General features: G+C 65.3%; 53 protein-coding genes (1 of these 53 cut by a window edge). 26 read left to right on the top strand and 27 right to left on the bottom strand.

Annotated elements, in window-relative coordinates; all coding sequences use genetic code 11:
* Positions 1-454: 454 nt before the first annotated feature.
* Positions 455-1,714 (bottom strand): SGNH/GDSL hydrolase family protein, encoded by a 1,260-nt coding sequence (locus HV773_RS04645; protein ID WP_129563027.1) that lies wholly within the window; start codon positions 1,712-1,714, stop codon positions 455-457.
* A gap of 277 nt (positions 1,715-1,991) precedes the next feature.
* On the opposite strand from HV773_RS04645, the gene paaA reads away from it, so the two are divergent.
* The 8 genes from paaA (at position 1,992) to HV773_RS04685 (ending at position 8,469) form a co-directional block, all read left to right on the top strand.
* The gene (paaA, locus tag HV773_RS04650) at positions 1,992-2,990 is read left to right on the top strand and encodes a 1,2-phenylacetyl-CoA epoxidase subunit PaaA (protein ID WP_129563028.1); all 999 of its coding nucleotides are present in this window, start codon (positions 1,992-1,994) and stop codon (positions 2,988-2,990) included.
* 42 nt (positions 2,991-3,032) lie between these two features.
* The gene (gene paaB / locus HV773_RS04655; protein ID WP_028221708.1) at positions 3,033-3,317 is read left to right on the top strand and encodes a 1,2-phenylacetyl-CoA epoxidase subunit PaaB; all 285 of its coding nucleotides are present in this window, start codon (positions 3,033-3,035) and stop codon (positions 3,315-3,317) included.
* Positions 3,318-3,327: 10 nt separating this feature from the next.
* Complete coding sequence (gene paaC, locus HV773_RS04660; protein ID WP_129563029.1) at positions 3,328-4,134, top strand: 1,2-phenylacetyl-CoA epoxidase subunit PaaC; 807 nt, start codon at positions 3,328-3,330, stop codon at positions 4,132-4,134.
* 41 nt (positions 4,135-4,175) lie between these two features.
* Complete coding sequence (gene paaD, locus HV773_RS04665; RefSeq protein ID WP_129563030.1) at positions 4,176-4,712, top strand: 1,2-phenylacetyl-CoA epoxidase subunit PaaD; 537 nt, start codon at positions 4,176-4,178, stop codon at positions 4,710-4,712.
* Between the two features lies 1 nt (position 4,713).
* Entirely contained in the window at positions 4,714-5,802 is a 1,089-nt protein-coding gene (gene paaE, locus HV773_RS04670) for a 1,2-phenylacetyl-CoA epoxidase subunit PaaE (RefSeq protein WP_129563031.1), read from the top strand.
* A 229-nt stretch (positions 5,803-6,031) separates the two neighbouring features.
* Entirely contained in the window at positions 6,032-6,943 is a 912-nt protein-coding gene (locus HV773_RS04675; RefSeq protein WP_129563032.1) for a DUF1835 domain-containing protein, read from the top strand.
* A gap of 6 nt (positions 6,944-6,949) precedes the next feature.
* A complete protein-coding gene (locus HV773_RS04680; RefSeq protein WP_129563033.1) occupies positions 6,950-7,552 on the top strand; it encodes a TetR/AcrR family transcriptional regulator in 603 nt (200 codons plus the stop codon).
* A 251-nt stretch (positions 7,553-7,803) separates the two neighbouring features.
* The gene (locus HV773_RS04685) at positions 7,804-8,469 is read left to right on the top strand and encodes a GNAT family N-acetyltransferase (protein WP_129563034.1); all 666 of its coding nucleotides are present in this window, start codon (positions 7,804-7,806) and stop codon (positions 8,467-8,469) included.
* An 88-nt stretch (positions 8,470-8,557) separates the two neighbouring features.
* On the opposite strand, the gene HV773_RS04690 is transcribed toward HV773_RS04685, so the two are convergent.
* A complete protein-coding gene (locus HV773_RS04690) occupies positions 8,558-9,052 on the bottom strand; it encodes an Lrp/AsnC family transcriptional regulator (protein ID WP_129563035.1) in 495 nt (164 codons plus the stop codon).
* A 144-nt stretch (positions 9,053-9,196) separates the two neighbouring features.
* On the opposite strand from HV773_RS04690, the gene hppD reads away from it, so the two are divergent.
* On the top strand, positions 9,197-10,294 hold the full coding sequence (gene hppD, locus HV773_RS04695) for a 4-hydroxyphenylpyruvate dioxygenase (RefSeq protein ID WP_129563036.1): 1,098 nt from the start codon (positions 9,197-9,199) through the stop codon (positions 10,292-10,294).
* A gap of 144 nt (positions 10,295-10,438) precedes the next feature.
* Here the strand turns inward: hppD and HV773_RS04700 are convergent, their stop codons facing one another.
* Entirely contained in the window at positions 10,439-10,633 is a 195-nt protein-coding gene (locus HV773_RS04700) for a hypothetical protein (protein ID WP_129563037.1), read from the bottom strand.
* A gap of 420 nt (positions 10,634-11,053) precedes the next feature.
* Here HV773_RS04700 and HV773_RS04705 point away from each other — a divergent pair, with 420 nt between their 5' ends.
* A complete protein-coding gene (locus HV773_RS04705; RefSeq protein WP_129563038.1) occupies positions 11,054-14,665 on the top strand; it encodes an indolepyruvate ferredoxin oxidoreductase family protein in 3,612 nt (1,203 codons plus the stop codon).
* Positions 14,666-14,761: 96 nt separating this feature from the next.
* Here HV773_RS04705 and HV773_RS04710 read toward each other — a convergent pair whose 3' ends face one another.
* Both HV773_RS04710 and HV773_RS04715 read right to left on the bottom strand, forming a co-directional pair.
* A complete protein-coding gene (locus HV773_RS04710; RefSeq protein ID WP_129563039.1) occupies positions 14,762-17,044 on the bottom strand; it encodes an NADP-dependent malic enzyme in 2,283 nt (760 codons plus the stop codon).
* A gap of 357 nt (positions 17,045-17,401) precedes the next feature.
* Positions 17,402-18,580, bottom strand: a complete 1,179-nt coding sequence (locus HV773_RS04715) for an MFS transporter (RefSeq protein WP_377729789.1) — start codon at positions 18,578-18,580, stop codon at positions 17,402-17,404.
* Between the two features lie 547 nt (positions 18,581-19,127).
* Here HV773_RS04715 and HV773_RS04720 point away from each other — a divergent pair.
* On the top strand, positions 19,128-19,814 hold the full coding sequence (locus tag HV773_RS04720) for an orotate phosphoribosyltransferase (protein ID WP_028203433.1): 687 nt from the start codon (positions 19,128-19,130) through the stop codon (positions 19,812-19,814).
* A gap of 126 nt (positions 19,815-19,940) precedes the next feature.
* Here HV773_RS04720 and HV773_RS04725 read toward each other — a convergent pair whose 3' ends face one another.
* Positions 19,941-20,639: a response regulator gene (locus tag HV773_RS04725; RefSeq protein ID WP_129563041.1), complete on the bottom strand. Its 699-nt coding sequence runs from the start codon at positions 20,637-20,639 to the stop codon at positions 19,941-19,943.
* Between the two features lie 266 nt (positions 20,640-20,905).
* Between HV773_RS04725 and HV773_RS04730 the strand changes: the two genes are divergently transcribed.
* A complete protein-coding gene (locus tag HV773_RS04730; RefSeq protein ID WP_129563042.1) occupies positions 20,906-21,526 on the top strand; it encodes a YbhB/YbcL family Raf kinase inhibitor-like protein in 621 nt (206 codons plus the stop codon).
* Positions 21,527-21,763: 237 nt separating this feature from the next.
* Positions 21,764-22,711 carry an N-acetyl-gamma-glutamyl-phosphate reductase gene (gene argC / locus HV773_RS04735; protein WP_129563043.1) on the top strand — a complete coding sequence of 316 codons (948 nt, stop codon included), beginning with the start codon at positions 21,764-21,766 and terminating at the stop codon, positions 22,709-22,711.
* 360 nt (positions 22,712-23,071) lie between these two features.
* On the opposite strand, the gene HV773_RS04740 is transcribed toward argC, so the two are convergent.
* Entirely contained in the window at positions 23,072-23,440 is a 369-nt protein-coding gene (locus tag HV773_RS04740; RefSeq protein ID WP_129563044.1) for a response regulator, read from the bottom strand.
* Positions 23,441-23,618: 178 nt separating this feature from the next.
* Complete coding sequence (locus HV773_RS04745; RefSeq protein WP_129563045.1) at positions 23,619-24,575, bottom strand: NAD(P)-dependent oxidoreductase; 957 nt, start codon at positions 24,573-24,575, stop codon at positions 23,619-23,621.
* Positions 24,576-24,608: 33 nt separating this feature from the next.
* Between HV773_RS04745 and HV773_RS04750 the strand changes: the two genes are divergently transcribed.
* Together HV773_RS04750 and HV773_RS04755 are read left to right on the top strand one after the other, a co-directional pair.
* Positions 24,609-25,391 (top strand): Mut7-C RNAse domain-containing protein, encoded by a 783-nt coding sequence (locus tag HV773_RS04750; RefSeq protein WP_129563046.1) that lies wholly within the window; start codon positions 24,609-24,611, stop codon positions 25,389-25,391.
* A gap of 75 nt (positions 25,392-25,466) precedes the next feature.
* Positions 25,467-25,748: a hypothetical protein gene (locus HV773_RS04755; protein ID WP_129563047.1), complete on the top strand. Its 282-nt coding sequence runs from the start codon at positions 25,467-25,469 to the stop codon at positions 25,746-25,748.
* A gap of 114 nt (positions 25,749-25,862) precedes the next feature.
* Here the strand turns inward: HV773_RS04755 and HV773_RS04760 are convergent, their stop codons facing one another.
* Positions 25,863-26,084, bottom strand: a complete 222-nt coding sequence (locus HV773_RS04760; RefSeq protein WP_129563048.1) for a hypothetical protein — start codon at positions 26,082-26,084, stop codon at positions 25,863-25,865.
* 230 nt (positions 26,085-26,314) lie between these two features.
* Between HV773_RS04760 and HV773_RS04765 the strand changes: the two genes are divergently transcribed.
* Positions 26,315-27,304, top strand: coding sequence for a DMT family transporter (locus HV773_RS04765; RefSeq protein WP_227875326.1), 990 nt, complete (start codon positions 26,315-26,317; stop codon positions 27,302-27,304).
* 402 nt (positions 27,305-27,706) lie between these two features.
* Here HV773_RS04765 and HV773_RS04770 read toward each other — a convergent pair whose 3' ends face one another.
* Both HV773_RS04770 and HV773_RS04775 read right to left on the bottom strand, forming a co-directional pair.
* Positions 27,707-28,183: a CinA family protein gene (locus HV773_RS04770; RefSeq protein ID WP_129563049.1), complete on the bottom strand. Its 477-nt coding sequence runs from the start codon at positions 28,181-28,183 to the stop codon at positions 27,707-27,709.
* A gap of 91 nt (positions 28,184-28,274) precedes the next feature.
* Positions 28,275-29,087: an SIR2 family NAD-dependent protein deacylase gene (locus tag HV773_RS04775; RefSeq protein WP_129563050.1), complete on the bottom strand. Its 813-nt coding sequence runs from the start codon at positions 29,085-29,087 to the stop codon at positions 28,275-28,277.
* A 186-nt stretch (positions 29,088-29,273) separates the two neighbouring features.
* Here HV773_RS04775 and HV773_RS04780 point away from each other — a divergent pair, with 186 nt between their 5' ends.
* A complete protein-coding gene (locus HV773_RS04780) occupies positions 29,274-29,561 on the top strand; it encodes a hypothetical protein (protein WP_129563051.1) in 288 nt (95 codons plus the stop codon).
* Positions 29,562-29,570: 9 nt separating this feature from the next.
* Here HV773_RS04780 and HV773_RS04785 read toward each other — a convergent pair whose 3' ends face one another.
* The 6 genes from HV773_RS04785 to HV773_RS04810 form a co-directional block, all read right to left on the bottom strand.
* Positions 29,571-30,323: a L,D-transpeptidase gene (locus HV773_RS04785; protein ID WP_129563052.1), complete on the bottom strand. Its 753-nt coding sequence runs from the start codon at positions 30,321-30,323 to the stop codon at positions 29,571-29,573.
* A 246-nt stretch (positions 30,324-30,569) separates the two neighbouring features.
* Complete coding sequence (glmS, locus tag HV773_RS04790; RefSeq protein ID WP_129563053.1) at positions 30,570-32,387, bottom strand: glutamine--fructose-6-phosphate transaminase (isomerizing); 1,818 nt, start codon at positions 32,385-32,387, stop codon at positions 30,570-30,572.
* A gap of 84 nt (positions 32,388-32,471) precedes the next feature.
* Positions 32,472-33,845 (bottom strand): bifunctional UDP-N-acetylglucosamine diphosphorylase/glucosamine-1-phosphate N-acetyltransferase GlmU, encoded by a 1,374-nt coding sequence (gene glmU, locus HV773_RS04795; RefSeq protein ID WP_129563054.1) that lies wholly within the window; start codon positions 33,843-33,845, stop codon positions 32,472-32,474.
* A gap of 215 nt (positions 33,846-34,060) precedes the next feature.
* A complete protein-coding gene (ttcA, locus tag HV773_RS04800) occupies positions 34,061-35,056 on the bottom strand; it encodes a tRNA 2-thiocytidine(32) synthetase TtcA (protein WP_129563055.1) in 996 nt (331 codons plus the stop codon).
* 3 nt (positions 35,057-35,059) lie between these two features.
* On the bottom strand, positions 35,060-35,455 hold the full coding sequence (locus tag HV773_RS04805) for a dihydroneopterin aldolase (protein WP_129563056.1): 396 nt from the start codon (positions 35,453-35,455) through the stop codon (positions 35,060-35,062).
* Positions 35,456-35,725: 270 nt separating this feature from the next.
* Complete coding sequence (locus tag HV773_RS04810; protein WP_227875424.1) at positions 35,726-36,559, bottom strand: SDR family oxidoreductase; 834 nt, start codon at positions 36,557-36,559, stop codon at positions 35,726-35,728.
* 115 nt (positions 36,560-36,674) lie between these two features.
* On the opposite strand from HV773_RS04810, the gene HV773_RS04815 reads away from it, so the two are divergent.
* Both HV773_RS04815 and HV773_RS04820 read left to right on the top strand, forming a co-directional pair.
* On the top strand, positions 36,675-37,889 hold the full coding sequence (locus HV773_RS04815; protein ID WP_162497817.1) for a class I SAM-dependent methyltransferase: 1,215 nt from the start codon (positions 36,675-36,677) through the stop codon (positions 37,887-37,889).
* Between the two features lie 6 nt (positions 37,890-37,895).
* Positions 37,896-38,090, top strand: coding sequence for a DUF2905 domain-containing protein (locus HV773_RS04820; RefSeq protein ID WP_035534054.1), 195 nt, complete (start codon positions 37,896-37,898; stop codon positions 38,088-38,090).
* 74 nt (positions 38,091-38,164) lie between these two features.
* Here HV773_RS04820 and HV773_RS04825 read toward each other — a convergent pair whose 3' ends face one another.
* The 4 genes from HV773_RS04825 to HV773_RS04840 form a co-directional block, all read right to left on the bottom strand.
* Positions 38,165-39,421 (bottom strand): multifunctional CCA addition/repair protein, encoded by a 1,257-nt coding sequence (locus HV773_RS04825; RefSeq protein WP_129563059.1) that lies wholly within the window; start codon positions 39,419-39,421, stop codon positions 38,165-38,167.
* Entirely contained in the window at positions 39,418-40,065 is a 648-nt protein-coding gene (locus HV773_RS04830) for a glutathione S-transferase family protein (protein WP_129563060.1), read from the bottom strand. The genes HV773_RS04825 and HV773_RS04830 overlap by 4 nt, the downstream gene beginning before the upstream one ends.
* Before the next feature lie 122 nt (positions 40,066-40,187).
* Complete coding sequence (locus tag HV773_RS04835) at positions 40,188-41,144, bottom strand: complex I NDUFA9 subunit family protein (RefSeq protein ID WP_129563061.1); 957 nt, start codon at positions 41,142-41,144, stop codon at positions 40,188-40,190.
* Between the two features lie 104 nt (positions 41,145-41,248).
* A complete protein-coding gene (locus HV773_RS04840; RefSeq protein WP_129563062.1) occupies positions 41,249-43,228 on the bottom strand; it encodes a lytic transglycosylase domain-containing protein in 1,980 nt (659 codons plus the stop codon).
* 8 nt (positions 43,229-43,236) lie between these two features.
* On the opposite strand from HV773_RS04840, the gene HV773_RS04845 reads away from it, so the two are divergent.
* The gene (locus HV773_RS04845) at positions 43,237-43,875 is read left to right on the top strand and encodes a 5-formyltetrahydrofolate cyclo-ligase (protein WP_129563063.1); all 639 of its coding nucleotides are present in this window, start codon (positions 43,237-43,239) and stop codon (positions 43,873-43,875) included.
* A 48-nt stretch (positions 43,876-43,923) separates the two neighbouring features.
* Here the strand turns inward: HV773_RS04845 and HV773_RS04850 are convergent, their stop codons facing one another.
* Positions 43,924-44,436 (bottom strand): winged helix DNA-binding protein, encoded by a 513-nt coding sequence (locus HV773_RS04850; RefSeq protein WP_129563064.1) that lies wholly within the window; start codon positions 44,434-44,436, stop codon positions 43,924-43,926.
* A gap of 177 nt (positions 44,437-44,613) precedes the next feature.
* Between HV773_RS04850 and pxpB the strand changes: the two genes are divergently transcribed.
* The 5 genes from pxpB (at position 44,614) to HV773_RS04875 (ending at position 49,096) form a co-directional block, all read left to right on the top strand.
* Positions 44,614-45,306, top strand: a complete 693-nt coding sequence (gene pxpB, locus HV773_RS04855; RefSeq protein WP_129563065.1) for a 5-oxoprolinase subunit PxpB — start codon at positions 44,614-44,616, stop codon at positions 45,304-45,306.
* On the top strand, positions 45,303-46,382 hold the full coding sequence (locus HV773_RS04860; RefSeq protein WP_129563066.1) for a 5-oxoprolinase subunit C family protein: 1,080 nt from the start codon (positions 45,303-45,305) through the stop codon (positions 46,380-46,382). The genes pxpB and HV773_RS04860 overlap by 4 nt, the downstream gene beginning before the upstream one ends.
* Positions 46,383-46,468: 86 nt before the next feature.
* The gene (gene pxpA, locus HV773_RS04865) at positions 46,469-47,224 is read left to right on the top strand and encodes a 5-oxoprolinase subunit PxpA (RefSeq protein ID WP_129563067.1); all 756 of its coding nucleotides are present in this window, start codon (positions 46,469-46,471) and stop codon (positions 47,222-47,224) included.
* 184 nt (positions 47,225-47,408) lie between these two features.
* Entirely contained in the window at positions 47,409-48,146 is a 738-nt protein-coding gene (locus tag HV773_RS04870; RefSeq protein ID WP_129563068.1) for a DUF969 domain-containing protein, read from the top strand.
* On the top strand, positions 48,143-49,096 hold the full coding sequence (locus HV773_RS04875; RefSeq protein WP_129563069.1) for a DUF979 domain-containing protein: 954 nt from the start codon (positions 48,143-48,145) through the stop codon (positions 49,094-49,096). The genes HV773_RS04870 and HV773_RS04875 overlap by 4 nt, the downstream gene beginning before the upstream one ends.
* A 43-nt stretch (positions 49,097-49,139) precedes the next feature.
* On the opposite strand, the gene HV773_RS04880 is transcribed toward HV773_RS04875, so the two are convergent.
* Entirely contained in the window at positions 49,140-49,943 is an 804-nt protein-coding gene (locus tag HV773_RS04880; protein WP_129563070.1) for a glycosyltransferase family 2 protein, read from the bottom strand.
* 257 nt (positions 49,944-50,200) lie between these two features.
* On the opposite strand from HV773_RS04880, the gene HV773_RS04885 reads away from it, so the two are divergent.
* Positions 50,201-52,270, top strand: a complete 2,070-nt coding sequence (locus HV773_RS04885) for a tetratricopeptide repeat protein (protein WP_129563071.1) — start codon at positions 50,201-50,203, stop codon at positions 52,268-52,270.
* On the opposite strand, the gene HV773_RS04890 is transcribed toward HV773_RS04885, so the two are convergent.
* From HV773_RS04890 to HV773_RS04905, 4 genes are all read right to left on the bottom strand, one after another.
* Positions 52,251-53,426 carry a TraB/GumN family protein gene (locus tag HV773_RS04890; RefSeq protein WP_129563072.1) on the bottom strand — a complete coding sequence of 392 codons (1,176 nt, stop codon included), beginning with the start codon at positions 53,424-53,426 and terminating at the stop codon, positions 52,251-52,253. The genes HV773_RS04885 and HV773_RS04890 overlap by 20 nt on opposite strands.
* A 79-nt stretch (positions 53,427-53,505) precedes the next feature.
* Positions 53,506-54,540, bottom strand: coding sequence for a peptide ABC transporter ATP-binding protein (locus HV773_RS04895; RefSeq protein WP_129563073.1), 1,035 nt, complete (start codon positions 54,538-54,540; stop codon positions 53,506-53,508).
* Complete coding sequence (locus HV773_RS04900) at positions 54,537-55,547, bottom strand: ABC transporter ATP-binding protein (protein WP_129563074.1); 1,011 nt, start codon at positions 55,545-55,547, stop codon at positions 54,537-54,539. Before HV773_RS04900 ends, HV773_RS04895 begins: the two co-directional genes overlap by 4 nt.
* A 2-nt stretch (positions 55,548-55,549) precedes the next feature.
* On the bottom strand, positions 55,550-56,104 hold the 3' portion of the coding sequence (locus tag HV773_RS04905; RefSeq protein WP_129563411.1) for an ABC transporter permease subunit. It continues 363 nt past the right edge of the window; the window shows 555 of its 918 coding nt (coding positions 364-918); its start codon lies beyond the right edge, outside the window — the gene reads right to left on this strand; the stop codon is at positions 55,550-55,552.

The following is a 56,104-nucleotide window of genomic DNA, read 5'->3' on the forward strand; positions in this document are numbered from 1 at the left end:
CGGTCTCTCTCGAGACCGGTCGCTCACTCAAAGTGCTGACAGGTTTTCTGAATAAATTCAAAAACCTGACTTACTTTTGTGTGAGACTCTTGATACTTTCGCTACTCCCGGTCACTCCCGAAGGAATCACCAGGTCACGAAACCCATCAAGCGCCCACACTTATCGGCTGTAAATTTTTAAAGATCGATCGCGAAGTTGCCGCGCAGTTTCGTTCAAACAACCACTCAACTACCGGCTTCTTTCTGCGTTGCTGCGTCAGCAGCAGAGAAACGAGATTATGCAGACTCTTTCGCGTTTCGTCAACATCTTTTTTAACGTCACCGTTTAAAAACTGTCGACTTCCACACCCCCGCCGTTTCTCGCGGCAGGCTTCGCTGCCGGACTTCAGCTAGCGAAGGGGGCGAATCTTAGCGCTAGCGAATCAGATGCGCAAGCCCCCTGCGAACAAATACCTTACTTCCCGATCAACGCCGCCAGCGGGACAGCGTTCGCCATCGCCGCGTAGCCCGCGTCGCTCGGGTGAATATGGTCGCCGCTGTCGTATTCACTGCGCAAGCGCAGCGGATCGGCGGGGTTGCGCAGCGCCGCATCGAAGTCCACCACGCCATCGAATGCATGGCTAGTGCGGATCCACTCGTTCACCTTCACACGGATCGCTTCGCGTTCCGGCGGCAGCGCCGCCGGCGTGAGCGTCGCGCCGAGAATGCGCACGCCGCGAGCATGCGCAGCCGCAATCACGCGCCGATACCCTGCAATCAGGTCGTCGGCATTCACGCGCGTATGCGGGAAATCGCAGTCGAGGCCCGAGCGCGCCGGCATCGCCTGGAAGTTGATGTCGTTGATGCCGATGAGCAGTACGGCCGCCCGCACGCCCGGACGCAGCGCGTCGCGTTCGAAGCGCCGCTCGAGCGCCTCACCGTAGCAAGGAGAATCGCTCAACAGGCGGTTGCCGCTGATCCCCATATCGATCACAGCCAGATTGGCGCTCTGCTCGCGCGCGAGACGGCGCGCCAGCGCATCGGGCCAGCGCCGGTTTTCATTGAGCGATGAACGCATGCCGTCGGTGATGGAGTCGCCGATCGCGGCAATCGTCGACGCCCCCGGCGCCTCGACCGCCAGCCCCGTCACCCACGCATATTGCGTGAAGCGCTGGGTGAACGCGCCGATCGACGGATCAGCCACGTGGTCGCCGGGGCGGGACACATAGTTCAGCTGGCTCGCCACCCGATGCCAGGCAACCATCTTCTGCTGAGCGCCCATGAAGGTGCTAACTGCATATGGCGCGCCGCGCTTCAGACCGATTCGAACCGGATCGCTGTCGAGCTCGGCGCCGGGCGGCAAGGACACCGACGTCCGCCCACCAAACGTCACTCGCACCGTCCCGGCCTCGCTGACCGCCGCACCGCCAGCCGACGGCGCAATCGCCATTGCCTCGATCACGAGCGGCGTGCGCCCATAGAGATTGCTGATATGCACACGCGCGACATCGCCGCCGAGCGTCGGATAGACGATCTGCCTGACCGTCCGGCCGGCGACGTCCGGCGCGCGATAGAGCGGCGGCAGCGCATCGCGTTGGGGAATGGACTGCAGCGGCGTCGCCCAGCTCGTCACCCATGGGGCGCCGGAAGGCTGTTCGGCAAATACAGGCGCGGAAAAAGCGAGTGCAACGAGCAGCGCGGAACCAGCCGCGGTGGTGGCGAGGGAAATCTTCATCCGGAAATGAGTGAGGGAGTAAGCGGGCAAAGCGCCCATTGTGCCGCATAGCCCGGCCCGCGACCTTCTATCGTCCTGACAAAAGTAATGCCCGTCGATAGTGCAAGCTACGCGCGAAATCCGCCACGCTCAGCCGTCCATCCACTAAAACTCAGTAGCGGCGCACCCGAAGTTCGCACCGCACTCGAGCTCCTTTTGACAAAGCGCAAAAAATTGATTTACCGACCGGTCGGTTGGTTTATACTGCGCCATACCCAACACCGACGAGAGCGTCTTCATGTACACGCAATCCCTCGACATTCCCGGCAATGTCGCTCCGCTCGATGCGGACGCGGCATCGCCAGAGCAGGCGCAGTTCGACGCCATCATGGCCGCCGACGGCAAGATCGAGCCGCAGGACTGGATGCCCGAAGCCTATCGCAAGACGCTCGTGCGCCAGATTTCGCAACACGCGCACTCGGAAATCGTCGGGATGCTGCCAGAAGGCAACTGGATCTCGCGCGCGCCAAGCCTCAAGCGCAAGGCCATCCTGCTTGCCAAGGTGCAAGACGAAGCGGGCCACGGCCTCTATCTGTATAGCGCGGCGGAAACGCTCGGCGTTTCGCGCGACCAGCTGGTCGACGCGCTGCACGCCGGCAAGGCCAAGTATTCGAGCATCTTCAATTATCCGACGCCCACATGGGCCGATGTCGGCGTGATCGGCTGGCTCGTCGACGGCGCTGCGATCATGAACCAGATCCCGCTGTGCCGCTGCACCTACGGCCCGTATGCACGCGCGATGATCCGCATCTGCAAGGAAGAGTCGTTCCACCAGCGTCAGGGCTTCGACGCCCTGCTCGCCATGATGCAAGGCACCGAAGCGCAGCGAGTGCTGGTCCAGCAGGCCGTGAACCGCTGGTGGTGGCCGGTGCTGATGATGTTCGGCCCGAGCGACGCCGATTCGGTCCACAGCAACCAGTCGGCCAAATGGGGGATCAAGCGCATCTCTAACGACGATCTGCGCCAGAAGTTCGTCGACGCCACGGTCGAGCAGGCCAAGGTGCTGGGCGTCACGTTGCCCGACCTCGATCTGAAATGGAACGAAGCACGCGGTCACTACGACTATGGCGTGATCGACTGGGAAGAATTCTGGCGCGTCGTGAACGGCGACGGCCCGTGCAATCGCGAACGTCTCGGCACGCGCGTGAAGGCGCACAACGAAGGTGCCTGGGTGCGCGAAGCCGCCCTCGCCCATGCCGAAAAGCAGCGTCAGCGCGCCGAAAAGCACGCCGCGTAACCAACCGCCTAACCAATATTGGAAGCAGGAAGGAGATCCACGATGAACAAGGAATGGCCGATCTGGGAAGTGTTCGTGCGCAGCAAGCAGGGCCTCGATCACAAACACTGCGGCAGCCTGCACGCCAGCGACGCCTCGATGGCGCTGCGCATGGCGCGCGACGTCTATACGCGCCGTCAGGAAGGCGTGAGCATTTGGGTGGTGCCGTCGTCGGCGATCACGGCTTCGGATCCCAGCGAGAAGGCCGAACTCTTCGAGCCGGCCGGCGACAAGATCTATCGCCACCCGACGTTCTACACGCTGCCCGATGAAGTCAACCACATGTAAGAGCGCCCACATGACGACGCCCACGCAAGAACATCTGGCATATGTGCTGCGCCTTGCCGATACGGCGCTGATCCTCGGTCAGCGCAACACGGAATGGTGCGGCCACGGCCCGATCCTCGAAGAGGACATCGCGCTCGCCAACATGAGCCTCGACCTGATCGGCCAGGCGCGCCTGCTCTACACGCACGCCGCCACGCTCGAAAAGGCGCTCAACGGCCGCGAACGCACCGAGGACGATTACGCCTACTTCCGCGCCGAGCGCGAATTCGCGAACTACACGCTCGCGGAACTGCCCCACTTCGGCCCGCTCGCCGGCACCACGCATTCGGCCAACGATTACGCCGTGACGATTGTGCGCAACTTTCTCTACGCCGCGCTGATGGGGCATCTATGGACCGCGCTGCTGCGTTCCGCCGACCCGCAACTGGCTGCGATCGCGGAACGTTCGATCAAGGAAACGCGCTACCACGTCCATCATGCGCGCGAGTGGCTGATCCGCTTCGGCGACGGCACGGAAGAATCGCATCGCCGCGCCCAGGCCGCGCTCGACTGGCTGATGCCGTATACACGCGAGTTCTTCAGCACCGACGCCGTGGAAACGGCTGTCGCCGAAGCCGGCATCGCGCCGCTCACGGCGCAGTTCGAAGCCGCGTGGCGCGCCGACGTGGAAGCCGCGTTCGAAGAAGCGACGCTCACCGCGCCCGCGCCTGTAAAGCACGTCACGACCGGCAAGTTCGGAGAGCACTCGGAACACATGGGCTTCGTGCTCGCCGAGATGCAAAGCCTCGCGCGCCAGCATCCGGGCGCACGCTGGTAAGCGCCCACGGTTTCACACTCGCAGGAAAAGAGGAAGTCACGATGCAAGCGACCGCAGATCAAGCGCTCGAGCGTGCGTGGGAAGTGCTGGAAACGGTGCCCGATCCGGAAATCCCGGTCGTGTCGATCCGTGAACTGGGCATCCTGCGCGACGTGCGCCGCGCCGCCGACGGCCAGATCGAAGTGATCATCACGCCCACCTATTCGGGTTGCCCGGCGATGTCACAGATCGCCGAGGACGTCGCGCACGCGCTCGATATCGCCGAACTTGCGCCCTACCGCATCGAGACCACCCTCACGCCCGCGTGGACCACCGACTGGATCACCGACGCCGCGCGCGAGAAGCTGCGCGCCTACGGCATCGCGCCGCCCACCGGCAACTGCGGCGGCGGCACGGCGCCGGCCGGCGAACAGCCCATCTCCTTCATGGCGAAACCGAAGCTGCTGCCCGCACCCGCTTGCCCACACTGCGGCTCGCACCATACCGAGCGCCTCGCGCAATTCGGCTCGACCGCGTGCAAGGCGCTGTACCGCTGCATCGATTGCCGCGAACCCTTCGACTACTTCAAACCGTACTGATATGGCCACTCCGCAATTCCATTCGCTGCGCATCCGCGAAGTGCGGCCCGAAACCGCGGACGCGGTCTCTGTCGCTTTCGAAGTCCCGCCCGAGCTGCGCGACGCGTATCGCTTTACCCAGGGGCAGTTCGTCACGCTCAAGACCCACATCGAAGGCGAGGAAACGCGCCGTTCATATTCGATCTGCGTCGGCGTGACCGACTACGACCGCGACGGCGAGTTGCGCATCGGCATCAAGCGTGTACGCGGCGGCCGCTTCTCGAACTTCGCGTTCGAGCAGCTTGCACCGGGCCACGAAATCGACGTGATGACGCCCGATGGTCGCTTTTTCACGCACCTGAACGCGGAGCACGGCAAGCACTATGTGGCGTTCTCAGGTGGCTCGGGCATCACGCCGGTGCTCGCGATCATCAAGACGACGCTGGAAACGGAGCCGCGCAGCACGTTCACGCTGGTCTACGGCAACCGCAGTGTCGACCAGATCATGTTCGCCGAGGACCTGGAAGACCTGAAGAACCGTTATATGGATCGCTTCCGGCTCTATCACGTGCTTTCCGACGACATTCAGGACGTCGAGCTCTTCAACGGCGTGCTCGATCAGGCCAAATGCGCGGAGTTCCTCGCGGCGCTGCTGCCGGTCGACGAAATCGACGAAGCGTTCATCTGCGGCCCGGCGCCGATGATGGACGCCGCCGAAGCCGCGCTCAAGGAAGCTGGCCTGCCGCAGCCGAAGGTGCACGTCGAGCGCTTCGGCTCGCCGCTGCCGCAGGCGGGCGTGCCGGCGGTCGAGATCACCGAAAGTACGCCGGCCGCCGATCTGGAGATCGTCATCGACGGCAAGAAGCGCAAGATGCGCCTGCCCTACGAGGGTGTGAGCCTGCTCGACGTCGGCCTGAAAGCGGGGCTCGCGCTGCCCTACGCGTGCAAGGGCGGCGTGTGCTGCACCTGCCGCGCGAAGGTGCTCGAGGGCGAAGTGAAGATGGACAAGAACTACACGCTCGAAGAACAGGAAGTGCAGGACGGGTTCGTGCTCACCTGCCAGTGCCATCCGGTCAGCGAGCGCGTGGTGGTGAGCTTCGACGAACGATGATGAAAGCGGCGGGGCCTGTGCGTGCCCCTGCCACGCGGTCCAGCGTCATCAGGATTCGGGAATAAGCCTTAGATCAACGACACGCTTTCAGCCCTCCGGCGATCCGCTTACACTAGGGGCCGCCCGCCGGTGTTGCAGCGCAGCGATGCAACACCGGCGGGCGGCCCCTTTTGTCTTTGGCGCGCATTCAGGCGTCTTCGGCGTTCGACCCGAACGCAACGAGTTGTCGATGACCACGATCCACCTCATCCACGGCGAGCCGGCAGCGGCTGCGCTGCTCCAGGCCCTCGAGGCCCGTGAAGCTTCGCGCGGCAGCGAAACCGCTGGTGCGGCGGGAACAGCCGCGCACGTGATCGCACTTGCCGACGACCTGACGGCCGGGCCTCTGCGCGACATCGACGAGGCCGGCGACCCGGGCGCCGCACAGCGCGCGGCTTTCTGGCAGCGCCTTGGCGGCGTGTCCGAGACACTCGTCCAGGACGACTGCATGGCGCTTGCCGCGCTGGAGGCCGACGATTCTCACGTGGTGATCTGGCACACGCCCGATGCTGCCGACCAACTCGCGCTGCGGCGCGCCTGCTACCGGCTGCGCAACGCGCCGCAGCGCCTGAACGAAGTGCGCCTCGCCGCCGGCGACCTGGCCGGCCCGCCCGACGCCACTGCCGCGCGCCTTCTGGCGCACCTGCCGGACGCCGCGCCGATTTCGGTGCTGCGCATCACCCGGCTCGCGCTCGAATGGCAGGAAGCGAAATTCGCCAACGGCGAGATGCGCCGATGGCGCAACAATACGTTCACGAGCGGCACGTGGGCCGATCTGGATACGCTGATCCTCGAGATCCTTGGCGCGGCCACGCTAGAGGGTGCGCACGCCAGGCCGGGCACGGCAGGCACGCCCTGGCTCGCATGCGACACGCTCGGCGCAGCGCTCGTGCGGCGTGGCGCGGGCTTCACGGTCGGCGAGCCGCTAGTGCTCTGGCGCCTGCGCGAACTAGCCACGGCCGGCGAATTGCGTCTGCGCGACGACATGTGCGTCGCCCGCGCGAGCGCTGCTGAATCCTGCGCAGGCGCCGCCGCCCACGGCTCGCGCGCAGCACGTCCCTCGCTCCCCCATACCGCCGCCCATCTTTCCTTTTCCCGCTGACACGCCATGGCACGCACCCGAGCGCCCGACCACGAAACGCAACGCGACCAGATTCTCGAGCTTGCGGCAGCCAAGTTCGCACAGACGAGCTATCCGAGCACGTCGATGTCCGACCTCGCGGCGGCGAGCGGGACCTCGAAAGCGCGCCTCTACCACTATTACGAGAGCAAGGAAGCCATCCTCTTCGACCTGCTCGACCGCTACACGAAGCGGCTGATGCTGATCATTGCCGAGGTGGAAGGCGCCAGCCAGCGGCGGGGCCTGAACGAGCACGAGACGTTCGCCGAGCTGATCCGCGCATTCCTCGCCGAATACGAGACCTCGCACAGCCGCCATGTGGCGCTGCTCAACGACGTGAAGTACCTCGTCGATTCACAACGCGAGATTGTCCTGAACCGCCAGCGCGACGTGGTCGCCGCGTTCACGCGCCAGCTTGCTCGCGCCTACCCCGGCCGCGTCACGGCGGAGAATCAGACCTCGCTGACCATGATGGTGTTCGGCATGATCAACTGGACCTTCACCTGGCTCAAGCCGGGCGGGCGCATGGGCTACCGGGACTTCGCGGAGCAGGTCATCGAGATGATCGACCACGGCCTGAAGGCCGCCTGATCAGCCACGATTTTTCAGATCGAATTGATGCATCGCAACAAGACATGCCGACACAATAATTGATGCGTCAAGTTATCCAAAAATAATATCTGTTTAAAATCAACTGATTACGACTGAATTCTGAAAAATTAGACGCAGCCCTCAGGCCACAAATACGGGTTTTCCCTAGATCACACCCAGGGTTTCCGCTAGAATTCGTTTTGCATCGCATCATGCATGCGCTGCACCTCGCATTCCAAGGAGAACCCATCATGACCCAGTATCCGACCCCAACCAACGAGCCCATCCTGCCGTCCGGCCGCTCGCTGTCGTCCGGTCATTCGCCGGCCATGGTGCGCGTCCTCACCTCCGCCGATCGCGAGCGCCTGCTGACTCACTTCCTCGCGCTCGACACCGAGGACCGCCTCCTGCGCTTCGGCCAGGCCGCACCGGACCATGTGATCGAGAACTACGTCCGCTCGATGGACTTCACGCGCGACACCGTCTTCGGCGTGTTCGATCACCAACTGCAACTCATGGGCGTCGGCCACCTGGCCTATCTGCCGGCGGACGGCAACGGCCGCACAGCCGAGTTCGGCGTCTCCGTGCTCGAAGCCGCGCGCGGCCAGGGCGTCGGCACGAAGCTGTTCGAACGCGCCGCTATTCGCAGCCGCAACACGCACGTCACGACGCTCTATATGCACTGCCTGTCGCGCAACTCGACCATGATGCATATCGCGAAGAAGTCGGGCATGAAGATCGAGTACGCCTACGGCGAAGCCGATGCGTACCTCTCGCTCGATCCCGCCGACCAGAGCAGCATCATCGCGGAAATGCTTCAAGAGCAGGCTGCCGTGTTCGACTACGCGCTCAAGCGCCAGGCCCGCCAGGCGTCGCGGCTGATCGAGACGATCCTCCCGCAAGCGGTTGCGGCATGACTCCTGCCCCATCGGGTGAAGTAAATCGAAAAAAAGCGGCTTCGGCCGCTTTTTTTACATCTGCCGGGCGGAGTGGGCACGCGACGGCTCACAGGATCGGTAACGCCGTCGTCTCCTTGAAGGTCTGGAGCGAGAAGCTCGATTTCACGTCGATCACCGAAGGGTGATGCAGCAACTGGTCCTGCACGAAACGCGAGAAGTGCGCCATGTCCTCCACCTGCACGCGCAGCAGGAAATCCATGTCGCCCGTCATCGCGTGGCACGCCACCACTTCCGGCCAGGTCTGCACGGCCGCGCGAAAAAGCTCCGCGTGGGTAACTCCTTCGCGCCCTGCCGCCGTGGGCCCGCGCTTTTCCAGCCGCACGTTCACGTAGGCCAGCAGGTCGAGCCCGAGCTTTTGCGCGTCGAGCAACGCCACATAGCCGCGTATCACGCCAATCTCCTCGAGCCGCCGAATGCGCCGCAAGCATGGGCTTGGAGAGAGATTCACACGCTCGGCAATTTCCTGATTCGAGAGCCGGCCATTTTCCTGAAGAGTCGCCAGAATCCGCCGGTCAATCGCGTCCAGTTCGATGTTCGCCATTTTCTGCCACCTAATACCTCAACAAAGACAGTTTATAGCGCAAATAGTCGGTCAGACGACCCAACTCGCAAGCTTTCGCCCAATCTGGACAGCTACACTTTGCCGCACGTAGTCACCATTCCGCGATCGTCATAGGAGACAGCCATGCACGTTCCCACCTGGGAGAACCCCGTCGGCACCGACGGCTTCGAGTTCATCGAATACACCGCGCCGGACCCCAAGGCGCTCGGCAAGCTGTTCGAAAACATGGGCTTCACCGCCGTGGCGCGCCATCGGCACAAGGACGTGACGTTGTACCGCCAGGGCGACATCAACTTCATCGTCAACGGTGAGCCGGATTCGTTCGCACAGCGTTTCACACGCCTGCACGGGCCGTCGATCTGCGCGATTGCGTTCCGCGTGCAGGACGCCGCCAAGGCCTACAAGCACGCGCTCGAACTGGGCGCCTGGGGCTTCGACAACAAGACCGGCCCGATGGAGCTGAACATCCCGGCGATCAAGGGCATTGGCGACTCGCTGATCTATTTCGTCGACCGCTGGCGCGGCAAGAACGACGCGGCGCCGGGCAGCATCGGCGACATCAGCATCTATGACGTCGACTTCGAGCCGATTCCGGGCGCCGAGCAAAACCCGGCCGGCCACGGCCTCACCTACATCGACCACCTCACGCACAACGTGCACCGCGGCCGCATGAACGAATGGGCGGAGTTCTACGAACGCCTCTTCAACTTCCGCGAAATCCGCTATTTCGACATCGAAGGCAAGGTGACGGGCGTGAAGTCGAAGGCGATGACCTCGCCCTGCGGCAAGATCCGCATTCCGATCAACGAGGAAGGCGGCGAAACGGCCGGCCAGATCCAGGAATATCTCGACGCGTATCACGGCGAAGGCATCCAGCACATCGCGCTCGGCAGCAATGACATCTACCGTACGGTGGATGGCCTGCGCGCCTCGCAGATCGCGCTGCTCGATACGATCGACACGTACTACGAGCTCGTGAACCGCCGCATTCCGAATCACGGCGAGCCGCTGGACGAGCTCAAGAAGCGCAAGATCCTGATCGACGGCATGCCCGAAGACCTGCTTCTGCAGATCTTCACGGAGAACCAGATTGGCCCGATCTTCTTCGAGATCATTCAGCGCAAGGGCAATCAGGGCTTCGGCGAGGGCAACTTCAAGGCGCTGTTCGAATCGATCGAACTCGACCAGATCCGCCGCGGCGTGGTGAAAGACAAGGCCTGAGCCTGACGAAATTCCGCGTTTCAGCACGCAAAAAGGGCGAAGATCGCATGATCTTCGCCCTTTTTAGTTTTTAAATCCGCCGCCGCACACCCGGCAACGGATTCTGATGAATGGAATGCTGCGCGGATCAGCGCTGCATCGGGATTAACGTTTGACGCTCGGCCCGACCTTCACAGTCGGCATGGCGTTCGAGTCAGCCTTGGCGCACAGCGTGTACTGCGCGCATGACGTCGATGCATTCGCGCCGCTTTTCGTGCTGGCGTTCGAATGCAGGGGCGCGCTCATGGCGAAGAACGCGGCCGAGACCGTCAGGAAGGTCTGGATATGTCGATTGTTCATGCGGTACTCCTATTTTGAAACAACCTTTCACTGCGCAATGGCCCATTCGCACCCTGAATTTCTCGGGCGCGTCGCGGTTTGCACAAATGAGGGAGGTACAGAGGATATTCAAGGGTAGCCCCCTGCGGTGCAACTTTTACATGCCGTTACCTCGCACCCAACTCTGACACATCATTTGTTACACAGCCCCTTCAGCGCTTTCAGAGCCCTTACCCCACCACTGAATCCAGCCCGACAGAACCCGGTGGTGCGCACGATTCATGCAGGGTTTCCCGTGGGGGCGGCGGGTTGGCCCGAGTGCTACCATCGCTCAAAAGAAGCCACGATGGCGAGCCTTGGCCGACGCGTTCAAAAGACGCCGAGGGCACACGAAGTTCTGGCGATCCCACAACGGATTGGTTGAATGGAGGAAGACACATAATGAATGCCCCGCTAGAAGCCGGTCAGCGCGCTTCGCTCGAAGCCGCACTCGCTTCCGTCACGCTCGACGACAAATACACCCTCGAACGCGGCCGCGCGTATATGAGCGGCATCCAGGCGCTGGTGCGCCTGCCGATGCTGCAGCAGGAGCGCGACAAGGCCGCCGGTCTCAATACCGCGGGGTTCATTTCAGGCTACCGCGGCTCGCCGCTGGGCGGCCTCGATCAGTCCCTCTGGAAGGCCAAGCAGCATCTCGCCGCCCATCAAGTCGTATTTCAGCCCGGCGTCAACGAAGACCTCGCCGCCACCGCCGTGTGGGGTTCGCAGCAGGTGAACCTGTACCCATCGGCGAAATACGACGGCGTGTTTTCCATGTGGTACGGCAAGGGCCCCGGCGTCGACCGTTGCGGCGACGTGTTCAAGCACGGCAACTCCGCTGGCTCGTCGCCGCACGGCGGCGTGCTCGTGCTCGCCGGCGACGACCATGCCGCCAAGTCGTCCACACTCGCGCACCAGTCCGAGCACATCTTCAAAGCCTGCGGCCTGCCTGTGTTGTTCCCCTCGAACGTGCAGGAATATCTCGACTTCGGGCTGCACGGCTGGGCGATGAGCCGCTACTCGGGCCTCTGGGTCGCGATGAAGTGCGTGACCGACGTGGTCGAATCGTCGGCATCGGTGGAGATCGATCCGCATCGCACCCGCATCGTCCTGCCCGAAGACTTCGCAATGCCCGAGGGCGGTCTGAACATCCGCTGGCCCGATCCGCCGCTCGTGCAGGAAGCGCGGCTGCTCGACTACAAGTGGTATGCGGGCCTCGCCTATGTGCGAGCCAACAAGCTCGATCGCATCGAAATCGATTCGCCGCACGCGCGCTTTGGCATCATCACGGGCGGCAAAGCGTATCTCGACGTTCGCCAGGCGCTCACAGACCTCGGTCTCGACGACGAAACCTGCTCGCGCATCGGCCTGCGGCTCTACAAGGTCGGCTGCGTGTGGCCGCTCGAAGCGCAGGGCGCGCATGCGTTCGCGCGCGGGCTCGAAGAAATTCTCGTGGTCGAGGAAAAGCGCCAGATCCTCGAATACGCAATCAAGGAAGAGCTGTACAACTGGCCCGACGCGCAACGCCCGCGCGTGTACGGCAAGTTCGACGAAAAGGACGGCGCCGGCGGCGAATGGTCGGTGCCGATGGGCAACTGGCTGCTGCCCGCGCACTATGAACTGTCGCCCGCGATCATCGCCAAGGCCATCGCCACGCGTCTGGACAAGTTCGAGATGCCCTCGGACGTGCGCGCGCGCATCGCGTCGCGCATCGCCGTGATCGAAGCAAAGGAAAAAGCACTCGCGAAGCCGCGTGTGCAGGCCGAGCGCAAGCCCTGGTTCTGTTCGGGCTGCCCGCACAACACGTCGACCAATGTGCCCGAAGGCTCCCGCGCGATGGCCGGCATCGGCTGCCACTACATGACCGTGTGGATGGACCGCAGCACGAGCACCTCCAGCCAGATGGGCGGCGAAGGCGTGGCGTGGGTCGGCCAGGCACCGTTCACGAACGACAAGCACGTGTTCGCGAACCTCGGCGATGGCACCTACTTCCACTCGGGCCTGCTCGCGATCCGGGCGGCGATCGCCTCGAAGGCAAACATCACCTACAAGATCCTCTATAACGACGCGGTCGCCATGACGGGCGGCCAGCCCGTGGATGGCGTGCTCACCGTGCCGCAGATCACGCATCAGCTCGCCTCCGAAGGCGCCGCGAAGATCGTGATCGTGACCGACGAGCCGCAAAAGTACCAGGGCGCCACCACGCTCGCGCCGGGCGTGACGATCCACCATCGCGACCAGCTAGACGCGATCCAGCGCGAACTGCGCGAGATTGCCGGCACGACCATCCTGATCTACGACCAGACCTGCGCGACCGAGAAACGCCGCCGCCGCAAGCGCGGCACGTATCCCGATCCGGCGAAGCGCGTCGTCATCAACGAGGCGGTCTGCGAAGGCTGTGGAGATTGCTCAGTGCAATCGAATTGCTTGAGCGTCGAGCCGCTCGACACCGAATACGGCACCAAGCGCAAGATCAACCAGTCCACCTGCAACAAGGACTTCTCGTGTGTGAAGGGCTTCTGCCCGAGCTTCGTCACGGTCGAGGGCGGCCAGTTGCGCAAGCCGAAATCGAACACGGTGGTGGGCGACGCAATGCCGCCCGTACCGATGCCCGATGTCCCCGCAATCGGCCAACCCTACGGCGTGCTCGTGACGGGCGTGGGCGGCACCGGCGTGGTGACGATCGGCGCGCTGCTCGGCATGGCCGCGCACCTCGAAGCGAAGGGTGTGACCGTGCTCGACGTCACCGGCCTCGCGCAAAAGGGCGGCGCGGTGATGAGCCACGTGCAGATCGCCAACCGCCCGGCGGACATCCACGCGACGCGCATCGCCATGGGCGAGGCGGGGCTCGTGATCGGCTGCGACGCCATCGTGACCGCCAGCGACGACTGCGTTTCGCGCATACAGGAAGGCCAGACCCACGTCGTGCTCAATAGCGCGCCCACGCCCACCGCCGAGTTCATCAAGAACCCGCAGTGGCGATTCCCGGGCTCCAACACCGAAGCCGACGTGCGCGCGGCGGCCGGCGCCGATAACGTCGCCACCGTCGATGCGAACCGCTATGCGCTCGCCCTGCTCGGCGACGCGATCTACACGAACCCGTTCGTGCTCGGCTACGCGTGGCAGCGCGGCTGGCTGCCCCTCACGCATGAATCGCTCACGCGCGCGATCGAGTTGAATGCGGTGCAGGTCGAAAAGAATCTCGCCGCGTTCGAATGGGGCCGACGCGTCGCGCACGACCGCGAGGCCGTGGACCGGCTTGTGAAATCGCAGGCGCCGGACGCCGATGCCGGCAGCGCAAAGATCGTTGCACTGCACACGCCCAAGGCGCTCGACACGCTGATCGAAAAGCGCGCGCAATATCTCACTGCGTACCAGAACGAGGCCTATGCTCAACGCTATCTTGCATTCGTCGATGAGGTGCGCCGTGCCGAAGCGAAGCTCGATCGCGCCGATACCAGCCTGGATAGCGGCCCGAACGAACAGCCGTTGACCGAAGCCGTCGCGAAGAACCTGCACAAGCTGATGGCGTACAAGGACGAGTACGAGGTTGCGCGCCTCTATGCCGATCCGGCTTTCGTCGAGAAGCTCAAGGCGAGCTTCGAGGGCGACTGGAAGCTCAACTTCCATCTAGCGCCGCCGTCGTTTGCGAAGCACGACGACAAGGGCCATCTGGTGAAGAAGCAGTATGGCCCGCGCATGCTCACGGCTCTGCGCGTGCTGGCGAAGCTCAAGTTCCTGCGCGGCACGGCGTTCGATCCGTTCAGCCGCACCGAGGAACGCCGCCACGAACGCGCGCTGATCAGCGAGTATGAGGCGCTCGTGCGCGAAATCATCGGAGGGTTGAGCGAGGCGAACCTCCCGCTCGCGATCGAGCTTGCGAATTTGCCCGATGCGATTCGCGGCTACGGCCACGTGAAGGAGAACAACCTCAACGCCACGCGCGCGAAATGGGCGACGCTGCTCGCAAAATGGCGCTCGCCGGAGAACGGGACGGCGCGCCACGCGGCATGATCGTGGCTTGACCGCAATTTCAAAGCCGTAAAAAACGAAGGGCGCTCCGCCAGAAGCGGAGCGCCCTTCTCATTCATGCGGCTCGCAAAACCCCGCTTAACGCGCGGCCTTGTTCACCTTGGCATTGGCCGAAGCCACAGCCGTCATGTTGATGATGCGTCGCACCGTCGCCGCCGGCGTGAGGATGTGCACCGGCTTCGAAGCGCCCAGCAGGAACGGGCCCACCGTCACGCCTTCGCCGCCCACCACCTTCAGCAGGTTGTACGCGATGTTCGCCGCTTCAACGTTCGGCATGATCAGCAGGTTCGCTTCGCCCGTGAGCGTCGTGCCCGGGAACGACTGCTTGCGGATCAGCTCGGAGAGCGCCGCGTCGCCGTGCATTTCGCCATCGACTTCGAGTTGCGGTGCGCGCTCGGCGATCAGTTCGCGCGCAGCCTGCATACGCTGCGAGGTCGACGAACGCACGCTGCCGAAGTTCGAGCTCGACAGCAGCGCCACCTTCGGCGTGATGCCGAACTTCTCGATCTCGCGCGCAGCGAGGATCGTCATGTCGGCGAGTTGCTCGGCGCTCGGCACTTCGTTCACGTACGTGTCGCTGATGAAGAGGTTGCGGCCCGGCAGCATCAGCAGGTTCATCGCTGCGTAGTTGTCGGCGTCGGTCGCCTTGCCCAGCACCTGCTCGATGTACTTGAGGTGATAGTCGAAGCTGTTCATGAGGCCGCAGATCATGCCGTCCGCGTCGCCCAGATGGACGAGGATCGCGCCGATCAGCGTGTTGAACTTGCGCATCGACGCTTTCGCGACGTCAGGCGTGATGCCATGGCGCGCGCCAAGCTCGTGGTATGCCTGCCAGCTCTTCTGGAAGCGCGGATCGTCTTCGGGATCGACGATCTCGAAGTCGGTGCCCGGTCGCAGCTTCGAGCCCATCTTCTTCAGGCGCATCTCGACCACCGAAGGACGGCCCACGATGATGGGCTGGGCAATCTTCTCGGTCAGCACGAACTGCGCGGCGCGCAGCACGCGCTCGTCCTCGCCCTCGGCGAACACGATGCGCGCGTTGTTGGCCTTGGCCGCCACGAACACCGGGCGCATCACCATGCCCGAGCGGTAGACGGTCGCGCCGAGTTGCTCGCGGTAGGCGTCCATGTCGGCGATCGGGCGCGTGGCCACGCCCGAATCCATCGCGGCTTGTGCGACTGCCGGCGCGATCTTGATGATGAGGCGCGGGTCGAAGGGCTTCGGAATCAGGTATTCCGGGCCGAATTCGAGCGTGTGGCCTTCATAGGCCTTCGCCACTTCGTCGCCCTGGTCGGTTTCTTCGGCGAGTTCCGCGATCGCGCGCACGCATGCGAGCTTCATCTCTTCCGTGATAGTGGTGGCGCCCACGTCGAGCGCGCCGCGGAAGATGAACGGGAAGCACAGCACGTTGTTGACCTGGTTCGGGTAGTCCGAACGGCCCGTGGCGATGATCGCGTCCGGACGCACCTTCTTCGCCTCTTCCGGGCGGATTTCCGGCTCCGGGTTGGCCAGCGCCAGGATCAGCGGCTTGTCGGCCATCTCCTTGACCATCTCGGGCTTGAGCACGCCCGCGCCCGAGCAGCCGAGGAACACGTCAGCGGCCTTGGTGGCGTCGCCGAGCGTGCGCGCTTCGGTGTTGGCGGCGTAGCGCTGCTTCGACGGATCGAGATTGCCGCGGCCTTCGTAGATCACGCCCTTCGAGTCGGCAACGAGGATGTTCTCTTTCTTCAGACCCAGCTTCACGAGCAGGTCCAGACAGGCGATGGCCGCTGCGCCCGCGCCCGAGCACACGAGCTTCACACTGCCGAGCTCCTTGCCCACGACCTTCAGGCCGTTGAGGATGGCCGCCGAAGCGATGATGGCCGTGCCGTGCTGGTCGTCGTGGAAGACGGGGATCTTCATGCGCTCGCGCAGCTTCTGCTCGATGTAGAAGCACTCGGGCGCCTTGATGTCTTCGAGGTTGATGCCGCCGAGCGTGGGCTCGAGCATGGCGATGGCTTCGACGAGCTTGTCCGGGTCGTTCTCGTCGAGTTCGATGTCGAACACGTCGATGCCGGCGAACTTCTTGAACAGGCAGCCCTTGCCTTCCATCACGGGCTTGGCCGCGAGCGGGCCGATGTTGCCGAGACCGAGCACGGCCGTGCCGTTGGTCACGACGCCGACGAGGTTGGCGCGCGACGTGTACTTCTGCGCATCGAGCGGATCGGCGTGAATCGCCTCGCAAGCCGCTGCCACGCCCGGCGAATACGCGAGCGAGAGATCGAGCTGATTGGAGAGCGGTTTGGTAGGCGTGACCGAAATCTTGCCGGGCTTCGGATTCTGGTGATACGCGAGCGCGCTTTGCTTCAGTTGTTCATCCATTTTCGGGCCTGCCAGGACGTGAGAGACGAGTGAAATTTTATGTTCGTAGGCCCGCCGGTTCACGCGACGCTCGGGCTTTCGGCGATAGCGGGTCCTGCGCACATGCAGCAAATGCAGCGGCGGCAGGCCCGGACCATAGGCGAAACGGCGCGGGCGAAATGGCGGGGGATTAGTGTACACCTCGCCATGATCGCAGCGAGTCGGGGCAAAGACTGATACCGGGAATTTGTAGCGCGCTGGAGTCACTGAAAAACTTGGGGCGCATGGCGCTATATCGGGCCCCATATGCGCGCCAACGAGACGCGAGATGCGACGTTGCGCCGCATCTCGATATGCCGTCCCCGCGAAATTCAGCGCTTATTCGAGCGCTGCGCCGCGCCGTTCGGGGATCAGGAACAGCGTCGCGAGAATGTCCAGCACGTAGATCGCCGCCAGCATGCCGAGCGCCGCCGTGAACGAATAGCGGGCCGCCATCGCGCCGACCGCGAGCGGCCCGAAGCCTCCCACCGCCCGGCCGATGTTGAAAAGGACGTTCTGGGCGGTCGCGCGCGCGGCGGTCGGGTAGAGCTCCGAAATGAGCGCGCCATAGCCGCCGATCATGCCGTTCACAAACACGCCCATGGCCGCTCCACCGATCAGCAGCGCGAACGGCGTGCTCAGATGCGCGTAGACGTACACCATCACCACCGCCCCCACCTGATAGAACAGGAACGTGGGCCGGCGCCCGAAACGGTCGGCCGCCACGCCGAAAAGCCAGATCCCGAGCGCCATGCCCAAGACGGTCACGGCGGTCCAGAGACCGGACTTCGTGAGCGAATAGCCAAAGGATTTCGAAAGATAGGCGGGCAGCCAGATCATGAGCCCGTAGTAGCCGAAGTTCTGCACCGAGCAGAGCACCGTCACACCGAGACTCGCGCGCGCCGTGCGGGCGTCGGCGACCAGCAGGCGAAGTGCACGCAGCCAAGCGCCGCGCTCGTGTGCAGGCGCCCGGGCCTGCATCCGTTCGACACGCGCCCGATGGGCCACGAACAGCTCGGGTTCTTCCACACTCCGGCGCACGATGAACGACACCACGGCGGGCAAAAGACCGATCGCGAACATGCCGCGCCAGCCGATCAGCGGCAGGAGCCACGGTGTGAGCAGCGCCGCGGCGAGCACCCCGACCTGCCAGCCCAACCCGACATACGACGACGCCCGCGCACGCAGCCGGTCGGGCCATGCCTCGGCAACCAGCGCCATGCCGATGCCGAACTCGCCCCCGAGCCCGATGCCGGCGATGGTCCGGTAGATCAGCAAGTCGGTATAGCCACGCGAGAGCGCGCACAGCCCGGTGAAGACGGCGAACACCAGAATCGTCCAGGTGAGCACACGCACGCGCCCGAAGCGGTCCGAAAGCAGCCCGAACACGATGCCGCCCACCACCGCGCCCACGAGCGTCCACGTGACGAGCGAGCCGGCCTGCGCACCCGAGAGATGCAGATCCGCGCTGATGGCGGGCAGCATGAAGCCGAGCATCAGCAGGTCGAAGCCGTCCATGGCGTAGCCGAGCACCGAGGCAATCAGCGCGCGCACGGCATGACCGCCCACGGGCCCCTCGTGCAAGGTTTCACTTCCTGTATGCGGAACGGCAGCGGGCGCGATGGCGGTATCGGCAGGAGAGAGTTCCGATGATTCGGAAGGTGTAGAAGGTGGTCCAGGACGGGAGGCGGTGGTCATTCGAACAATCCTTTGGGGGCGCGTGCCAGACGAAAAACGGCGTGAGTTTACTGGCGCGCCCACGCAGCCACAACCAGAACCGCATGGCCGGCACACTCCCCCGCGCAACCCAGATCCCACCCTATAAAGCCGACGAACACTGTCAGCGCGACTCGTCGGCGATCGTCAAGTCGGGTAAAATACTCGGCTACGCGCGCAAGAAAAACCGTCCGGAGCAGGCGAGTCGCCAGAGGCCAAACCTCAGACGATCGACGCCATCCGGGCCGCGCATCGCGAGTTCCGCTGCATGCCACGCAGACTCGCCGTGCCAGCGCCATCGGGCCCAGCGCCCACCCTCCTCCGCATTCATCTATCCAAGGATTCGCCCATGACAGGCTACGATCGCCAGACGATCTCGGACGCAACCGCGAAAATGCTGCTCGAAGTGAAGGCCGTGCACTTCAACGCCGAAAAACCCTTCATCTTCACTTCCGGCTGGGCGAGCCCAGTCTATATCGACTGCCGCAAGCTGATCTCGTATCCGCGCGTGCGCCGCGGCCTGATGGAAATGGCTGAAGCCACCATTCTGCGCGACGTCGGCTACGAGCAGATCGACGCCGTCGCCGGCGGCGAAACCGCGGGCATCCCGTTCGCGGCATGGCTCTCGGACCGCCTGATGGTGCCGATGCAGTACGTGCGCAAGAAGCCGAAGGGCTTTGGCCGCAACGCGCAAATCGAAGGTCTGCTCACCGAAGGCCAGCGCGTGCTGCTGGTCGAGGACCTGACCACGGACAGCCGCAGCAAGATCAACTTCATCAACGCGCTGCGTACCGCCGGCGCACAGGTGAACCACTGCTTCGTGCTGTTCCACTACAACATCTTCAAGGAAAGCGTCTCGGTCCTGAAGGACATCGACGTCGACCTGCACGCACTCGCCACGTGGTGGGACGTGCTGCGCGTCGCCAAGGAATCGGGCTACTTCGAAACGAAGACGCTCGACGAAGTCGAGAAGTTCCTCCACGCACCGGCCGAATGGTCGGCGGCACACGGCGGCGCGACCTCGGCACCGCAATAAGCCTGCGAGCGGGCTGCGCGTGCCGCATCCGCCGCGCGCCCCGTTCACAAGCAAAAAAAGCCATCTGTCCGAAAGACAGTTGGCTTTTTTCATGCGCCGCGCAAAACTTTATGCGGCGGCGCGCGCTCAGGGCGCGGCGTCGCCGGCCAGGCCTTCGTCGGGCGCATGCGACGAAAGATTGAGCAGGCCGTTGCTCTGTGCGTACTGGAACAGTTCCGAGTCGCGATCGAGCCCAAGCTTGCGCATGGCCGTGTTCTTCTGAGTGCTGATCGTCTTGATACTGCGATTGAGCTTCTCGGAAATTTCCTTGATCGTCATGCCCGAAACGAAAAGCCGCACCACTTCGAGTTCGCGCTTCGAGAGGATGACTTCCTCGTTCTTGCCGCCGCTGTTGATGCGCAACGATTCGAGCGCCACCTTCACCTGCGGGCTCATGTACTCGAGATTGCGGCTCACGTGCTGCACGGCGAGTCCGATATGGCTCAAGTCGTCGGATTTGTGAACCACCGCGATCACGCCGAGTTCACCCAGCCGCTTCAGGAGCGCCGCGTTTTCGAGCATCGTAAGGACGACGATAGGAATGTTCGGGAAATTGCGGCGCAGATAGCCGATGAGCGGCAGGCCATCGCCGTACTGGCCACCCGGCATGGCAAGGTCGGTGACGAGCACGTCGCACGGCGTAGTCTGCAGCGCCTTGATCAGTTCCGTGGACTGGCGGGCACGGCCGACGACCTGGATGCCCGGGAACTTAAGTAGCGCATGCTCGGCGCCGAACAAGATCACCGGATGATCGTCCGCGACTACGACCCTGATTGGCTGCTGCATTACCCCTCCGTGGAGACCGTCCTGGTCATCTTTCTTTGTGGTCGGCTAGTTGCCCGAGAAACCTCTCGTTGCCGAAACATCGCCTTTTGCGTGGGCAGCAAAGCAGGCGACTATAGCCGATTTCCTCGCGCGCGCAGCCATCAGACGGCCAAAACGCGTTAGCTTAAAGTCGTAATATTGAACGAAGTTCAGTGTGGCACACAATTCGAAACACCCCGTCGGCAGTGTGTCATGCATCTTTAACAAACCTATAGGAGATCCGCCCCATGCGAGCCTCAGGCGTACATGCGCGTGCCTGGTCCCCATTGCCGCCCACCAAGGCTTTGCAGGCCATCTGGGCGACCGGTTTCGTCGGCGCGGGCCTGGCTATCGCCGCACTGGCATGCGCAAATGCCCACGCGCAAGGCACGTTTGCGCTCAGCAGCGTGGACTTTCGCGACGGCGGACAGGTTGCCGCACCGCAGGTGTTCAACGACAACGGCTGCACGGGCGCGAATCGGTCGCCGCAATTGGCATGGCGCAACCCGCCAGCAGGTACGCGCAGTTACGCGGTCACGGTTTTCGATCCCGATGCGCCGGGCCGCGGCTGGTGGCACTGGGCCGTCGCCAACATTCCGGCGCGCGTGAATACGCTGGCCGAAAACGCCAGTGCCTCGGGCGCGCTAACGAAGCTCGGCGCGCTCGAGGCGCGCAACGACTTCGGCAGCACCGGCTACGGCGGCCCATGCCCGCCGCCGGGCAAGCCGCATCGCTATATCGTGACCGTCTACGCACTCGGGGCCGACAAACTCGCGCTCTCCGCAGGCGGGCCGGCGATGGCGTTCGATCACGAGATTAACGGTGCCACGCTCGGCAGCGCGCGAATAACTGTCATGTACGGGCGCTGAAATATACGCCTGCCATGCGGTTCTTGTGTAGTCCGGACGAATCGCAGCGAATAAGACCTCACCGCGCCGCCACGGCTTGATACGGGTTCCTCCCGATTTTTTTCTGCCGGCCGCCGTACGTCGCGCGGCCATCGGTCTTAAAATACCGTTCCGGCGCCGCATCAGTGAGCGCCGCGCGGCGACTCTCGCCAGCGCGGCGGGCAGCGCCCGCAATCCCCGAGTTTCAGAGAGACCGAGATGAGCACGAAAGTTTTTGTCGACGGACAGGAAGGCACGACCGGCCTGAAGATTTTCGAATACCTGTCGCAGCGCGCCGACGTCGAGATCCTGCGGATCGACGAAGCGAAGCGCAAGGACGTCGAGGAACGCCGCCGCCTCATCAATGCGTCCGACGTGACCTTCCTGTGCCTGCCCGACGTCGCCTCGCGCGAATCGGCCTCGCTGGTCGAGAACGAGCACACGGTGCTCATCGACGCGAGCACGGCCTTCCGCACCGATGCCGACTGGGCCTACGGCCTGCCCGAACTGGCCCGCGCGCAGCGCGAGCGACTGCGCAGCGCCAAGCGCATCGCCGTGCCGGGCTGCCACGCGTCGGCGTTCGTGCTGGCCATGCGTCCGCTCGTCGAGGCTGGGCTCGTGGCGCCCGATTTCGCAGCGCACGCCTACTCGCTTACCGGTTACAGCGGCGGCGGCAAGAAGATGATTGCGGAGTACGAAGCCGGCGGCAACGAGAAACTCATGAGCCCGCGCCCCTACGCGCTCGGCCTCACGCACAAGCATCTGCCGGAAATGGCGTTCCACGGCGGCCTGAAAAGCGCGCCCGTGTTCACGCCGATCGTGGGCCCGTTCTACAAGGGTCTCGCGGTCACGACCTATTATTCGCCGCAGCAGCTCGCGCGCCGCACCAAGCCCGAAGACGTGCTGGCGCTCTACGCCGAGTACTACCAGGGTGAAAAATTCGTGCGCGTGATGCCGTTCAATGCCGAGGCCAATCTGGATTCGGGCATGTTCGACGTCCAGGCGAACAACGACACCAACCGCGTCGACCTGTTCGTGTTCGGCAACGACGAGCAGTTCGTAACCGTCGCGCGTCTGGACAATCTGGGCAAGGGCGCTTCGGGCGCGGCGATTCAGTGCATGAATCTTGCGATCGGCGCGGCCGAGGACACCGGGCTGAAGGCCTGAGGCTCCGTTAAGCCACCCGATATCCCTGCGGCTGCAAAAAGCAAAAGACCCGGCACTGCGAAGTGTCGGGTCTTTCCATTTGTGCGGGCGGCCAGCACACGCCGGATTGCAGTGACGCAAAACGCACAGGCAAAAAAAAGCCCGCCATGTTTGGCGGGCTGAATCCATATCAGAGGAGACATGGAGGAGACAGAAACAAGTATAGCGAACTACTTGGTGCGACGCAACATGTAAAGTAGTAGGGACCCTGAACGTTGCTAATAAGCAACAAAAATGATCATCAGGATTACCCGGATAGGGGCCATGGGTTCGCGAGGCGCTGCTATGACAAGCGAACCGACCTGAGCCCCCCCGGCACCGCTACTGGGAAACCATCGAGAGAATGAACGTCAGCTGATCGAGCCCCACTGGGCGCACCAGATGCACGTCGAAGCCAGCGGCGAGCGCTTCATCGCGGTGGCGCGACTCGCCCCAACCGCTCAGCGCGATCAGGAGCGGCGGGCGCGCACCGCAGGCTTCACGCAAACGCTGCACGAGAGCGGCCGGCTCGTCGTCGGGCGCAAGCGACAGCGCGACGATCGCCACGTCCGGGACAAACCGCGCAGCGGCTTCGGCTGCGTCGTCGAGTGTTTTCGCCAAGGCGGTCGCGTAGTGAAGGTCGGCCAGTAACGTGCCGAGCCCCGTCAGCGACTTCTCGTCATGATCGGCGATCAGGATGCGCGTCTCCATCCGCCGCCTCCGTTCCCATTGTTTCCGCTGATTTGCATCGTTCCCCGTCCGCTCGCGTGGCGCGGAGCCTTGCCGTCAGCCCCTTATCAAGCGCCTTATTCGTCTCACATTATCCACCCGCGCCCGCCATCGCTGTGTGCGTCAACACGCGAGGGCCCGAGGATTTTGGCCGCGTCGATCAAGCACGCCCCGCGCGGCGCGCCGCAACCTTGCCGAGCACCGCGAAGTCGCACTCGCCATCGCCGTGTGCAACGGCATCGAGCAGGCTGTCGCGCAGCACGCTCGCGACGGGCAGCGGCGTCGCGACCGCGTCGGCGGCTTCCAGCGCGAGCCGCACATCCTTCAAGCCGAGGCGCGCCTTGAACTGCGCCGGCTCGTAGCGGCCTTCCGCGATCATGCCGCCATAGCCCGCGTACACGGGACCCGGAAATGGCCCGCCCGTGACCACGTCGAGAAAATCGCGCATCGCCACGCCGTGGCCGCCCAGTAGCGCCGCCGCCTCGCCGAGCGCCTCCACTGCCGCCGCCAGCATGAAGTTCGCGGCCAGCTTCATCACGTTCGCCTGTTGCGGCAGCGCGCCGATGCGCCAGGTCTTCTGGCCGATCGCGTCGAAGAGCGGCTGCACGCGGTCGATGGCTTCGGCGGCGCCCGCCGCGATGATTGTCAGCTTCGCAGCCGCGGCGACGTCGGGCCGGCCGAGCACGGGCGCGGCAACATAGTGCAGCCCCAATTCCGCGTGCTCGCGCGCGAGTGTCTCGGCAAGCGCCACCGAAATCGTCGCCATGTTCACGTGCACGAGACCGCGAGGCGCCTGCGCGAGCAATGCGGCGTCGAACACTTCGCGCAGCGCCGCGTCGTCGGCGAGCATGGACATTACGGCGTCGCCGCCAAACGCCTCGGCCGGAGACGCGACCACGCGCGCACCCGCGTCGGCCAGTGCCTGCGCCTTCGCCGGCGTGCGGTTCCAGACGCGCACCGTGTGCCCGGCCTTCAGCAAGTTCACGACCATCACGGCCCCCATTTCTCCAAGGCCGATAAAGCCGATATCCATTGCCTGCTCCTCATGGTGAAAAACGCGAGTAGAACACAGTACGCCTGCCAACGCAGTGCATCGTGCAGCGCATCCGGGCACCATGCCGCGCGCACGCGCCGGTGCGATACTGGCGTCATGGTCACCGCCACTTTCCGCTTCTACGAGGAGTTGAACGATTTTCTCGCGCGGCCGCTGCGACGGCGCGCGTTCAGTTGCGTGTGCGCGCGCGACGCCACCGCGAAGCACATGATCGAGGCGCTCGGTGTGCCGCACACCGAAGTGGAACTGATCCTCGTGAACGGCGAATCGGTGGGATTCGAGCATCCGCTCGCGGATGGCGATCGCGTGGCCGTCTATCCGAAGTTCGAGGCGCTCGACATCCGGCCCTTGCTGCGCGTGCGCGCAAGCCCGCTGCGGGAGCTGCGCTTTATCGCCGACGCCCATCTGGGCGGCCTCGCGCAACTATTGCGGCTCGTGGGATTCGACACGCTTTACGACAACCACTTCGCCGACGACGCTATCGAGTCGCTCGCCCTCACCGAGCACCGCATCGTCCTCACGCGCGACCGCGAGCTGCTCAAGCGGCGGAGCATCACGCACGGTTGCTACGTGCGCGCGCTCAAGCCGCGCGCGCAGCTTCACGAACTCTTCGATCGGCTCGATTTGGCCGCGAGCGTGCGGCCGTTCCGGCTCTGCCTCGCGTGCAATGCCCCGCTGCGCCACATCGCGCGCGCCGAGGTGCGCTCACGCGTGCCCGCCGGCGTGTTCGAGCGGCAGACGCGCTTCGTGACCTGCGACGTCTGCGAGCGGGTGTTCTGGGAGGGTTCGCATTGGCAGCGCATGCGAGCGTTGATCGACGAGGTGCGTGACAACAATGCCGACGGCAACGGCAATCACAACGGCAGCGCGACGCCCTGATGCGCATCGCCACGATGGACGCGCGCGGGCGTTTGCGTACAATGCGCGCCACTGCCCAAACTCGGAGCTGAACCCATGGCCATGAAAAAATTCGACCTTGAGAAAAACAAGGCGCTAAAACTGATGCAATCGACCCACAAGGCCGGCCCCGACCGCTTCGGCAAGGACTCGGGGCCGGCGGCACTCGACCGCCGCGAGCAGCGCAAGCTCGATCAGGCCGCCGGCCTCGTGCCGTTCGCGTGCAAGCTCAACGCCGATCTCGTGGAAAAGCTGAAGGCTCGCGCGGAAAGCCATCCGCAGGGCATGACCGGTCTTTTGACGGCGTTGCTCGAAGCCGGGCTCGCGAACGACGCGTGAAATAAGCGCCATATAAAGCCCCCCAAACGGGGACAAAAAAAGCCAGGGCATGTGCCCTGGCTTTTTTTTGCTGACCGCGCACGCAACGCGTTGCCGCGCGGCCCGACGAATGCTTTAGTTCGTCGTGCCCTTGGCGTTCGTGCCGGCGGCCGAAGCAGCTTCTTCAACCGGGGCGCGTTTGCCGTGGTGCTTGAGCGTCTTGTGTTGCTTTTTGGCCTTGGCCGGAGCGCTGGCAGCGGTTGCCGCGGCGGCGACACCCGATGCTTCCTGAGCAAAAGCCTGAGCCGAAATCAGTGCGAAGGATGCTGCGATGAGCGAGGCGAGAATCTTTTTCATCTGTTGTTCCCCAAACCTGGTATGACCGGCACGTTGTGAATTGAGCTTTGCAGTACGGCGAAACGGCCCGCCGGCCGATCTGGACGGGCGATTCGCGCGAAGCAGTATCACGCAGCATAAGCCGTTTGTCATCCGTAATCGGGCCAGTGTATTTTCGGTGAGACAATTTGCTTTCAATTCAGATACGATCGAGGTTTCGCACGGCTGTTCGCCTTGCGGATCTGCCGTCCATGGCAGAGTCACGCCAGAATCGAGAATTTCGCTTGAAACCCGCCAACCACCACCTGCGCGCCAATCTACTGATGTTGGCCGCCGCCATGATTTGGGGCTCCGCATTCGTCGCCCAACGACTGAGCCTCGACGCCATCGGCCCATTCCTCTTCACCGGCCTGCGGTTCCTGCTAGGAGCCGGGGTCGTATCGACATTTGTCTTCGTGATGAACCGGCTGCAGCGCATGCGCCAGGGGCACGACCAAGCCGCCTCCGCCTACGCGCCCCGCCTCGATGCGGCGCTGCTGCGCTCCGGCGCGGTGCTCGGGCTCGTGCTCGCCGTGGCCATCTCGCTGCAGCAAATCGGCTTGCGCTACACGAAGATCGCCAACGCCGGCTTCATCAGTTCGCTCTATGTTGTCATCGTGCCCATGCTGGGCGTGCTGCTGCGCCATCGCACCGGTCCCGGCACGTGGATCGGCGCAGCGCTCGCGACGGCCGGGCTCTATCTGCTGAGCATCAACGAGCATTTTTCGATCATGTATGGCGACTGGTATCAGCTTGGCTGCGCGCTCGTCATCTCCATTCAGATGATGCTCGTGAGTCATTACGCACCGCGTCACGATCCGCTCTTGCTCTCGATCGTGCAGTTCGTCGCCTGCGGACTGGTTTGCCTCGTCATTGGCGTCGCTGTCGAGCCCATGCATCTCGACAGCATCGTCCGTGCGGCGCCCGCCATTCTCTACGGCGGCGCGCTCTCTGTGGGCGTGGCCTATACGATCCAGGTGGTCGCGCAACGCGACGCGGCGCCCGCGCACGCCGCAGTGATTTTCAGCATGGAAGGCGTGTTCGCGGCAATCGCAGGCTGGATCGCACTTGGCGAGACGCTCAGTACCCGCGCGCTCGTGGGTTGCGCGCTGATGCTCGCTGGGCTGCTTGTCTGCCAGTTGCTGCCTACTGCGCGCGAGCGCGTCAAAGCGCACGAAACCCAGGCTGCAGAATCCGCCTGAATACGCGGAAAAAGCGAACGCCGATTTCACCGGTTCAATTCATCGGCATCAAGATAGCGTCGCCTCCGGGCGACTTTTTTTTGCCTTCAGCGATTGTGTGGATAACACGCGGCCGCGAGAGTTATCCACGCCAGCCTCTGGACAAGCTGGGGACGACCTGGCGAATGATCTGTGGATCACTTCTTGATAACTCCTGGTGGTTCATCAAAGGCCCAAAAGTTATCCGCACAGTTCGAAATGCATACAGCAATTGTCCGCATGCCTGTCCGGATTGCATCGAATTGAACTGAATAAGAAATACCGCGTTATCCACAGGAAATGCCAGGGCTTGTTAACTATTACTACGTATACATATATAGATTCATAACTCTTATTGAATAACGTGCGTTGCCAGATGCGACGTCAGGATGCAAAGGCATCGACGAAGCGCGGCAGCCCCAACAGCGCACGACGCGCAATTGAACGCTTGAACTCCGCGCGACGCCCGGAAAAGAGTACGGTCTCGCTTGCCGACACCACTTGGTCTCCTTGCAGACACGCCCATGCAAAGCAGTGCGCGGCGCTTACGCTGCGCTCCTGCTCCGGCGTCAGCCATCCGATGCTTGCAAGCACAACGTTCGCATGTCCGGCGCGCTGCGCGAGCAATGCTTCGGCCAGTGCACGGGCAAGCGGCTCATCCGGCTGCGCACTGCCCGCCGCACCGGGCAAACCCGCCAACGCCGCGCTCGTATGCGCGACGACACCAACATCCAGGCACCCGGCAACACTCGCCACATCGGCGAGCATGCCCGTGATGGCTCCGGCGGTGCAGGTTTCGATACTCGCCAGCACAAGCGAGCGCGAACGCAGATAACCGACGATCTGCTTCGATATGTTCATGGTTCGTGGGACCTTCGTGAGTGCAGGCAACAAAAAGGGCGTGCAGCCGTTTAGCCAGCACGCCCTCGTGGCGATCCACCGCGCGGCTGCGTTAGCCGCCTTCCATCATCCGCTCGATGGTCGGTTCGAGCTCGCTCAAGCCGATGGTCGCCGGCGCCTGCTCGACCACGCCGAAGAACTCCGTGCGCTGCGGCGCGGGATCGACGAGCAAGTTGCGCGCGTAGCGGCCATAGCGCGTGGGCGGCAACAGCCGCTCGGGCGGAATCACTTCGAACGCCGTGCCAACGGCGATAAACAGATCATCGTCGGTCATGGCTTGCTGAATGCGCCAGAGCGTCTGGTATTCGGGCGCGGCCTCGTTGAAGAACACGACGCCCGGCTTCACGCTTTCCACCTGGCCGCATGACGGACAGGCCGCGCCGGGATCGAGATTCGAGCCGACGCTTGGAAAGCGGTAGTCGCAGTCGGTGCAGAGCAGCGAAATCATGTCGCCGTGCAGATGCGTGACCTGGCGCGCGCCAGCCTGCTCGAGCATGTCGTCGATGTTCTGCGTGATGAGATGCACGCGCTCGGTGCCCCACGTGTTTTGCCACTGCGCGAGCAGGCGATGGGCTTCGTTCGGGCGCGCACCCGAGCATTCGGCAATGCGCTGGTTGTAGAAGCGAAACACCGCGGGCCGGTTGCGTCGCCACGTGTGGTAATTGCAGACCTCGTCGATGCTCGCATGCGTCCAGATGCCGTCGCCGGTGCGAAACGTCGAGATGCCGCTTTCCGCCGAGAGTCCCGCGCCCGAGAACACATACAGGCGGGGCAAGCGCGCTTGCTGACCCGGTTGCTGCAGGACTTGCTCAAAATCGGCCACTTTCACCTCCTGAATTCGATCGGAGCCATTATGGCCTTGCATTCAGGCTTTCGTCAGGAGGCGGGAGGAACGCGTGGAAGTACGCGGGGCGCAACCGCTTTTTTACAGACGGTTACAGCCGAGCGCATGCGGTTTCACCTTGGAGCGATTCCAGTGTCTAGTATCCGGGCATCCGCGGGCGCCTCGCAGCGTCCGGACACACATCAATACAAAAGACGAGGAAGCACCATGAAACGCGCACTGATTCTTTCCGCTCTCGGCGTGGCCCTTGCGGCTGCGTGTGGAGAGGCGTCGGCGCATACCGACCTGAGCGTGATGCTGGGCGTCCCTGCGCCGGTCTACGCGGCGCCGCCTGCGGTGGTCTACGAGCAGGCCCCCGTGGCCTACGCCGCGCCTGCCTACGGTTATGGGTACGGCTATGGTTATCGCGAAGATGACGACGGGGACCGCCGCTGGCACGACCACGGCCGTCATCGCGGCTGGTACAAGCACCATCGCGAAGACGACGACGATTAAGCCTCAGCGTCAACTACGGTATGTGTAGACTCTGTCGCCCGGCTTGAACGTGTCCCACATCCGCTGCATCACGGCCTCGGAACCGACGCCCATGCAGCCGTGGCTAAAGCCGTCATACCCCTCGCGCTGGAAATCATAGGAAAGGTGGAACGCCTGGCCTCTGCGCGAATCCTTGTCCCACGCGATAAACATCGCATATGGCATGGGCGTGCCGTAAAGACTGGAGACGTGATGGCGTGATTTCCAGTCAATCCGTCCGTGGCCGTCCCCGGTAGCAAAGCTGGTGCCTCGGCCATCGCCGGGGCGGAACGGGAAAGAAAACTGCGGCGTCCCGTTGATATAGGCCGTGGCCACATAGGTGGTCTTGTCGGCACAGATAATCCGTTTTGCCGTGGTACAGATCCTGGGTGCAGAGGCAGGGGTAGCGGCAGTATCGAATGTGAATCCGGCCGGCAGCGCCGGCGCTGCCTCACCGGCGTGAGGCTCCTGAGCCCCGTTGGCGGTCCACTTCGTCGTGGCTGCATTCTGGATGGCGCGGATCGCGTCTGGCATGGTCATGGAGGCTGCGCCCGCGCTCTGAGGGGCGGAGGGCGCCTCGGCGGCAGCCAGCGCCACAGGTGCAGGCTTTGTTGCAGCCGGGGGACGAGTCGTGGCGACGGCCGCTTCGACATCGCCTTGGCGGCCCTCGCCCCATACCGTGGCCGCTATGACAATACCCATGCCGATAATCAGCACGGATCCGTATCCGATCAGGCGCTTCATCCCTACGCGTGATTTCACCAGCGTTCTCCGCAATCATTCACGGGCCGAAACCACGGCCCCGAGTGATTCTACGTGACTCAACGCGAAGATTACTGTCTTGAAAGGATTCGGGTGAAGCGCTTAACGTCTTCCGTCAAATGCGAAGCGGAATCTCAAATCGTCGCCAATAAAAAAGGCCGGACGCTCGTAGAGCATCCGGCCTTGTGACGGACGTGTCAGCGACACGTCACGGCTTATTCCACCCGCTTATTCCACCGTCACCGACTTCGCGAGATTACGCGGCTTGTCCACATCGGTGCCGCGCGTGCAGGCCGTGTGATACGCAAGCAGTTGCAGCGGCACCACGTGCAGGATCGGCGAGAGCAGACCATAGTGCTCCGGCATACGGATCACGTGAATGCCCTCTTCGCTCGCGATATGCGTATCGGCATCGGCGAACACATAAAGCTCGCCGCCGCGCGCGCGCACTTCCTGCATGTTCGACTTGAGCTTCTCCAGCAGCGCGTCGTTCGGCGCGACCGTCACCACCGGCATCGCCTCCGTCACCAGCGCCAGCGGCCCGTGCTTCAGTTCGCCGGCCGGATACGCCTCGGCGTGGATATACGAGATTTCCTTGAGCTTGAGCGCGCCTTCGAGCGCGATCGGGTAATGCAGCCCGCGCCCGAGGAACAGCGCGTTTTCCTTGCGCGCGAACTCCTGCGACCACGCGATGATTTGCGGCTCCAGCGCCAGCACGCCATTGAGCGCCGCCGGCAGGTGGCGCAGCGCCTTCAGGTACGCGTCTTCCTGCTGCGCGCTCACGTGGCCGCGCAGCTTGCCCAGCGTCACCGCGAGAATGAACAGGCCCACCAGCTGCGTCGTGAACGCTTTAGTGGACGCCACGCCAATCTCGCGCCCCGCGTGCGTGAGGAACCTGAGCGAGGTCAGGCGCACCATCGCGCTCGTCGCCACATTGCAGACCGCGAGCGTCTGCTCCATGCCGAGCGACTGCGCGTGCTTGAGCGCCGCGAGCGTGTCGGCGGTCTCGCCCGACTGCGAGATCGTCACCACCAGCGCGCGCGGATTGGGCACCGACTCGCGGTAGCGGTACTCGCTCGCGATCTCCACTTCCGTGCGGATCTTCGCGACCGATTCGAGCCAGTACTTCGCGGTCAGGCCCGCGTAGTAGCTCGTGCCGCACGCGAGAATCAGGATGCTGTCGATGCCCCTGAACACCTCTGCAGCAGTGTCGCCGAACTGCACGGGATCGAAGGCGGCATCGGCGGGAATCGTGTCGGAGATCGCGCGCGGCTGCTCGAAGATCTCCTTTTGCATGTAGTGGCGATACGGGCCCAGCTCGACCGCGCCGCTATAGGCCTGCACGTCGCGCGCCACGCGCTCGGCGGGATTGCCCGCGCGGTCGACGATGCGCACGCCCTCGAGCGTGACCTCGCACACATCGCCCTCTTCCAGATAGCTGATGCTTTTCGCGCTGCCCGCGATCGCGAGCGCGTCCGAGGCGATGAAGTTGCCGCCCTCGCCATGGCCCACCACGAGCGGCGAGCCCGCGCGCGCGCCCACCACGGTGTGCGGCTGGTCCTTGTGCACCACGCCGATCGCATACGCGCCGGCGAGCTGCTGCACGGCCTCGCGCACGGCGGCGAACAGGTCGCCCTGGTAGAGGCTGTGGATGAGGTGGGCGATGACTTCGGTATCGGTCTGCGAGACGAACTCGTAGCCCTTGCCGCGCAGCGTCTCGCGCAGCGACTCGTAGTTCTCGATGATGCCGTTGTGCACGATCGCGAGCGCGTCGCGCGAGAAGATCGGGTGCGCGTTGTTCACCGTGGGCGCGCCGTGCGTGGCCCAGCGCGTGTGGGCGATGCCCGTGACGCCTTCGAAGCGCGCCTCGCGCACCTGGTCCTCGAGCTCGGCCACGCGCGCGACGCTGCGCATGCGCTGCGGGCCAGCGGCGGTGACGATGGCCACGCCGCACGAGTCGTAGCCGCGGTATTCGAGCCGCCGCAGGCCTTCGATGAGAACGGGGACGATATTACGTTGCGCTACTGCGCCGACGATGCCGCACATGGAGTTCGGTCCTTTGCAATGAGGGGCGGGGCGCCGCGTTTCAACACGCACGGCGCCCGCGATGTTCCGCCGTTCAGTTGTCTATCAGCGCTTGCTCTTCACCGGCCGAACGTAGCCGGTTTTCACGATCTGGGTCTTTTCGTTGAGCACGAGCGTGTCTTCGGGCACGTCCTTCCACACGGTCGTGCCCGCCGCGATGGTCACGCCGCGGCCCACGCGCACGGGCGCGACGAGCTGCGTATCGGAGCCCACGAACACCTTGTCTTCAATCACGGTACGGTGCTTGTTCGCGCCGTCGTAATTGCAGGTGATGGTGCCCGCGCCGATGTTCACGCCCGCGCCCACGTCGGCATCGCCCACGTAGCTCAGGTGATTGGCCTTCGAGCCCAGGCCGATGTTCGCGTTCTTCACCTCGACGAAGTTGCCCACGTGCACCTCGTCGGCAAGCTGCGCGCCCGGACGCAGGCGCGCGTACGGACCAAGCACGGCCTGCGCGCCAACCGTGGCGCTCTCGATGTGCGTGTAGGCATCCACGCGCGTGCCCGCGCCGATCACGGCATCGCGGATCACGCAGTTCGGACCGATGCGCACGTTGTCGGCGAGCGAGACCGTGCCTTCGAACACGCAGTTCACGTCGATGAAAACATCGCGCCCGCAGCTGATCGAGCCGCGCAGGTCGAAGCGCGCCGGGTCCGCGAGCGTGACGCCTGCCGCCAGCAATGTTTCGGCGGCGTTGCGCTGGTACACGCGCTCGAGTTCGGCGAGCTGCTGCTTGCTGTTCACGCCGAGCGTTTCCCATTCGGCGTCGGGCTGCGCGGTCACGACCGGATGGCCGGCGGCGATTGCCGCTTCCACGACGTCGGTGAGGTAGTACTCGCCCTGTGCGTTGTTATTGCCGAGCGCCGCGAGCCAGCCCGCCAGCGGCGCGGTGGGCGTCACGACGATGCCGGTGTTGATTTCGTCGATGAGGCGCTCGTCGTCGTTCGCGTCCTTCTGTTCGACGATGCGCAGCACCTCGCCGGTCGCGCCGCGCACGATGCGCCCGTAACCGGTCGGATCGTCGAGCGTCACGGTGAGGATGCCGTAGCCCGCTTTATCGCCCGCCTCGGCCGCGGCGTCGGTCAGGCGCTTGAGCGTGGACGCGCGCGTGAGCGGCACGTCGCCGTAGAGCACGAGCGTGGGCTGGTTCGCATCGAGCAGCGGCAGCGCCTGCGCGAGCGCGTGGCCGGTGCCGAGCTGCTGCTCCTGCACGGCGAACTGCACGTCGGGGGCGGACACGGCTGCGCGCACGGCCTCGCCGCCATGGCCGATCACGACCACGAGACGCGTGGGCGCGAGGCTGCGTGCGGTGTCGATGACGTGCGAGAGAAGCGGCTTGCCGGCGAGAGGATGGAGTACTTTCGGCAGGGCGGAGTGCATGCGTTTGCCCATGCCTGCCGCGAGGATCACGATGTTCATTGCATCGGTGACTTGAGAGGGAATGAAGCGGTCGATTTTAGCATGGGGGGTACCCCGACGCCGCTTGCAGGCAGGCGTTCGCAGAGCTTTCAACACTCCTTGACACACCCGCGTCAGGCGGAAAATCAGGCGTAAAAAAAGCGGCCACGACAGGCCGCTTTGGGGTCAGATGCCGTTTTGCAAACGACGCTCGCGCGCGCCGCTTGCGTCATGCTTCAGAGTTCGTCGAGCGGCGTGAACTTGAGCGTTGCGCCGTCGCCGGACATCTCGGGCGAATCGGTCGAGCACGGGTCTTCGTCGAACGCGATATCGCCCGCCGGGTCGGCCACGCCCGTCGCGCGCAGGCCCTTGAAGCCGAACAGCGACGCGTCCATCAGGTGCGACGGCACGACATTGCCGAGCGCGTTGAACATGTTCTCGACGCGGCCCGGGAAGCGCTTGTCCCACTCGCGGATCAGCGCCTTCATTTCCGCGCGCTTGAGGTTCGGCTGGCTGCCGCACAGGTTGCACGGAATGATCGGGAATTCGCGCAGCTCGGCGTACTTCTCCAGATCGGTTTCCTTCACGTAGGCGAGCGGCCGGATCACGATGTTTTTGCCGTCGTCGGATTGCAGCTTGGGCGGCATGCCCTTCAGCTTGCCGCCGTAGAACAGGTTCAGCAGCAGCGTCTGGAGAATGTCGTCGCGATGGTGGCCGAGCGCGATCTTGGTCGCGCCGAGCTCGCCCGCCACGCGGTACAGAATGCCCCGGCGCAGGCGCGAGCACAGCGAGCAGGTGGTCTTGCCCTCGGGCACGAGGCGCTTGACGATGCTGTAGGTGTCCTGATTCTCGATGTGGTAAGGCACGCCCACCTTGTCGAGATATTCGGGCAGCACGTGCTCGGGAAAGCCAGGCTGCTTCTGGTCGAGGTTCACGGCGACGATCTCGAAGTCGATCGGCGCGCGCTCGCGCAGGCGCAACAGGACGTCGAGCATCGCATAGCTGTCCTTGCCGCCCGACAGGCACACCATCACCTTGTCGCCGTCCTCGATCATGTTGTAGTCGCCGATCGCCTGGCCGACCTGGCGCACGATGCGCTTGAACAACTTGTTGTTCTCGTAGGCTTCCTTCTGCTCGCGGCGCGTGAGCGCGCGGCGGCCGTTCTCTTCGGAAGGGGCTTCGAGCGAGGCGTCGGCCGACGTTTCGGTAACGAGCGTTTCGGGGACGTTCATGACTCAGTCCTCCTTGATGCGAAAGACCTCGACGCCCACCGCGTCGCAGTCCGGGTACACGTCGGGCTTCTGGGTCGACACGCACACGGCGCGCACCTGCTCGTGCGAGAGCAGCGCGGCGGCGAGGTCGTCGCAGAGCGTCTCCTGCAGATGGATATGGCCCTGGCCCACACGTGCGGCGACGGTCGCGCGCATGAAGTCGTAATCGACGACTTCGCGCAGCTTGTCTTCGTGCGGCGTGGTCGACGAGAGCGGAACGAACAGGTCGACGTTGATGATGACGCGCTGTTCACCGCGTTTTTCGAAGTCATGCACACCGATGTTGATGTGCACTTCGTAGTTGCGCAAGAAAAGCCGGCGGCAATCGGCTAGCCGGGGATGCAGGAGTACAGCGGACATGTTCGTTCCAGTCGATAAAAGCGTGCGTTTTCTTGCACGTGGGCGGGCGCTGCGCGCCACGCGGGTCATACGGGTTACAAAGCCTGGGTTGCAAAGCCTTGGTGCGATTGCATTGCAGGCGCGTTTGCGGAATTCAGGCCGCGATTGAATGTTTTCGCAGCGATTACGGTCTATGCATTTAGTTGCATTATTTGGCGTCGATTGCGAAACGCGTCCGCAACGCGATTCGCCGCCCGATCAGGTCAACATCAGGTCAACATCAGGCCCACCTCAGCCCGACGCCTGATCGCCGGTCAAAAACATCACATCGCGCGGCAGCGGCACGAGGTGCTGGCCGCCGTCGACTACCAGCGTCGAGCCGGTCACGCCCGAGGCCTGAGCGAGATACAGCGCGGCCTCCACGAGATCGCCGGGGCGCGACGCGCGCCCGAGCGGCGTAACCTTATGCGCGGCGGCGAAGCTCTCCGGCGTCTGGTCGCCCGATTGCAGCGTGAGGCCAGGAGCCAGACCCACCACGCGCATCTTCGGCGCGAGCGCCTGGGCCAGTGCAACGGTGGCGTTCTGCAAAGCGGCCTTGGTCAGCGTGTACGACAGGTAGTCGGGATTCATGTTGTACAGCTTCTGGTCCAGCACGTTGATCACGCAGGTGCGCAACGACTCGTTCTGCAACGCGGCTTCGGGCGTCGCCGCCCACAGCATGCGCGCCAGCACCAGCGGCGCCCCCACGTTGATCGCCATGAGATGCTGCAGCCTCGCGTAGCCGACGTCGCGCGCCGTGTCTTCCTCGAAGCGCGATGCATTGTTCAGCACGCACGCGGGCAGGCCGAGCGCAGCGGCGCAATCGGGCACGAGCCGCGCCACCTGGGCCTCGTCCGCCAGATCGGCGTGCAGCGCGACCGCTCGGCGGCCCATGGCGCGGATTTGCTCGACGACTTCATCGGCTTCGGCCCGCGAACCGCCGTAATGCACCGCCACGTCCCAGCCGCGTTCGGCAAAGCCCAGCGAAAATGCGCGGCCGATGCGGCGCGCGCCGCCCGTCACGAGGATCACGCGCGCGGCAGCCCTTGCGCCAGAATGCGGAGACGATCCGGACGGTTGGCTCAGGCTCGATGCGGGGTCGGATGGCAGCGCGCCCTTTGGTTGGCCCTCAGATGGCTGGCCCCCCGAAACCCCGCCAGACCGGCGGATGCCCGATGTTTCACTCATTTACAATGCCGGGATGAATCCGAAAGCTCACGAACCCGCTAGTTTACCTGTTCCCGAGCCGATCGCGCTCGCGCAGTCCGAGGCGCTCGCCGCAACCGTGCGCGCGGAAGTCGCCGCTGCGGGCGGCTGGCTGCAGTTCGACCGCTATATGGAGCGCGCGCTTTACGCGCCGGGGCTCGGCTATTACAGCGGCGGCTCGCGCAAGTTCGGCCTGCTCGCCGACGACGGCAGCGACTTCGTGACCGCGCCCGAAATGTCGCCGCTGTTCGCGGCCACGCTCGCGCGCGCCGTGGGCGAAGCGCTCGCGGCCAGCGGCACGCACGCGCTGATGGAGTTCGGCGCGGGCACGGGGCGGCTCGCGGCGGGCGTGATGCTCGCGCTCGAAGCGCTCGGCGTGGTGTTCGATTCGTATGCCATCGTCGACCTGTCGGGCGAGTTGCGCGAGCGCCAGCGCGAAACCATCGCCAAGCTTGCGCCGCATCTGGCCGCGCGCGTGCAATGGCTCGACGCGCTGCCCGAGCGCTTCGAAGGCGTGGTGATCGGCAACGAAGTGCTCGACGCGATGCCGGTGCGCCTCTTCGCGCGCAAGGACGCCGTGTGGCACGAGCGCGGCGTGAGCGTGAATGGCGACGGCACGCTCCAGTTCTCGGACCGCCCGGCCATGAGCGGGATCGACGCGGGCTGGGCGCAGAGCGTTCCCGGCAGCGTGCTCGCGGAGATCGACGGCAGCGAAGACTACGTGACGGAAACGCACGAGGCCGCGCTGGCCTTCACGCGCACGATCTGCGCGATGCTCGCGCGCGGCGCGGCGTTTTTCATCGACTACGGTTTTCCGCACGGCGAGTACTACCACGCGCAGCGCGTGCAAGGCACGCTGATGTGCCACTACCGCCACCGCGCGCACGGCGACCCGTTCCTCTACCCCGGCTTGCAGGACATCACCGCGCACGTTGAATTCAGCGGCATCGCGCAAGCCGGCGTCGAAGCGGGCGCGGACCTGCTCGGCTATACCTCGCAGGCGCGCTTCCTGATGAACGCGGGCATCACCGAAGTGCTCGGCGAGATCGATCCGCACGACGCCGCGCGTTTTCTGCCGGCCGCGAACGCGGTGCAGAAGCTCGTATCGGAAGCGGAGATGGGCGAGCTCTTCAAGGTGATCGCGTTCTCGCGCGGCATCGACGCGACCATCGCCGCGTTTGCGCGCGGCGACCGCAGCCACACACTCTGAGCGCTCATGATCCGCTGGTTCATCACCACTTTCATCGCCGTGGCGATTCTCTCCAGCGCGCAACCGTGGCTCAGGAAGCTCGGCATTGGCCGGCTGCCTGGCGATGTCACGCTGCGCATCTTCGGCCGCGAGTATCCGCTGCCGTTCATGTCGACGCTCGTGCTCTCGATGGCGCTTTCGTTTATCGTGCGCGCGCTTTGATCACACGCTGAACGCGAAAACGGCGCACTTGTGCGCCGTTTCGAACACCACCATGACGCGCATGACGCCTTGCGTCAGCCCGCCTTCAACGCCTCTTCCACCGCATCAACGCGTGCGCGGTGCACCGCTTCCTTGATCTTCTCCGCAGCGTTCTTGTCCGCGCCCGCCTCGGTGATCGTGCGCGCGATCGCGCCCGCGTCCACGCCGCGCGCGGCCGCAAGCGCCACGCGCAGACGCTCCGCTTGCGGATACGGCGCGTTTTCCCAGTTCAGGCGCCCGCGCAAATCGGCCTCGCAGGCCTGCAGCGCCTCGGCAAAGCGCGCGGGCTTGCGCAGCGCGTCGCTGCGCTCGAGCATGCGCACGAGCGCAGCCGCGCCCATGTCCATCACGCGATGCACGTTGCCGTGCTCGCGCGCGACCAGCAGCGCGAGGTCGCGGCATTCGTTGGGCACGCGCAGCCGGTCACAGAGCGGCTTCAACAGATCGACGCTGCGCCCTTCGTGGCCGATGTGGCGCGGCAGCACGTCTTCGGGCGTGGTCGCCTTGCCGAGATCGTGCGTGAGCGCGGCGAAGCGCACCGGCAGCGCATAGCCCTGCGCGGCGGCGTGGTCGATCACCATCATCACGTGGATGCCGGTATCGACTTCGGGGTGATAGTCGGCGCGCTGCGGCACGCCGAAGAGGCTGTCCACCTCGGGCAGCACGCGCGCGAGCGCGCCGCATTCGCGCAACACCGCGAACATGCGCGAGGGCTTGCTTTCCATGAGCCCGCGCGAGACTTCCTGCCAGACGCGCTCGGGCACGAGCGCGTCGACTTCGCCCGAGGCCACCATCGACTGCATCAGCGCCATGGTCTCGGGCGCGACGGTGAAGTCGGCGAAGCGCGCCGCAAAGCGCGCGATGCGCAGGATGCGCACCGGGTCTTCGAGAAACGCATCGCTCACGTGACGGAACACACGCGCGCGCAAATCGTTCGCACCGCCAAATGGATCGACCACGCGCCCGGTCAGCACGCCCCCGGGCTGGATCTCGCGCGCCATCGCGTTGATGGTGAGGTCGCGCCGCGCGAGATCTTCCTCGAGCGTGACATCGGGCGCGTAGAAAAACTGGAAGCCGTGATAACCCGCTGCGGTCTTGCGCTCGGTGCGCGCGAGCGCGTATTCCTCCTGCGTCTGCGGATGCAGGAACACCGGAAAGTCCTTGCCCACCGGGCGATAGCCCTGCGCGGCCATCTGTTCGGGCGTCGCGCCCACGACCACGTAATCGCGGTCGCGCACGGGCAGGCCCAGCATGTCGTCACGGATCGCGCCGCCTACCACGTAAATCTTCATGCGTCGGGTTCGTCGTGCTCGATACGGTGGGTTTCCTTGCGCGCGGCTTCGATCCATGCCGCGACGGCGGGCTCGGCGCTCACGCGCGCCGCATAGGCGGCCGCTTTGGACGAAAGCTCGGGGGCGTAGCTGTTGAAGCGCATCACGACGGGCGCGTACATCGCATCGGCAATGCTGAACTCACCGAACAGGAATGGGCCGCCGCTGGCGTCGAGACAGGCGTTCCACAACGAGTCGATGCGCGCGATGTCCGCGAGCGTGCCGGGTGTGGCGCCCGTGCCAGGCTTCGACGTGCGGATCGCCATCGGCATGGTCGTGCGCAAGTCCGCGAAGCTCGAATGCATCTCGGCGCTCACGCTGCGCGCGCGCGCACGTGCGTTGGCATCGCGCGGCCACAGCGCGTGTTGGGGAAAGCGCTCGGCGAGCGTTTCGGCGATGGCGAGCGTGTCCCACACGGCAAGGCCGTCGTCAGTGAGGAGGCAGGGCACCTTGCCCGACGCCGAAACCGCAAGAATCGACGCTTTCGTTTCGGGCTCGCCGAGTTCGATCAGCACCTCTTCGAATGGAATGCCGAAATGCGTCATCAGCACCCAGGGGCGCATCGACCACGACGAGTAGTTCTTGTCTCCAATGACGAGTTTCATGATCACCGTTGAATAGGAAGTCAAGGTTGGGTGCGCCACGTGCCCGGGCTCATGCCCGAATGCGTGGCGCGCGGCGGATGTGCTGCTGCTGCGTTGCTGCTTCGTTGGTGCGGCTCTGGACGCTATCGGTGTGCGTTCGTGCGAAAGATGTTCAGGCGCGCGCGCAGCGAAGCGTCGGAGAGATAGAGCGGCGCGATCGTCTCGATGCTCACGGGCTCCACGCCCAACTCCGGTGCCAGCGGCCCGGTGAGCACGCTGTCGACTTTCATCGAATCGAGATTATCGCGCGTGAGGACCGGCACGCCGGGCGCCATCTCGAACGAAAGCGCCTGCAGCCGCGCGAACGCATCGGGCAAGCGCACGATGCGCGCGTGACGGCCCACTACTTCGCCGCAGTACTGCACCAGCTGTTCGAGCGTGTAGACCGTCGGCCCGCCGAGTTCATAAGTTTGCCCGCTCGCGGCGTCGAGATCGAGTACGTTGACGATCGCCTTCGACACGTCGCCCACATAGACGGGCTGGAACTTCGCGTCGGGCATGCCGAGCGGGATCGCCGGAAAAAGCTTTTGCAGCACGGCAAAGCGGTTGAGGAAGGTGTCGTCGGGGCCGAACACCACGGACGGGCGCAGGATCGTCGTGGCCAGCGCCGTGGCCGCGTGCACGGCCTTTTCGCCGTCGCCTTTCGAGCGCAGATACATGCTCGGCCCGCGCGGGTCGGCGCCAATCGCGCTCACGTGGATGAAGCGGTGCACGCCCTTGCTCTCGCAGGCGGCGACGATCTTCGTGGGCAACTCGACATGCAGTTTCGCGAAGCCCGGGCCATAAGGTGTGCCATGCCCGCCGTTGAGCGTGCCGACGAAATTGATGACCGCATCGGCATTTTCGACGAAGCCCGCAAGTGCGACCGGATCGGTCACGTCGGCTTCGACCACGTCGATAGGAAGCAAGGTGAGATGGCGGGCATTGGCGCGCCGCCGGGTGGCCACGCGCACATCCTTGCCCGCCTCGACGAGCGCGTTGACGAGATGGCTACCGATGAATCCCGAACCGCCGATGACCGCGATGGCTTGATGTCTCATCCTCGACCTCCTCGCGCATCGTCGTGCGCGCACCGGCGCCAGGCGCCGGGGTTCGTGCGGCGGCGCGGCTCGTGATCGGGAGAACGCGCCGTGCCGCGCGACGTTCACTGCAGCGGCGAGATAAAGCCTAGACGCGTCTTCAGCGATTGAGGACGGCCCTCGAACAGCGCCGCGTAGTAGACCGTGTTCGACAACACGTTTTTCACGTAATCGCGGGTCTCCTGGAACGGAATGGTTTCCGCGAAGATTGCGCCCTCGACGCCGCGCGGCATGTTCGCGCGCCACTGGCGCGGGCGCCCCGGTCCGGCGTTGTAACCCGCGGTGGCGAGCACGGCGGAACCGTCGAACTGATTGTAGATCATCGACAAATAGTTCGTTCCGAGCAGGATATTGGTGTTCAGGTCGTTGAGCTGGTCGCGCGAGAGCGGGCCGAGGCCGATCTTCTTGGCCACCATCTGCGCCGTGGCCGGCATGATCTGCATGAGGCCGCTCGCGCCCACGCCCGACTTCGCGTTGAGAATGAAGCGCGACTCCTGGCGAATCAGGCCGTAGGCCCATTCGACGTCGAGGCCGTTGGTTTGCGCATCGCGCTCCACCACGTCGCGGAACGGCGCGAGATAGCGCAGCGAGAAGTCGTGCTCGGTCTGCGTGCGATCGGCCGTGTTGACGGTGCGGTCGAGCAACTGGATGCGCTTCGCGTATTCGGCGACCGCCAGCAACTGGCGATCGCTCATGCCGCGCAGCGGCCAGTTCCATTCGCGGTTGCCTTCGAGCCGCAGATTCAGCGCGTAGAAGCGCTGCGCGAGCGCGAAGCCCGGCGTCTGCGCGGCCTGGGCGATCTCGGCGTCGCTCACCGAGGTCTTCGGCGGAATGGTGATCTTCTGACCCAGCTCCTCGGTCGCAAGCTGGCCGTAGAAGTTATAGCCCGCCGAGATCGACGCGAATTCCTGGTTCGCCTGGCTCGTTTCACCGGCTTGCTTGAGCGCGCGCGCGTGCCAGTAGACCCACGAGGGTTGCGAGCGCAGCGCAGCGGGCATTTGCTCGATCGACCAGCGCACCATGGTCCAGTCGCCGCCAAGCAGCGCGGCGCGCGTGCGCCATTCGTAGGCGGGGTTCGAGAGCGGCGCGTTGGCCGAGAGGCGATACCAGTCGAGCGCGGCCGGCATGCGCTTGAGCGCGCCCTGATAGCCAATCGTGCCCCAGCCGATCGCGCGCTCCGGCGAGGTGAGCGAAGGCGCGACCTGCGCGAAAGTGGCCGCGGCCATGGCGGGGTCGTTGCGCGCCATCAGCGTAACCGCGAGCAGCGCGAGCTGGTGTGATTGCGGATCGGCGCTCACGCCGTTCGCGAGCGTGAGCGGCGGCGTGCTGACCGCCTGGCTGAACGCAGCGGGGTCGGGGCGCTGCGCGAGGCCGTCGAGCAGCTTCGCGCCCGTCGAGGTCTGGTTCTGTTCGTACGCGAGGCGGATCTGCTGCCAGACGTCGTCGCTGGTGAACTGGCCTTTGATTGCGAGCGCCGTGATGAGGTCGACGCAGCCGTCGCCGTAATAGCGCGGCTCGACCAGCAGCGCGCGCGCATCGCTGGCAACGTTCTCGCCGCGCGACGCGCGCGACTCCAGCGCGTAGCACTTCACCTGCGTGTCGTCGTTGAGCACGAAGCGTGCGTACTGCTGGTCGAAGTTCGCCCAGTCGTGGCGCGCGCCGAGCACGGTCAGATAGTCGTTGCGCAAGCGGTCGGCGATGGCCTCGCCGTCGTGGCGCTGCAGGAACGACAGCACCGGCGCGTCGGGCGCGTCTACGCGCGCATGGCCCTGCGAATCGAACAGTTGTGGCTTCAACTGGAAGTATTCGAGGTACGACGGCGCGGGATAATCCGGAATCGTCGCGGCAAGCTGCGCGGCGCGCGCGGCATCGTTATTGCGCGCGGCCTCGCGAAGCTGGATGAAGGTTTGATCGTCGCTTGAAAGCGCAGCGCCCGGAGCAAGGGCAACAGGCCGCACGGCAGACGCCGTGCTGCACGCGACGAGTGCCGCGGCGGCCAGTGCAAGACCGGCCGCGCGATATACTCGGACAAGGCGTTTAGACATCGTTATTTCTGGAGCGCGAGGTGAACCCAAGCATAGCATGCAACCCTGCGGCTCAATCCAAAAAGGCGTGGCGTTTACGACTTCGCACAGCCCGTCTTGAAGCCTCTTCCAGCGCTCCGGCCAACGCGGCGCTGAGCGCGCATCTCGACGCTCTCGTCGGCCGTCTCGCACCGCGTTCGATTGGCTTTTACTGGCCGTTGCCAGGCGAATTCGACGCACGGGAATGGATTGCTTCGTGGCTCGCGGCCGATGCGTCGCGCCGTGCAGCGCTACCTGTTATCGCCGAGCGTCACGCGCCGCTGCAGTTTTGCTTCTGGTCCCCGGGCGCGCCGATGCGCGAAGGTCATCACGGCATTCCCGAACCGGAGTCCGCCGAGGCAGCGCTGCCCGATCTGCTGCTCGTGCCCTGCGTGGGGTTCGACGGCGACGGCTACCGGCTCGGCTATGGAGGCGGCTATTACGACCGCACGCTCGCCGCCTGGCCTGGCGCGGCGTTGCCGCTCACGGTGGGCATCGCGTATGAAGCGTGCCGCATCGACGATGGCGTGCCCGAACGCGGCGCGCACGACCTGCCGCTCGACGCGGTGGTCACCGAAGCCGGCGCGCATCTCGTGGGGCGTCTCGCTGCGCGCCAAGCTGGGCTCTGAGTTGCGCGCTGAGTTGCGCGTCGTGCCGCGCCCAGGCGCGGCACATGCTCAAAGCGACGCCGCTGCGCGCGCCGCCGTGTCGTAGAGTCCCGACGCATTGCGCATCAAATGTGCCGCGTCGCCGATCTGCTGATTGGTGAGACCGCTTTCCTTGAGCGTCGCGATCAGGCAACTCTCGCGCACGTCACGATAGCGCATGCAGAGATCGCGCCCTGCCGGCGTCACCGAAAAGAACGCTTCCTTGCCGCTTTTCTCGCTCTCGACCAAGCCGCGCGCGACCAGCTTCTTGAGCGCGTAAGTGGCGACGTGCGTATCCTCGATATTGAGCACGAAGCAAATATCGGCGAGCTTCTTGCGGCGCCCGCGGTGACCCACGTGATGGAGCAGCGACACCTCCACCGGCGTCATGTCCTTCGCGCCGGCCGCCGACATGCAGCGCACCATCCAGCGATTGAACGCATTGCTTGCCATGATGAAGGCGTATTCGAGTTCGGAAAGCTCGGCGCTCGTCTCGGAGACGAGATGCTCGGACGAAACGATCTTGGTCGGCGGGCGCGACATGACTCAACCCTGTGGTCGAAACGGTGTGCCGCCAGTGTAGTGAGGTCGCGCGCGCCTCGCCCCTGGCAGAAACGCTTATTGATAATTTATCGATAAATTGTCGAGAATGTACCCTGAGAAAAAATCGGATGCCGGCCATGACACCGGAGCCTGAATTGCCTGAAACCGCTTGAGACGATGAGCCATCCTGTTCCCCGTATTTACTTCCTCGGCGACGAGGCGCTCGTCTGCGAGGCCCCGCCGCCCGCCACGCTGGAGGTCCAGCGCCGCGTCTGGGCCGTGGCTGCGAGCGTGCGCGGCTGGGACGCCGTGCGCGAAGTGGTGCCCGGCATGAACAATCTGACGATCACCTTCGATGCGCTCTCCGCCAGCGCCGACGCCCTCGCCGCCGAGCTGGAAACGGCATGGCACGAGGCCGAGGGCGCAGCCGTTGCCGCCTTCGAGGGCCGCGAAGTCGAAATTCCGGTGAGCTACGGCGGTGCGGCGGGCCCCGATCTCGGCGCGGTCGCGCAGCACACCGGGCTCGCGCCCGCCGACGTCGTCGCGCGTCATGCGGCGGGCGTCTACACCGTGTTCTTCCTCGGCTTTCAGCCGGGCTTCGCCTATCTCGGCGGACTCGAGGCCGCGCTTCACACGCCGCGCCGGCGCGCGCCGCGCCTCGCAGTCCCCGCCGGGTCGGTGGGCATCGGCGGCGAGCAGACCGGCATCTATCCGGCGCAAGCGCCCGGCGGCTGGCAGCTGATCGGCCGCACCGCGCTCCCCCTCTTCGACCCCGCGCGCAATCCGCCCACGCTGCTCATGCCCGGCGACCGCGTGCGCTTCGTTGTAGAGAACATCAACGAAGTCATCCCCGAGGAGACCCACGCATGATCGAAGTGATGCGCGCGGGTCTGCTCACCACGGTTCAGGATCTCGGCCGGCCGGGTTACCGGCATCTCGGCGTCGCCACCGGCGGCGCGCTCGACACGCTCGCGCTCGAAGTGGGCAACCGCCTCGTCGGCAACCGGCATGATGCGGCGGGGATCGAAATCACCTTCGGCCCGGTGGCGCTGCGCTTCGCGCGCGCGACGCGCGTGGCCATCACCGGCACCGACTTCAACGCGACGCTAGGCGGCAAGCCGGTGTGGTCGTGGTGGAGCCTGCCAGTCGCGGCTGGCGAAACGCTCGTGCTCAATGGCGCGAAGCGCGGCATGCGCGCCTATGTGTGCGTCGCGGGCGGCATCGACGTTCTGCCGATGCTCGGCTCGCGCAGCACCGACCTCGCCGCCGGCTTCGGCGGGCTCGCGGGCCGCGCGCTCAAGGACGGCGACCGCCTCGCCACCGGCGCGTCGTTCGCGGCGGGCGGCGAGCGCGCCTCGCTCGCAGCAGGCGCGCCGCCGTTCGGCGTGAAGGCACCGTCGCAATGCAGCTTCGTGTATCCGGACGAAGTGCCGCCGAGGCGCGGCCGCCATCCGGACGGCATGCTGTGGGCCGTGCCTGTACGCGTGCTGCGCGGCCCCGAGTACGACAGCTTCTCGCCCGAGGCGCAGCGCGCCTTCTGGTCCGACGAATGGCAGGTCACGCCCAACAGCAACCGCATGGGTTACCGGCTCGAAGGCACGCCGCTCGTGCGCGACACGCCCGCCGACCTGCTCTCGCATGCGGTGCTGCCGGGCACGATCCAGGTGCCGCCGAACGGCCAGCCCATCGTGCTGATGAGCGATGCGCAAACCACGGGCGGCTATCCGAAGATCGGCGCCGTGATCCGCGCCGATTTGTGGAAACTCGCCCAGGTGCGGCTCACGACGGGCGTGCGCTTTATCGAAACGACGCCGGCCATCGCGCGCCGCGCGCTCGAGGAGGAACGGGCCTATCTGCGGCAGATCGATACCGCGATCGCCATGCAGGACGAGCGCCATGCGAGCCGCCGCGTGCGCGCGGCGGGCACCCGAGGCCAAGGCGCATGACGCGGGCGGCGGCGCCCCCGCAACCAGGCATCGAAGCACGACGCGCCGGTGCGACCCCAGCGCGAAGCAACACGGAGAGAATCATCATGACCACCATCGATCTGAACGCCGATCTCGGCGAAGGCTGCGGCTCCGACGAGGCGCTGCTCGACCTCGTGAGCTCGGCCAACATTGCGTGCGGCTGGCACGCGGGCGGCGCTAACGCCATGCGCGAATGCGTGCGCTGGGCCGTGGAAAAAGGCGTGTCGATCGGCGCGCACCCGAGCTTCAACGACCCCGAGAACTTCGGCCGCAAGGAAATGAACCTGCCCGCCGAGGAAATCTACGCGGGCGTGCTCTACCAGCTCGGCGCGCTCTCGGCGATCGCCCAGGCCGAGGGCGGCCGCATTGCGCACGTGAAGCCGCATGGCGCGCTCTACAACCAAGCCGCGCGCGACGCGAAGATCGCCGACGCGATCGTCTCGGCGGTGCACGACTTCGATCCTTCGGTGACGGTGTTCGCGCTCGCGGGCAGCGGGCTCGTGAGCGCCGCGCGCGAAGCGGGCCTCGTGGCGGTGGAGGAAGTGTTTGCCGACCGCGGCTACCGCGCCGACGGCTCGCTCGTGCCGCGCAGCCAGCCGGGCGCGCTGCTCGACGACGAAGATGCCGTGCTCGCACGCACGCTCGCGATGATCCGCGAGCAGCGCGTGCAGGCCGTGGACGGCGCGTGGGTGCCGCTCAACGCCCAGACCATCTGCCTGCACGGCGACGGGCCGCATGCGCTCGCATTCGCGCGGCGCATCCGGGCGGCGCTGGACGAGGCCGGCATCGGCGTGCGAGCGGCGGGTGTTGCCGAGGCCTGAGCACACACAAGACAAAAAGCATCACAGAGGCAAGTACAGAGGTAAAAACAGGGCCGACAAGAGCCCGGCAGTCAGAGCGCCGCGCCACGCTACACGCGTTGCACGGCGTTTCATCACCGTGGCCCGCTGCACATGACGCAGCGGGCCACGGCAATAACGACGCACAAAAACTGGAGACAAAGAGATGCAGAGCACCGTCAACTTATGGCCGCTCATCGGGGTGGCCGTGATCATCGTCGGCTTCGTATTGCGCTTCAATCCGATGCTGATCGTCGCGGCGGCGGCGATCGTCACCGGCTTCGCCGCCGGGTTCCCGCCGGGCAAGATCCTCGCCGCCATCGGCACCGGCTTCATCAAAACGCGCAACCTGCCGCTCATCATCCTGCTGCCGCTCGCCGTGATCGGGCTGTCGGAGCGCCACGGCCTGCGCGAGCGCGCGCAGATCTGGATCGGCAATATCAAGGCGGCCACGGCGGGGCGTCTGTTGATCGTCTACCTGCTCGTGCGCGAACTTACCGCCGCGGTCGGGCTCACGGGCCTCGGCGGGCATCCGCAGATGGTGCGTCCGCTGATCGCGCCGATGGCCGAAGGCGCCACCGAAAACCGCTTCGGCAAGCTTCCCGAAGCGGTGCGCTACAAGCTGCGCGCCTGGTCCGCCGCGACCGACAACGTCGGCCTGTTCTTCGGCGAGGACATTTTCGTGGCGTTCGGCGCGATCGTGCTGATGGTCACGCTGCTCAAGGAAGCGGGCATCTCGGTCGAGCCGATCCACGTCGCGTTCTGGGGTATTCCCACCGCAATCTGCGCGTTCCTGATCCACGGCGCGCGGCTGTGGCTGCTCGACCGCAAGCTCGAGCGCGAACTCGGCGGGCGCGGCGCGCAGGACAAGTCCGCTGCTGCAGAACAGGGAGACGAGGCATGACTATCACCCTCAACTGGCTCTACTGGCTGCTCGGCATCGTGCTGCTGATCGTCGGCGGCATGATCGTGCTCGACCGCGAGCATCCGCGCCGCCTCACCGCGGGCGGCTTCTGGATCCTCTACGCGCTGATCTTCCTCGTCGGCGACTACCTGCCCGCCGAAGTCGTGGGCGTGCTCGCGCTCGCGATGGCGGTGATCGCCGGCTTCGGCGGCGTGACCGGCGGCACACCGAAAGTGCTCTCGCTCGAAACGCGGCTCGCGAGCGCGAAGCGTCTCGGCAACAAGCTCTTCGTGCCCGCGCTCACCATCCCCGCCGTCACCGTCGTGCTCACCTTCGCGGCTAGCCATCTCATGGTGGGTTCCACACCGCTCGTCGATCCGAAGAACGTCACGTTGATCGGTTTCGGCATTGGCTGCGTGATCGCGCTCGTCATCGCCTGCATCATCACGCGCGACAGCGTCGGCCAGTCGATGCAGGAGACGCGCCGTCTCGTCGACGCGCTCTCGTGGGCCGCCGTGCTGCCGCAGATGCTCGGCATGCTCGGCCTCGTGTTCTCGGACGCGGGCGTGGGCAAGGCGGTCGCCCATGTGACCACGTCGTACATCAACATGGACCTGCGCTTCGTGGCCGTGGCGGTTTACTGCATCGGCATGGCGCTCTTCACCGTGATCATGGGCAACGGCTTCGCCGCCTTCCCGGTGATGACGGGCGGCGTGGGCGTGCCCGTGCTGGTGGGCGTCTTCCACGTGAACCCGGCGATGATGGCGGCCATCGGCATGTTCTCGGGCTACTGCGGCACGCTCATGACGCCCATGGCCGCGAACTTCAACATCGTGCCCGCCGCGCTGCTGGAGCTGCCCGACAAGAACGCGGTGATCCGCGTGCAGGTGCCCACGGGGCTCGGCATTCTGGCGGCCAATATCGTGCTGCTGTACGTGCTCGGGTTCTGAGCGAGTCCGGGCAGCGGCGTGCCGCGCTCCCGCCCGGACGGTTTTACCGTTCGAACGGCGCTTCGCCCAGCGCCTCGACGAACTGCGCGAGGCGCGGGAAATGCCGCGCCACGAGCGCCTCGGGCAGGAGGTACTGCGGAAAGCTCGCCGTGGCGTTGTGCGCGTGCAGGACGTGCAGGCACAGGCCGATGTCGTCGGCGAAGTGCGCGAGGTTCGCTCCGCGTTCGAGCGCGGCCTGCAGGAACTCGCCGTCCTCATTGGACGAACCCGACTCGAACGGACCGGCGGCCCACAGGCGCTTCGTGTAGACGTAGCTGAAGCCGTAGCCGGAATGGTTGTCGGCGAAGGCCCGGTGGTCGACAGGAAAGTTGAGCGCCGTCATGGGCTGCGGGCTCCAGTGGAAATGCAGCCCGCTCTTGTGCAGCAAGTCCCACCACGCGAACTGGCCGTACACGCGGCTATACAGAAAGAACGCGCTGAGCTTGACGAAATCGGCGCGGCGCTCGCCCAACTGCGCGCACATGACGCGCAGATATTCGGGCGCGTAGTATTCGCCATCGTCGAAGTGGGCGATGACTTCGGCGCGCGCGAGCGCCACCGCGAGATTGCGCTTCGCGCCGACGCTCATGCGCTGCGGCACGTGGCGATACACCACGCGCGCATCGCCGAGATTCTGCATGAACGTGCTGGGCCGCTCGCTGTCGTCCACCACGATCCATTCGCAGGAGCCAAGGTCCTGACGCGCGAATGAACGATAAGCATGCGGCAGCATAGCCTCGCGGTCCCTTGTGGGTGTGATGACGCTGACGACAGGCGCATTGGTCTTGGCGTTCGGTGAATTCGGCATGTGGCGCTCCTGGCCAGGCAAAAGCTGGAAATAGCTGGAAGCTGGATGGTAGAGCCGCCTCTTGCGCGCTGAAATCGAATTCCCACTAAAGCAGCGCTCTCCTCCCGGGTCACACAAGATGTTTTGTCACCGGTCATATCGCTTTCGGAATTTTCTTATCGAAGCGGCAGCGCCAGACCCTTACTTTGTGCGGTCCCCCCCCAATTCCGGTCAGATGCGCGCCCGTCGCTCCGCGCGCCGATCGGTCTCACATACCCATGACTTCGAACGCCGCCGCTTCTGCCGATTCATCCGCACCTGACGAACCCGCCGATTCCGGTGCGCGTCTTGCCGCCGCGCTAGAAGCCCACGGTGCGGGACGTCTCGACGAAGCACAAACGATCTACCGCGCGCTGGTCGAGCGCGATTCCACCCATGCCGACGCGTTGCATTACTGGGGCGTGGCGCGCCATCAACTCGGCGATCATCGCGGCGCACTCGCGCTCATGGATCGCGCGCTCGGGCACGCGCCCGACGACGCGGTTTGCTGGAGCAACCGCGGCCTCGCTGCGCTCTCGCTCGGCCAGCATGTGGAAGCGGCGCATAACCTGCACGAGGCGCTGCGTCTCGCACCCGGATTCGCCGATGCGCACAACAACCTCGGACTCGCGCTGCGCGAAGCGGGCGACCTCGCGGGCGCGGAGCGCCACTGCCGCGCGGCGCTCGCACTTGCGCCGGCATCCGTGAACGCGCAAGTGAACCTGGGCAGCCTGCTCGCGAAGCTCGGGCGCAGCGAGGAGGCACTCGCCTGCTATCGCGAAGCGCTCGCGCTTGCGCCCGCCGATGCCGCCATCCACTTCAATCTAGGCAACGTGCAGCGCGCACTCGGCGACGACGATGCCGCCATCGCCCATTACCGCGAGGCCGTCGAACTGGCGCCCGGCTACGCGGCCGCCTGGGTGAATCTCGGCACCACGCTCGGCCAGACCGGCGACTATCGGGCCGCGGAAACGTGCTATCGCCAGGCCGTGGAGCTGGAGCCGAACGCGGCGAATCTCGTGTGCCTCGGGGCCTCGCTGGGCGCGCAAGGGCGCAACGACGAGGAAGCGCCCTACTACCAGCGCGCGCTCGAGATCGACCCGCAAAACGCCGACGCGCGCCAGAACCTCGTCTGGCTCAAGCTCAAGCGCGGCGAGTACCGCGAAGGCTGGGCCGAGTACGCGCGGCGCTGGCGCGCCTGCGACTACGCGCCCTTCGACATCGAAGGCATTGCCGAGTGGCAAGGCGAGCCGCTCGACGGCAAGCGCCTCCTGCTCGTGCATGAGCAGGGCTTCGGCGACCAGATCCAGTTCGTGCGCTACGCGAGCGAGTTTGCCGCGCGCGGCGCCAGCGTCGATGTATGCGTGCCGCAGACCCTGCAGTTGCTTGCGCAGTCGGTGCCGGGCGTGCACCGCGCCTGGACCGGCACGCCCACGGGCGACTACGACTACTGGCTATACGTGATGAGCGCGCCGTCCGCGTGCGGCACCGAACTCGAGACGGTTCCGGTCACGGTGCCTTATCTCTTTGCGCGCGACGTCGACATTCAGGCGTGGAAGCCGCGCGTGCAAGCCGCCATGTTCGCGGACCTCGCGCGCCTGGCTGGCAAGGCATCGGCTGATGCCCCGCTGGCGGCGCTCGAAGCCGCGGCGAAGCCACCAAGTGCGCCCAGCAGCGCGCGCAGGCCGGCCGGCTACCGCAACATCGGCCTCGTCTGGGGCGGCAATCCCGGCTTCTACAACGACCGTAACCGCTCGGTGGCGCTGGCGGCGTTCCAGCCGCTCTTCGCGCTGGAGAAAATCAGCTGGTTCTCGCTGCAAAAGGGCGAAGCGGCCCGCGCGCAGCTTGCGGCGCTGGGCGGCGGCGCTCCCGTCCACGACTTCAGCGACGATCTGCGCGACTTCGGCGACACGGCCGCGCTCATCATGAATCTCGATCTCGTGATTGCCGTGGATACTTCGACCGCGCATCTGGCCGGCGCGCTTGGCAAGCCGGTCTGGATCCTCGTGCCCGCGAACGGCGAATGGCGCTGGCTCGAAAAGCGCGCGGATTCGCCGTGGTACCCCACGGCGCGGCTGTTCCGCCAGCGCGAAGTGGGCGACTGGCAGCCGGCGCTCGAAGAACTGCGCGAAGCGCTTGCCGAAAAACCCAGGCGCGTGACGGGCGTAAGCGGAACAAGAGGAACAAGCGGAACAAGAGGAACAAGAGGAACAAGCAGCGCGGGCACGCGCAAATCCACGCGGAGGGCGCCCAAGACAACCGGCTTGCCAATCAACGAAGAGCTGGATCTCAGCCCGGATCGACCGTGAAGCCGCGCTGCCGCAGCAACTGGAGCACGCCGTTGCGCCCGCCCAGATGCAGCGCGCCGACCGCCGCGAAGAGCGGCTTGTTGGGCCCGGCATACAGCTGCATGCGCGCGACGAAACGCCGGTTGCGCTCGTAGACGATGCGGTTATCCACCGACGCCGCCACACGCGGGTCGTGCGCGAGCTTTTCGGTGCGGGCGGCATCCCAGGCGGCGATCGCGTCGGCGTCGCCGAGTCGCCACAGGCGCAGCAGCGTCTGCACGTCGGCGACGTTTTGCGCGGGCGTTTGCGCGAGATCCTGCGCAAGCATCTCGCGCTGCTGCGCAAGCGTGAGGTGAGTGAACGCGCGCATCTGCTCAGCCAGCGTTTCCAGCCCGACCACGCGCCGCCCCTTCAAGCGCAGGAACACGTTCTGCAATTGCGCCTCTGTGCCGTACTCGGTCTGCAGGCCCGCGCTCAGTGAATCGTAGGTTTCCACCAGCAGCGAGGCGAGCCACGGCTTCATCTTGCGGATCTCGGCGAGCGCCTCGGGATTGCCGCGCAAACGCGCCGCGAGCTTCGCCCACAGCGGATCGGGCAGAAGCTGTTGCAGACAGGGCTTGCGGCACACGCCGTATTTCGAGACGTCGTCCTGCGAGACCAGCAGGTCATCGGGCGAGAGTTCGAGCGCGAGGGTGGGCGAGGCGTTGAGCGCCGCGAGGATCGGCGCACGAAACGGCTGGTTCGGCGGATAGTCGGCGGGGTCGCCCACGTGCAGCGTGCCGAGCAGATAAATGGTGGTGGTGCCGCGCGTGGCGACGTAGAACGGCATGCGCGCCGGTTGCGTGCGCACCGGGCCGCCCGCCGTCGTGCCCGACGCGTAGCTCGGCATGGGCGGCGCGTGAAAGCCCGGCAGGCCGCCGCCCGAAGGCTGGCCAAGCGCGGGAACGGTGGGATGCACGCCGGGGACATTGGCGGCGGTGGCGGCGGCAAACGCGCTGGGCATGAACGACGCGTGCAACGGCTGGTCGAGCGACGGCCCGAGCGCAACGGCCAGCGCGAGCGCCGTTGCCAGCGCCGCGCGCAGCCATGGGCGCGCACGCGCGAACGCAGCGGCAAGCGCTCGCGCATGCCCCCGTGAAAGCGCGCCGCCCGCCCGAAGGCGGCCCCGGTTTTGCATCGTCGATGCGGCGCGATGGCCGCCCTTTGGTTTGCGGCGCTTGAAACGGCATATAAGCCGGCGCGCCGCCGATACTTCATCAGGCCGGCATGGGCCGCCCATCTTCTTCCCCTACCTCCTCAGCACGATGGCAGGATACCTGACGGCCATCCACTTCGCGCAATACCGGCACCTCCTTGCGGCACCGCTCGACCGCATACGGGCAACGCTGATGGAATGTGCAACCCGAAGGCGGGTTCAGCGGCGAAGGCAGCTCGCCCTCCAGCTTGATCTTCACGCGCCGGTCCGCCTCGAAGATCGCGGGCGTCGCCGAAAGCAGCGAGCGCGTGTACGGGTGCCGCGGCCGCCCGATCACCGTGTGCTTGTCGCCCAGCTCCGCCACGCCGCCCAGGTACATCACCATCACGTCGTCGGCCACGTGCTCGACCACGGCCAGGTTGTGCGAGATGAACACGTAGCTCGTGCGGAACTGCTCCTGCAGATCCATGAACAGATTCAGGATCTGCGCCTGGATCGACACGTCCAGCGCCGACACCGGCTCGTCGGCCACGACGATCTGCGGGTCGAGGATCATCGCGCGCGCGATCGCCACGCGCTGACGCTGCCCGCCCGAGAACATATGCGGATAACGCTTCGCATGCTCGGGCCGCAGCCCCACGATGCGCATCATGTGCGCGATGCGGTCCGCGCGCTCGCTCGCCGTGAGCCTGGTGTTGATCGCCAGCGGCTCGCCGAGCGTCTGCTCCACGGTCTTGCGCGGATTGAGCGACGCGAACGGATTCTGGAACACCATCTGCACGCGGCGGCGCAGCGCGGCGATCTTCTCGCTGTTCGCGTGCGCGACGTCCTCGCCGTCGATCGTGAGCTTGCCCGAGGTGGGCGGCTCGATCATCGTGAGCTGGCGCGCGAGCGTGGACTTGCCGCAGCCCGACTCGCCCACCACCGCGAGCGTGCGCCCGCGCGTGAGCGAGAACGACACGCCGTTGAGCGCCTTCACGGTGCCCGTGCCGAACATGCCGCGCTTCACGCTGTAGTGCTTCTTGAGGTCTTCCGCGACGAGCACCTTGTCGTCACGCGTATCTTCGCGAGCCGCGGATTGCTGGACTGCGTTCATCGCGCGCCTCCGTTGGAAAGTGAGCCAGGCGTTTGTACCGCCGCGTTCAGCGGCTTGATGCAGCGCACCTGCGCGTAGCCGCTTTCATCAGCGGTCGGACCGAGCGCCGGCCGCGCCTTCATGCAGCCATCCACCACGTACTTGCAGCGCGGCGCAAACAGACACCCGCTGGGCCGGTCGTCGCGGCCGGGCACCATGCCGGGCAGCGCGGCAAGCCGCATCGCCCCCTTGTTGTGCTCGGGAATCGCCGCGAGCAGCGCCTCCGTGTACGGATGATGCGGCCGCGAGAAGATATCGGGCACGCGGTTGGTCTCGATGATCTCGCCCGCGTACATCACGGCCACGCGCTGCGCGACCTCCGAGACCACGGCCAGATCGTGCGAGATCAGCACGAGCGCCATGCCGCGCTCCTTCTGCAGGCGCACGAGCAGTTCCATGATCTGCGCCTGGATCGTCACGTCGAGCGCCGTGGTGGGCTCGTCGGCGATCAAGAGCTTCGGGTTGCAGGCCACGGCCATCGCGATCATCACGCGCTGGTTCATGCCGCCCGACATCTGGTGCGGGAAGTTGTCGATGCGGTTCTTCGCGTCGGGAATGCCCACCTGGTCGAGCAGTTCCAGCGCGCGCGCGTGCAGTGCCGCGCCACGCAGTCCTTCGTGCAGCTTGAGCACTTCCTTGATCTGATAGCCGATGGTGTAGCTCGGGTTCAGGCTCGTGAGCGCGTCCTGGAACACCATCGCGATGTCCTTGCCGACGATGCGGCGGCGCTCCCTGCCGGTGGCGTTGAGCAGGTCGCGGCCATCGAAGGTGACCGCGTCGGCGCTCACCTTGCCGGGCGCGTCGATCAGGCCCATCAGCGCCATCATCGTCACGCTCTTGCCCGAGCCCGATTCGCCGACGATGCCGAGCACCTCGCCCGGCGCCACCGAGAGATTCACGCGGTCCACGGCGGGCAGGCCGTTGAAGTTCACCGCGAGGTTGCGGATGGTTAGCAGTTCTTTATTCATGATCAGGCCATCCGTTTCAGCTTGGGATCGAGTGCGTCGCGCAGCCCGTCGCCGAGCAGGTTGATCGCGAGCACCGAGATCAGGATGGAAAGGCCCGGCATCGTGACGATCCACCAGGCGCTGTCGATATAGTCGCGCGCCGAAGCGAGCATCGCGCCCCACTCCGCCCTGGGCGGCTGCACGCCGAGGCCGAGAAAGCCCAGCGCGGCAGCGTCGAGAATCGCCGAACTGAAGCCAAGCGTCGCCTGCACGATCAGCGGCGCGGTGCAGTTGGGCAGCACCTGCGAGAACATCAGCCGCAGCGTGCCGGCGCCGGCCACGCGCGAAGCGGTCACGTACTCCTTGTGCAGTTCGCCCAAAGCCGAGCCGCGCGTGAGACGCACGTAACCGGGCAGCGCGACGATCGCGATCGCGAACATGGTGTTGGTGAGGCCCGGGCCGATGATCGCGACCACGGCCACCGCGAGCAGCAGCGACGGCAGCGCGAGCAGCACGTCCATCAGACGCATGATGGGCGTGTCGGCCCACTTCTCGAAGAACGCGGCCACGAGCCCGAG

Source organism: Paraburkholderia caffeinitolerans (genome assembly GCF_902859945.1).
GTDB lineage: Bacteria > Pseudomonadota > Gammaproteobacteria > Burkholderiales > Burkholderiaceae > Paraburkholderia > Paraburkholderia caffeinitolerans.

What these genes read in the sequence shown, in the direction of transcription:
- HV773_RS04745 (WP_129563045.1), bottom strand. Translation starts at nt 24,575, where the DNA reads ATGGTGCCCGGATGCGCTGCACGATGCACTGCGTTGGCAGGCGTACTG.
- HV773_RS04835 (WP_129563061.1), bottom strand. Translation starts at nt 41,144, where the DNA reads ATGAGACATCAAGCCATCGCGGTCATCGGCGGTTCGGGATTCATCGGT.
- HV773_RS04860 (WP_129563066.1), top strand. Translation starts at nt 45,303, where the DNA reads ATGATCGAAGTGATGCGCGCGGGTCTGCTCACCACGGTTCAGGATCTC.
- HV773_RS04870 (WP_129563068.1), top strand. Translation starts at nt 47,409, where the DNA reads ATGCAGAGCACCGTCAACTTATGGCCGCTCATCGGGGTGGCCGTGATC.
- HV773_RS04885 (WP_129563071.1), top strand. Translation starts at nt 50,201, where the DNA reads ATGACTTCGAACGCCGCCGCTTCTGCCGATTCATCCGCACCTGACGAA.
- paaD (WP_129563030.1), top strand. Translation starts at nt 4,176, where the DNA reads ATGCAAGCGACCGCAGATCAAGCGCTCGAGCGTGCGTGGGAAGTGCTG.
- HV773_RS04675 (WP_129563032.1), top strand. Translation starts at nt 6,032, where the DNA reads ATGACCACGATCCACCTCATCCACGGCGAGCCGGCAGCGGCTGCGCTG.
- HV773_RS04690 (WP_129563035.1), bottom strand. Translation starts at nt 9,052, where the DNA reads ATGGCGAACATCGAACTGGACGCGATTGACCGGCGGATTCTGGCGACT.
- HV773_RS04645 (WP_129563027.1), bottom strand. Translation starts at nt 1,714, where the DNA reads ATGAAGATTTCCCTCGCCACCACCGCGGCTGGTTCCGCGCTGCTCGTT.
- HV773_RS04830 (WP_129563060.1), bottom strand. Translation starts at nt 40,065, where the DNA reads ATGAAACTCGTCATTGGAGACAAGAACTACTCGTCGTGGTCGATGCGC.
- paaC (WP_129563029.1), top strand. Translation starts at nt 3,328, where the DNA reads ATGACGACGCCCACGCAAGAACATCTGGCATATGTGCTGCGCCTTGCC.
- HV773_RS04750 (WP_129563046.1), top strand. Translation starts at nt 24,609, where the DNA reads ATGGTCACCGCCACTTTCCGCTTCTACGAGGAGTTGAACGATTTTCTC.
- HV773_RS04740 (WP_129563044.1), bottom strand. Translation starts at nt 23,440, where the DNA reads ATGGAGACGCGCATCCTGATCGCCGATCATGACGAGAAGTCGCTGACG.
- HV773_RS04820 (WP_035534054.1), top strand. Translation starts at nt 37,896, where the DNA reads ATGATCCGCTGGTTCATCACCACTTTCATCGCCGTGGCGATTCTCTCC.
- hppD (WP_129563036.1), top strand. Translation starts at nt 9,197, where the DNA reads ATGCACGTTCCCACCTGGGAGAACCCCGTCGGCACCGACGGCTTCGAG.
- HV773_RS04755 (WP_129563047.1), top strand. Translation starts at nt 25,467, where the DNA reads ATGGCCATGAAAAAATTCGACCTTGAGAAAAACAAGGCGCTAAAACTG.
- HV773_RS04900 (WP_129563074.1), bottom strand. Translation starts at nt 55,547, where the DNA reads ATGAATAAAGAACTGCTAACCATCCGCAACCTCGCGGTGAACTTCAAC.
- argC (WP_129563043.1), top strand. Translation starts at nt 21,764, where the DNA reads ATGAGCACGAAAGTTTTTGTCGACGGACAGGAAGGCACGACCGGCCTG.
- HV773_RS04760 (WP_129563048.1), bottom strand. Translation starts at nt 26,084, where the DNA reads ATGAAAAAGATTCTCGCCTCGCTCATCGCAGCATCCTTCGCACTGATT.
- HV773_RS04765 (WP_227875326.1), top strand. Translation starts at nt 26,315, where the DNA reads ATGGCAGAGTCACGCCAGAATCGAGAATTTCGCTTGAAACCCGCCAAC.
- HV773_RS04720 (WP_028203433.1), top strand. Translation starts at nt 19,128, where the DNA reads ATGACAGGCTACGATCGCCAGACGATCTCGGACGCAACCGCGAAAATG.
- pxpB (WP_129563065.1), top strand. Translation starts at nt 44,614, where the DNA reads ATGAGCCATCCTGTTCCCCGTATTTACTTCCTCGGCGACGAGGCGCTC.
- paaA (WP_129563028.1), top strand. Translation starts at nt 1,992, where the DNA reads ATGTACACGCAATCCCTCGACATTCCCGGCAATGTCGCTCCGCTCGAT.
- HV773_RS04880 (WP_129563070.1), bottom strand. Translation starts at nt 49,943, where the DNA reads ATGCCGAATTCACCGAACGCCAAGACCAATGCGCCTGTCGTCAGCGTC.
- HV773_RS04730 (WP_129563042.1), top strand. Translation starts at nt 20,906, where the DNA reads ATGCGAGCCTCAGGCGTACATGCGCGTGCCTGGTCCCCATTGCCGCCC.
- HV773_RS04715 (WP_377729789.1), bottom strand. Translation starts at nt 18,580, where the DNA reads ATGGACGGCTTCGACCTGCTGATGCTCGGCTTCATGCTGCCCGCCATC.
- pxpA (WP_129563067.1), top strand. Translation starts at nt 46,469, where the DNA reads ATGACCACCATCGATCTGAACGCCGATCTCGGCGAAGGCTGCGGCTCC.
- HV773_RS04680 (WP_129563033.1), top strand. Translation starts at nt 6,950, where the DNA reads ATGGCACGCACCCGAGCGCCCGACCACGAAACGCAACGCGACCAGATT.
- HV773_RS04775 (WP_129563050.1), bottom strand. Translation starts at nt 29,087, where the DNA reads ATGCAAGGCCATAATGGCTCCGATCGAATTCAGGAGGTGAAAGTGGCC.
- glmU (WP_129563054.1), bottom strand. Translation starts at nt 33,845, where the DNA reads ATGAACATCGTGATCCTCGCGGCAGGCATGGGCAAACGCATGCACTCC.
- HV773_RS04705 (WP_129563038.1), top strand. Translation starts at nt 11,054, where the DNA reads ATGAATGCCCCGCTAGAAGCCGGTCAGCGCGCTTCGCTCGAAGCCGCA.
- HV773_RS04785 (WP_129563052.1), bottom strand. Translation starts at nt 30,323, where the DNA reads ATGAAGCGCCTGATCGGATACGGATCCGTGCTGATTATCGGCATGGGT.
- HV773_RS04710 (WP_129563039.1), bottom strand. Translation starts at nt 17,044, where the DNA reads ATGGATGAACAACTGAAGCAAAGCGCGCTCGCGTATCACCAGAATCCG.
- HV773_RS04895 (WP_129563073.1), bottom strand. Translation starts at nt 54,540, where the DNA reads ATGAACGCAGTCCAGCAATCCGCGGCTCGCGAAGATACGCGTGACGAC.
- paaB (WP_028221708.1), top strand. Translation starts at nt 3,033, where the DNA reads ATGAACAAGGAATGGCCGATCTGGGAAGTGTTCGTGCGCAGCAAGCAG.
- HV773_RS04805 (WP_129563056.1), bottom strand. Translation starts at nt 35,455, where the DNA reads ATGTCCGCTGTACTCCTGCATCCCCGGCTAGCCGATTGCCGCCGGCTT.
- HV773_RS04840 (WP_129563062.1), bottom strand. Translation starts at nt 43,228, where the DNA reads ATGTCTAAACGCCTTGTCCGAGTATATCGCGCGGCCGGTCTTGCACTG.
- HV773_RS04850 (WP_129563064.1), bottom strand. Translation starts at nt 44,436, where the DNA reads ATGTCGCGCCCGCCGACCAAGATCGTTTCGTCCGAGCATCTCGTCTCC.
- HV773_RS04725 (WP_129563041.1), bottom strand. Translation starts at nt 20,639, where the DNA reads ATGCAGCAGCCAATCAGGGTCGTAGTCGCGGACGATCATCCGGTGATC.
- HV773_RS04780 (WP_129563051.1), top strand. Translation starts at nt 29,274, where the DNA reads ATGAAACGCGCACTGATTCTTTCCGCTCTCGGCGTGGCCCTTGCGGCT.
- HV773_RS04815 (WP_162497817.1), top strand. Translation starts at nt 36,675, where the DNA reads ATGAATCCGAAAGCTCACGAACCCGCTAGTTTACCTGTTCCCGAGCCG.
- paaE (WP_129563031.1), top strand. Translation starts at nt 4,714, where the DNA reads ATGGCCACTCCGCAATTCCATTCGCTGCGCATCCGCGAAGTGCGGCCC.
- HV773_RS04825 (WP_129563059.1), bottom strand. Translation starts at nt 39,421, where the DNA reads ATGAAGATTTACGTGGTAGGCGGCGCGATCCGTGACGACATGCTGGGC.
- glmS (WP_129563053.1), bottom strand. Translation starts at nt 32,387, where the DNA reads ATGTGCGGCATCGTCGGCGCAGTAGCGCAACGTAATATCGTCCCCGTT.
- ttcA (WP_129563055.1), bottom strand. Translation starts at nt 35,056, where the DNA reads ATGAACGTCCCCGAAACGCTCGTTACCGAAACGTCGGCCGACGCCTCG.
- HV773_RS04700 (WP_129563037.1), bottom strand. Translation starts at nt 10,633, where the DNA reads ATGAACAATCGACATATCCAGACCTTCCTGACGGTCTCGGCCGCGTTC.
- HV773_RS04770 (WP_129563049.1), bottom strand. Translation starts at nt 28,183, where the DNA reads ATGAACATATCGAAGCAGATCGTCGGTTATCTGCGTTCGCGCTCGCTT.
- HV773_RS04685 (WP_129563034.1), top strand. Translation starts at nt 7,804, where the DNA reads ATGACCCAGTATCCGACCCCAACCAACGAGCCCATCCTGCCGTCCGGC.
- HV773_RS04875 (WP_129563069.1), top strand. Translation starts at nt 48,143, where the DNA reads ATGACTATCACCCTCAACTGGCTCTACTGGCTGCTCGGCATCGTGCTG.
- HV773_RS04890 (WP_129563072.1), bottom strand. Translation starts at nt 53,426, where the DNA reads ATGCAAAACCGGGGCCGCCTTCGGGCGGGCGGCGCGCTTTCACGGGGG.